This is a genomic window from Bradyrhizobium sp. ARR65, assembly GCF_000472385.1.
Classification (GTDB): domain Bacteria; phylum Pseudomonadota; class Alphaproteobacteria; order Rhizobiales; family Xanthobacteraceae; genus Bradyrhizobium.
Map to the genome: position 1 here is coordinate 1 of NZ_AWZU01000038.1, position 57671 is coordinate 57671.

The following is a 57671-nucleotide window of genomic DNA, read 5'->3' on the forward strand; positions in this document are numbered from 1 at the left end:
AAGGCATGGCCATGCCGCGACACATAGGAGGCGAACACTCCGATCTGGCAATTGGTGATCTTGCCTGCTGAGCCTGTGTACTGGCGTGCAACCCCGCACGAGGCCTTGCCCTGTTTCAAAAAGCCGGTCTCATCGATGACCAGAACCGCGTCCTCATCGCCAAGTGTTTCCAGCGCGTACTCACGGACAATGTCGCGGAGCGCGTCGGCNTCCCACTGCCCNCGGCCCAGGATCGCCTGCTGGCGCCACGGGCCTGGATCGCCGGACGCTTCCGCCCGCATCCAACCCGTCTTGCGCGGCTCGTTGCCCAACAGACCGTCGAGAAACTGCCCCGCCGAGGCCGCCACCCGCTCCTGCGTAAACAGCGGACGGATGCGTTGCTTGGCATCTCGCAGCGACGATACCCACAGCGTCAGCGTATCTTCAACTGACGCGCCACCAATCATCAGATCCCGAATCATGGTGACCCATGGATTCAGAACTCACCGCAAATAGCTACTGTAATGTTAGTACATCGATCTTTGCGCGCTCCATTGCCTTCCGAACACGCTGGAAGCGCTCTTCGTATTCCGATAGCTCGAACCCTAGTAGTAGAGCAGCCAAAAGCCTTCCCGCTATCACGTTTGATCTTGGTTGGGCAGCGAGAAGCTGCTTCGGCTATTTAACAAACAGCTTGCGCGGTATTGATGTCAACGACTCGTGCCCGCTCTCAGTGACAGCAAAGGACTGCGTGATGGTGATCCCCGTATCTTCGTACCAAAGGCCAGACATCATGTGGAAGCACATTCCTGGCTGAAGCACCGTCTTGTCACCTTTCCGTAAGCTGGCCGTCCGAAGCTGAAGCGACGGAGGAAAGCCGATCCCGATCGGATAACCGAGCCTCGTTTCCTTCTCATAGCCATGCCGTGCGAGCGTCTGGCTGAACACGGCGTGGACCTCCTCACATGTCCGACCGGGCCTCACATTCTCGAGCGCCACATCCAGAGCTTCGACAACAATCCCTGAAAGCTTTTGATAGGCGGGAGCAGGCTTTCCGACCGAGATCGAGCGAGCGAGATTCACCTGGTAGCGATGTCGCACTCCAAAAAGTTCGAGGTTAACTACTGTTGAAGCTGCCAGCGGCGCGTCCGTCCAGGGGGCATGTGGCGCGATGGCGCGTTCGCCAATGCAAAGAAAGTGCGGTGAGCAAGAATAGGTTCCTCCGAATTCAGGTGTACCCGACATCTGCTGGGAGTAAATGGCAGCGGCGACGTCACATTCGCGCACGCCGGCCTCGACTGTGTCGATGGCCCGCTGCATCATCGCATCTGTGATGCGGCCGGCTTGTCGCATGATGGAGACTTCTGCCGGGCTCATTACCATTCGGATCCAGTTGACCAGCAGATCGGCGTCGACAATTTCGGCAAGGGGTAGCGCTTTCACAAGATCCGCATGCGCACGCGCAGAGTAATACAAACTGCCCATCTCCACGCCGATTTTGGCCCTCTCACCGCCAACCTCCTTTACAATGTCGCCCATGAAGTCGTACGCAGACAGCTCGGCCGAGGCCACATAGCGGTCCGGATAAGCTCTGATATTGTCGTCAGCAAGATAGGTCGTCATAACCGCGGAGACGCGATCTACGAGCCGTCCGATCCAGATCGGTTCGTCGCGCTCGAGCACCACCATCACCACTTGCGGCGTATAAAATGAGTACGCATCGAACCCGGTGAGATAATTTTGGTTGGCGGGCTCCGAGAGAAGGAGAATATCGATACCTCGCTTGGCCATCTCTTTTTTTACCGACGCTAGGCGCTGGTCGAACTCCGCCCGACCGAAGTGCAGTTCTTTTTTCATATCGATGCTCCTTTCATGGTGCAATCATTTGGTGGTCGTTGCGCTATGCACTCGGTGAGTGCAACAAAGTCACATCTTGACTTCTTACGCCATCGTGAGTGAGCGGCTCGGGCCGACAAGAGCGCCAGGCGGCGCTGCTTGTCTGTCTCTTCTGTCGCGACGGAATGCATTCCGAAGCCGGAAGCCCCTAGGACGCTGCCTCGGCCTCTCTTGCTGCAGAGCGAAACCTCTCCAGATCGAACTCACCTAGTTCTCCAAGCAGCCGCGCCCATGCAGAGAGGCCCTGCGCGATGGACGCGAGATGGAAAAATTCGTTGGGCGCGTGAACATCCTCGTCTGGGAGATTGAACCCGAACATGAGGGTCTCCACTCCAAGCGTTTCGCCGAATATGGCGGTGATGGGAACTGTGGCGCCGAGCCGGACGAGCACCGGCTCCTGCCCAGTTGTCTCATAGAGAACCTTCTGTGCCGCCAAGACCAAAGGATGTTTCGCCGGCATGCTGAACGCTGGACAACCGGTTTCTGGATCAACGATCGACAGATCCACACCTGGAGCGCAGTTGGCGCGCAGATGGGCCTTAATTGCCGCACTCGCTTGACGTGGATCCTGCCCTGGAGCGACCCGCAGTGAAAGCTTGGCATGCGCTGTATTCGGGATAATCGTTTTAGTTCCGGGGCCAGTATAGCCGCCCCAAATTCCGTTCACGTCCAATGATGGACGCAATGTCAGCTGCTCCCGTACGGAGAAGCCAAACTCACCATGGGCTTGCGCGCCGACTTCGGTTATGAAATGAGCCTCATCGAACGAGAGGCCATTGGCCTGGGCTCGCATTTCGGACGACGGCTGCGGCACCCCGGCCATCAGCTCCGGAATTGCGATCGCGCCGCGCACGTCGTGCAAAGATGCGATGATACGAGCCATCTCGTGCGCAGCGTTTCGGACCGCACCGCCGTAGCGACCGGAATGAAGATCCTTATCCGCGGTTCGGACCGAGAACTCGAGCTCCACTAAGCCACGCGAGCCAACGTTGATGGTCGGTACAACCGGACTAGCCCTTCCGCCATCTGCCGAGATCATCGCATCCGCCCGCAGCAGTGTCCTGTAACGGTCGACGATTGCATGCAAGCTTGGGCTGCTGCACTCTTCCTCGCCCTCCAGAAAGATCTTGACGTTGACCGGACAGCCGCCTTGCCTTTTCAAAAAGGCAGCAACGACTTCGAGCGCAATGACCGTTGAGCCTTTTACGTCGGATGCGCCCCGCGCGTACAGTCGCCCGTGTCGGATCGCAGGTTCGAAGGGCGGTGTCACCCAAGCTTCGACAGGGTCGGGCGGCATTACGTCATAATGACCGTAGATGAGCACTGTAGGCTTGCCCGGCGCACCATTCCAAGCACCGTAAATAGCGGGATGGCCACCTCCGTCCAATAGTTGGACATCGTTGAGGCCCATCGAGCTAAGCCAGCTCAGCAGAAACGCCTGAGCATCCCGCATGCCCGTAGTGAATGCAGGATCGGTGCTCACGCTCGGTATTCGAAGGAAATCGCACAGTCGCTCCAATATTTCGTCTTGGCGACCGAGCAAGTCCTGCACGATTGAATCAACGTTCACAAGGCATCTCCTTCTAGCGCGACCACGCATGGACAACATGCCGCGCGCGATCGTCCGATCACTGGTAATGCGCAGCCAAATTCAAGCCTCTCATGGACAACGCAGACGCTAAGCGGATCCAGTCACACTCCACCTAGCTTCGGAAGATTTTGTTAATTCTCTCTATCCACGCGCTACGGTTTGCCATCACCGCTTCCCAATCGACCTTCCTTTTCAAGGCATTACGGCCTGGAGAATTGAATAGGAGGTCTTTTCGAAGCTCTTCCGGCAAATTGATATCGGTCGTCACGCCAAACCGAAGCACCTGAGACAAACCGAGGATGCCCTGATCAGAAAGAAACTGGTCAACGCAGGCATGTGCGGCCTCCGGATATTTCGTTCCCTTCACGACGTTGATGTAGGTGGTCAGCGAGTAAATGCCTTTAGGAGGCACAGCCGTCACAATGGGAACGCCCTTGGTGCGCAATTCGTATGCCCGACCATCCCAGAATATTCCCGCGTAGACCTCTTCGTTCTGGAGCATCTGAAGTTCAGTAACGGTCGTGTCAGCGAGCGCGACAATGTTTGGCTTAGCGGCCTCCATCACCTTGAATGCCGGCTCCATATTCGCGACAGAACCACCGTTTTCCTCGGCGATCGCGACGAGAGGAAGCATCAATCCGAATGTACTCGGAGACTGCATGACAGCCCTAGCTTTTAGGTCCGGTCGAGCAATGTCCGAATAGGAGGTCAACGGCTCCTTGATGTGTTTGGAATTATAGACGGGTACAGACGAAGCAAAAGTGAATGGCGCACCGTGATCGCCGAATTCGCGGAATCCCGGAAGGACTCTTTTGATGTTCGGAACATCTGATGCTTTGATCTCCTCAATAACACCAGACTTGATAAGCTGAACCATGTAAGGGCTATCGCCCAGAAACATATCGAATGGAGGACTGCTCTTGTTTGCAATCAGTTTAATGACGTCGTCCTGTTCTGGGCCAGCAGTAAATTGAACATTGAGGCCATATCTCTCTTTGAGCGGCTCAGCCACACATTTTTTCAGTGTTTCATCGTAGGTGCCGCCAAAGCCATTCACGCGCAGTGTGATGCCGGCGAACTTGTTTGCTTGAGCGTGGACATAGGGTGCACTCACGGCACCAACCGCGGTCGCACTCGCGAGCTTCAAAAATGTTCTTCGTTTCATTCCCGCCTCCTCTGTTTTATCCCTCAGTGACAATGACAGGCATACGCTTCTCAGCTAGCGGCTAGTCCTGATTACCGGATTCTTCTGCATGTCCGCTCCTAGAAAGATGACGAATTAGATAGCTTCTGGTCGACGCCGGATTTCAACGTTTTTTTGGATTACGCGCCGATTTCAGCCGCGCGCCGCGCGTTGGAGCAGCGTTTCTGTATCTAACAAGCCTTGCGATTCAAGGGCCAGTTCATTCGGCCAGCAAAAGCTCTTTTGATCCCAGCAAAGCTAACCAACTTTGCTGGGCTTGCGATTACTTTGGAGTACGACGCGCGACGCGCTTGCAAGGCTAACAGCGACATGTTCGTGGAGGAAACGCGCTGGCGCGGATAAGCTGCGCTCTTTCAACTTTAGTATGCCGAGGCTCCGGTGGATGGTTGGCTCCTCTAGGGGTCGCACGACAACTTTGGCGGCGCGGAACGTTGCTAATGTCAATCCAGGCAAAGCTGTTATCCCGAGGCCGGCAGCGACCAGGTTCACGGCGGACGCAATCAGCTCCACCTCGTAGCGCGGGCGAACTGCCGCGTGGGCTTGGGCCATGGCCGCGTCAGCAAAGCGGCGAACGGAAGTGTTGGGCGACAACGCGATGAACGGATACTCCGCGGCGGCGCGCCAACGTATGATCTTTTGTTGCGCTAGTGGATGATTGCGTCTGCAGACCAAGATAAACGGATCGGTGGCGAGTTCATTAAATTCCAATTCAGGATACGTTGCCGTCTGCGTGGTGACGGCGAAATCAACGATACCGTCGCGCAGCATGTTGACAGCCCGATCTTGCAATACATCATGGACCGTGAGATCGATTTCGGCGAACTCACGCGCGAAAGCGCTCAATGCTTGTGGCAAAACGGCAGCTGCAATTGAAGGCAAGACGGCGATCGAAACACGCCCTCGCTTGCCTGCGGATCGCGCCGCTATTCCTCTCAACGCCGCTTCGAAATCGCGGACAAGATCTTCAGCCAACGCCGCCAGATCCCGGCCGTCCGCCGTCAACAGCAACGAGCGTGTGGTGCGGTCAAATAGGCGAAAGCCCAACTGCTCTTCAATTTTGCCGATAGTGCCGCTCAAACTCGGTTGCGAAATGCCGAGCTTGCTGGCGGCGTCGCTGAAGGACCGAGCGCGGCTGGCAGCAACGAAAACCTGCAGCTGTCTCAAGGTTATAGTCATAACTGATGCCTATATATCGCCTCGCCTCTATTCTTGACACCTATATTTCTTCGCTGGTAGATAGGTCAAGGATCTGAGAGGCGAGATGTCAGAACGCATTCTAGTTGGTGCTGGGGCGGGTTATTCCGGTGATCGGCTCGATGCTTCGATTGCGGTGGTCGGCAATCTTTGTGCATCGGGCGAACGCGCCGCGATCATCTTCGAAACGCTGGGCGAGCGAACGCTCGCGCTCGCGCAGCTTCGCCGAAAACAAAACCCCCGCCTGGGGTACGAGCCGAAGCTGAAGGAACTGCTCACGCCTGTTTTGAAGGAATGCGTGGACAGCGGAGTTACCGTTCTCGGCAACTTCGGGGCGGCCAATCCAATCGCGGCGAGCGATGTCATTGCTGAAGTTGGGATAGAGGTCGGCGTCCGTCCACGGATTGGCATCATCACCGGCGACGACATGCTGTCTCCGGAAGGGCTGGAAGTGTTGCGCGCGTGTTGCGACAACCTGCCCGATTCCAAATTGCTGGCTTCCGCCAATGTCTATCTGGGTGCGGAACCGATCGTGGAGGCGCTGAACGAGGGCGCGCAGGTAGTGGTCACCGGACGTGTCGCAGACCCATCCCTGACGCTCGGTCCCGTCATTCACGCTTTCGGATGGTCGTTCCAGGACTGGCCGCGGCTTGGCCGCGCCACCATGGCAGGCCATTTGCTTGAATGCGGCGCACAGGTAACGGGCGGCTACTTTGCCGATCCTGGTTTCAAGGACGTTCCTGGACCGGAACGTATCGGCTACCCAATTGCGGAGATCGACCGCGATGGCAATTTCTTCATCGGAAAAGCTACCGGTGGCGGACTGGTCAACCGGCGCACTGTCACCGAACAGCTGCTCTACGAGCTCCATGACCCGGCCGAATACCTTACGCCCGACGTTATCGCCGACATCTCCAATGCCGAACTCACCGAATTGCCGGGCGATCGCGTGCACGTCGATGGTGTAACTGGCCGCCCCCGGTCGCAGACGCTGAAGGTTACAGTCTGCTACGACGGCGGCTGGCTTGGCGAGGGGGAAATATCATACTACGGTCCCAACGCTTTGGCGCGGGCGCGACTAGCTGGCGAAATCGTGAAGCGCCGCAGTCCACGTTCGCTCCGCATCCGCTGCGATGTAATCGGCGTGTTGAGCGTTTTAGCCGACGATTCAGGTCGCGCCTGGGATTCGGTCAGCAATCCTCCAGGTCAGGACTTGCGGCTCCGACTCGCATTTGCCGGGCCCGACAGAAATTTGGTGGAACGCGGATTGGCCGAAGTCGAGGCCCTGTACTGCGCGGGTCCGGCCGCCGGTGGCGGCATCAGGGTGGCATTACGTCCGCGCATTTCTGCGATCTCCTGCTTCGTACCTCGCAGCGCTATCTGTCCAAAGGTCGAGATCAGGGAATCACGCTCATGCTAAAGTTGAAACTGCATGCTCTTGCGCATGCACGCGCTGGCGATAAAGGCAATCGTCTCAACATCTCACTGATCGCCTATTCGTCTGAAGTATATCCGTTGCTCAAGGACAGGGTCACGGAACAGACCGTCGCTGCTTGGTTCGCTCACCGTACGCCGAGCCGGGTGAAGCGTTACGAATTACCTAAACTCAGCGCGCTAAACTTCGTGATCGATGACATCCTGGACGGAGGCGTCACACAAGCACTCAATCTCGATTCTCATGGGAAAACCCTTAGCTATCATCTGCTGGACATGCCTATCGACGTGCCCGCCGATATCGTGATTTCGAAGAGCCAAAGCGGCGACTGAGGACGCCGGCCCGCAATCGGCCAACCAACGTTTGTAAGCCAGTCCGCTTCATTGTCTTCAGCCTACGTGAGCAAGCAACGTCAGATCGATGACGTCACTTCCATTGCATCGGAGCGTCCGGGTGACATGGTAGGCGGGCAGCACGTGCAAACCGTCTCTGAGTCAATGCAGCTAAGCTCAGGGGCAGAGATGCGGCCCCGATCACAGTCACCTGCCCGCCCCCATCGAGCCCCCTGATACGTCCGACTCGATGCTGCAGCGATGACTGAGTGCAACCGGCGCCGATTGGTGGTATCAATCGAATCAGGCTCTGGTCGACGTCGATCGGCGAGAGAAGTGACGCGATTGGTGAAGCATTCACGCCGTCGGAAGGGCCATTGAATGGCTAGCCTTCCTTCAAGCTGTTGTGTAACCCGTTATACGTCAGGCGGACCTTGCTAGTCGTCCGTGAAGAATCTCCAAGTCCTTGAGCGGGATTCGATTTTTTGGACGCGACATTTGAGATTGCCAGCTTTTGGGCCTTGAGGCCCAAGAGCTTGCAATTTCATTTTTGCGATTCCCTCGAATCGAGGGCCGTGATTCCTTGTCGCATCGGAGGGGACGATGCGACCAAAGGAACAACGTGACAGCGGACAGGCTGATCTTCTGCGCTCGCGGCTGGACGCGATCATCGACATGAACCATGCGCTGGTGAAGCTGGCGCGAACGATCGACTGGCCGTTTCTCGAGCAGCGGTTCGGCGCACTCTACGAGGACAAGCCGGGCCGGCCGCCGTTGCCGACCCGCCTGATGGCAGGCCTGGCCATCCTCAAGCACACCTACGACCTCTCTCCGATGAGGTCTTGTGCGAACGCTGAGTGGAGATCCCCTCTATGTCCTTTTTCAAGTAAAAAGATGCGAGTCATGTCACCGTACCGGAGGTGCGGCGTGATGACAATCGTGAGGTGATTGCTGTCGGTTGGGGAGCAGGACGACGATGGCGACGGTCGATCAATCTTCCATTCGCGGCTCAAAACCGCATGAGCGTTTGAGGTTGCAGGCCACCTCGGACCTATTGCGGGCGTCAGCATACATGCCGGCCCGATGGGGTTCTCGAGGATTGCGTTGACCGTTCGTCCTGCCCCCGGCCAAACAGGCCGGCGCGAGCGCGACTATGAAGTCGCCGGCTTCACCTCCCGGCCGATCGCCCAAACGAAGCCGCAGAGCTCTCGCGCAATCGCGGCCACCACCACGGTTGGCTTCTTCCCGGCTGCGCTTAATGTGCGAAATCGTTTGCAAAGGCGAAGTTGCGCCTTCCAGGCGATGTCGCGAACTATCTTGGGAAGCCGTACGACGATCTCGGCCTTGTCCTTGGCGCGGTGGATAGCGATAGCTCCAAGCAGCCTCGATGGGCATTCGCGCTGCCTCGCTGTTGCCGGTCTTCGTGATGCCGCCGCGCCGGATCCGTTCGCCGTTTGACTGCTCCGAAGGCACCAGTGCGCATTCCAGGCCGAGATACGACATTAGCTGCCGCGCATTCTCAAAACGGCCGAGATCGCCGATCGCTGCGACAAACGTTGCGGCGGAGATGAAATCCAGACCTCGCAACCCGCGCAGTGCCTCCACAAGCGGCCCCATCGACCAATGAGTGGCCATCGTGCTGATACGCCCGATAGGCTGGTCGCGGCGGTCATGCGCCGTCCAGACTGCTTCAAGGTAATCCTGAAAAACGATCTGATGCGCGGGCTGATCAAAGGTCTGACCAGCAAGCCAGGAGCGGTGCCGTTGAGTCCAGTGTTTGCCTGTCTCGTAAGTGCGACCGTGGCGCAGCAGGAATGCCAGCAGTTGTTGCCGAGCTCGCACGAGCTGCATCGATGCATCCATCCGCGCTCTCGTGAGATCCCGCATTGCTTCGTGTCCCCCGTCCGGCCCCCATACTCGCGTGAGGTCGCCCGAGCGGTGTAGGATCGCCAACGCGCTGGCGCCAGCGCATGGGCGAGGAGAAGCTGCAAGCATTGCTGCAGGAGAGCCTCTCGGTCGCCACCAAGACCGAGGCGATCAAACCGTCCGACCTCAATCGCGTCATCGTCGACACTACGGTACAGCCCAAGAACGTGATGTTCCTGACAGATGCGCGGCTTCTGAACCGGGCGCGCGAGATCCTGGTCCGGCTCGCAAAGCGGCATGGCCTCGCGTTGCGGCAATCCTATGTGCGGTTGGCCAAGTTCGCCCTGATCAAGCATCAGCGCTATGCCCACGCCAAGCAGTTCAAGCGCCAACCGGGCCTTGCAGACGCTTCGAACCTATCTCGGACGCGCCATCCGCGACATTGCCCGCAACATCGAAGCCCGTACCGACTTGCTCGGGCAGATTGTCCTTGGACGCATGCTGGCGCTGGCGCGACGGGTGCTTGATCAAAAGCAGCACCAGCGTGGACCGAAGGTCTATTCGCTACACGCGCCGGAGGTGGAGTGCATCGGCAAGGGCAAGGCGCACCGGACTTACGAGTTCGGGGTCAAGGTCTCCCTCGCCACGACCTTGGCGCACGCCAAGGGCGGTCAGTTCGTCACCCATGTGAAGGCGCTGCCCGGCAATCCCTATGACGGCCATACGCTTAAAACCGTCATTCCGGACATGGAGGCGCTCACCGGCAACATCATCGAGCGCCTCGTTCTCGACAAAGGCTATCGCGGCCACAATGCGCCGCCCGAATACAAGTTCAGGGTGTTCATCTCGGGCCAGAAGCGGCGGGTAACACAACAGATCAAGCGCGAACTGCGCCGGCGCTCGGCCGTCGAACCCGCCATCGGCCATCTCAAATCCGAGCACCGCATGGGCCGCAACTATCTATGGCACCGTGAGGGCGACGCCATCGACGCCGTTCTCGCCGCGGCAGGCTACAACTTCCGCCGCCTCATCCGGTGGCTGCAACTCTTGCTAATCCAAATCCTCGTCCAGCTCACTGCTCGACCGCAGTTCACCTCAGGTTGAAATCAGAGTTCTTCACGGACGACTTTGCTACAAGATTCTCAATAGCGACTTTATTGCGTCGGTACCCGAGAGTAGACAGTAATCTGCTCTGCTCGTTGCCTACAATGGAGATTCCCTCATCGACACCCATCCCGGGCTTGGCAAGCATCATGTCGGCCTGTGTAGCCACCGCTATATTGACAGCGACCCTCGCGGACAAGTCTGTTTCGGTGCAGCTTCCACCAACATATGCGCCAACTCCATTTTTCTTACATGTCAACACCGCCCGCGCGCTGTCGGCGATCGAACCAACGTCGGGCATCTTGATTTGGATGAGATGAGCCGCTTTTGCTTCGGCGAAGCGCCGAATGTCTTCAAGCGTGTTACAGTGCTCGTCGACCACGATCCTGGCTTCTGTGCCGCGCTCGTCGAGAAGTGCGACGATCTTGGCGTATTCGTCAAGCTGAGCTTCCGTCGAGCCAAAATCTGCTGGAGATTCGATGTGAAGCCGGTAGCCCGGGACGTCATCTGCAACCCGCGTGATAAACTCCACAATCTTTTCTACCTGCATGCCAATCTCGAGACCAATCCAACCGTAAACGTCGAAGTGCAGGACAGGGCGATACCCGGGCTTTCCGATTTCTCTCGTGCGCTTGGCGACCCACTTCACGAAGCTACGAAATGTCTCGCCCGAAGCGCCGAACTTTTCGCGCGAGTTGATCAACCCATGTGGAAGCACCTCGACAGACTTGAGTATCATCTTGTCGACGTTGACTTCTCTTAAATCCCCACTCTGCGCGTAGATCGGGACGGGCTTCTCCGGCAGCGGTAAAGAGAATTCCGAGCAGATCACTTCAGCAAGCGTAGTTCGGGAGCGATGTGCTGCAGCGCTAAGCAAAGCCTGGCTCACGCCATATTCAATCGCGAGCGGTAGCCGCCGGTTGTCATGGTACGCGAGGACATCTTCACAAGCACTCAGGAACCGGGACACGTCGGCAGCGAGAAGCCGCGGTATTACAACAGATCTGCTAACAGCTTCGATTGCGTCGACGTGAAACACTGGATCACGACCGCCTGCGCCCGAATATTGTACGCTCATCATGTCACCCCACACGATGACATCGTCGGACAACACAAGACCGATACTGAGGGAGCGCGACGGCATGCGGATGCTGTCGAAACCAGGCGTCAGAGGATTGCCTACATAGAGAAAACCGTCATGAGCAACGCCGGCCCGTATTGCGGCTTGATCGTCATAGAAGAAACTTCCGTTCCCGGTCGCCAGAATTACATCCTTTATCCTTTTACAGTTTCTCATTACGAGCTCAATCTTGATTCCTCGCCATCTACTGTGTCGATCGGTAGGGTTTAGGAGCGGCTTTTGTTCCGTTCCCTCCAATCGATTCGAATGAAATGACCTGACATCGATTTTCAGTAGATTGCACTTGCGCGTACGCCGAAATGGGAGAGCTGCGCTTGATGGTACGCCGTCCAGACCGGATTGAGCCGTCTATTCGGTCGACAAAACATCCGCTGAATTAACGAGCTTCAGGTTTTGGAAGGTCCTCAACCCCTCCACGCCGCCTTCGTAGCCGTAACCGCTCTGCTTGATACCACCGAGTGGCGCATCTGCCGATACACCTTTGAGAAAGTTCACGCTGACAGCGCCCGTCGAAAGGCTCCGGATCATCCTTTGCTGAGTGTCAGGCGAATCGCTGAAAACATAGGATGCCAGCCCATATTCGGTCGCATTGGCTCCCTCGATTGCCTGTTCAATCGTATCGAAGGGGGCGACAGTCAGGATCGGTCCAAACGGTTCTTCGTGAAGCACCCGCGATTCAGGATGAACGTTGCTCAAAACTGTAGGCGCCCAATAGAATCCTGGTCGGTCAAGCCGTTTACCACCTGTTTCAACCCTTGCTCCGCGAGCGACTGCATCTTTCGTCAGGCGTGCCATGGCTTCAATACGCCTCGCATTTGCCATCGGACCCATGTTCGTCTCTGGATCATCGGGCATGCCGACCCTGATCCTTTCTGCCGTCTGAACAAGCCTTGTCAGGAACTCCGGATAAATGGATCGCGCGACTAGAATGCGGCTCGGAGCATTGCAGCTCTGCCCCGCAAATCTAAACTTGTACTCGGATATTGCAGAAACGGCCTTTGATACGTCCGTGTCTTCGAAGACGACGACAGGAGAGTGGCCACCCAGTTCTAGTACGCAGCGCTGCAGATTGCTTGCTGCAAGCCTCGCAAGCTGTTTGCCAACCGGCGTTGAGCCGGTGAAGGACAGGACTCGAACAGCCGGCGAACCGAGCAGGTGCTCGGAGACCACCGAAGGATTACCAAAAACGAGGCTCACAACGCCAGCTGGAATCTCGGCTTCCTCAAATGCCTCAGCTATGTAGACGCCGGCGCTTGGAGCCTCCTCAGCCGCTTTCAGGATTACTGGGCAACCAGCTGCGATAGCTGGGGCAAGTTTCCGCGCGCTGAGCACGGCCGGGTAGTTCCAGGGCGTGAACGCAGCAACTACACCAATGGCTTCCGGTACGATCATCCTATTCTGATCTATCGGAAACGGGGCGGACAATTCCTCTGCGTGAAGACCATTCCACTCGAGAGTTTCGATTGCGCGCGCGTACTCCCCTTTCGCTTCGGCCAAGGTCTTGCCTTGCTCTCTGGAAAGGGCGGCTGCCGCAGCGTTCACCTTTCCCTTTAGAATCTGAGCTGCGCGAACCAGAAGAGCCCCCCGTCTATGAGCCGGCGTATTGGACCAACGGTGCAAACTGTTTTGTGCACACGTTAAAGCATCGTCGATATCCGATGCAGAGGCAACGGCGACGCGACCGAATTCCTGCGCGGTAGCGGGATTGATAAGGGCCAGATCAGCGCCGTCACCACCCGACCGCCAGACTCCGTTTATAAAAAGTCTATACTTTAAGCTCTCGGACATGCTCGGTCGCCTTTCTCCCGTTGGCAAGTTATCCAGTTTGCTAAATGGCCAAGCGTGAGTTGCGCTGGCACGATTCAGGGCAACAGCCCGCCCCCGTACTCGAGGCCGCCGTCAGCCCAACCGGATCGAGGTGAGCGACTTTCTATCCTTTCTATGCGGAGGGCCCAATCACCTCGAGCTCGCATGCGGCGCTTGGAAATGGATAGCCTTCGAGAAAGGGAATGGATGGCCGGAATATCTCGGCCATCATCCTTTAGATATTCTTGCATCGCAGCCCTACCGAGCTTTCTCTGAGTTGGCCGGCTCTCTGCGTGGCGAAGATTAGGTGCGCCGGCTACCGGATACGGAGGAAAGACCATTTGAAAGTCGGCCATTGGTTGAATGCCTGTGTACTCAAGATAACAGAGTCTCGCGAATGCATTTACGTCGAATCTCCTGCCGTCCGGATGATTTCCTGCATGGCATTGGCATTATGCGCCGCAATTCACCTCAAGCCTGGAGGTGACAATGCACTATGGCAGAACAGACCCAGCATGCGCGAGATCGCGCACTAGGAACATCCATCTGATTAATGATCGGCGAACGGCGGGGCTTTCTGCTACAGCGTGCCAGGGAAGTTTGAAGAAGCCCAGCTCGAAAGCATCATGGAAGGCAGTTGTCTCGATCGTTCCGAGTGACATCAAATGCTTGTCCTCTACGTTACCGCGCCCAGCATGGAACATTGCGAGGCTTTTTTATATGAGTCCGACATCAAAGAATTCCAACTCAACTGTCATTCTAAACCGCATAATGATCGAGGCCTCGCCTTAGGCTTGGCGAGTTCTTGCTCACTCCGCCGATCCAGGCGTCTGCGCGCTCTTTCGTCGCCAACTCCAATACAACCCAGGAAACCCGCACCACCCTCCGCTAGTCTAAGCTGCTGCGGACGTTTGAGTTGGGACGGAGCTCTCTTCAGTTTTGTGTCGGAGGATCGAAAGCACCAATATCGCATTTCACTCGATTGCGTGATCCATCCACTCTGGCCAAAGCTTTGCAGGTAGGCGCTTAGGAGCTTGATCTGAGCTCGCTCGAGGAAATAACGATCTCCGGCTCCAGCGACCGTAACCCAAATGCATATTCAGCCGGTACGAAGCGGGCTAGATCTCGAAATCAAGAAGGCGGCCGAGGCCGCATGTTCGATACCTGACCACGGAGAACTCTGCCCGAGAAGGATGTCGCTCCTTCTTCGGTTGATCGCGCTGCAGCTGGATCGACCGGCGTTACCACAACCAAGAATCGTCAGGACGGCGGCGCTCATGAGGCTCCCAAGGCCACACAGGACGAAAAGGCAGTTGTCCGGTTGCGCGAGTGGTGAGTTCCTGACCAGGATCGACCAGATCCTGATCAGACGCTCGGAGAGGAGGCAGTCGCCGAGATGACCGATCCGCCCAGACCCCAGACGTTCGTTGCCGATGCGATCACCGCAGCGTTACGCTTTCCGACTTTCCGGCGCGTCTGGCTTGCGAGCCTGCTTGCTAATCTCGGTATCCTGATCCAAGGGGTCGGCGCAGCTTGGGCTATGAGACAGATGACGTCGTCCGCGGACGAGGTAACATTCGTGCAGACCGCATTTCTGCTTCCGATGGAGCTAATCTCGATGCCCGCCGGCGCCATTGCTGATATGCACGATCGGCGCATCGTGGCGCTGGTAGCGCTCTCCATTGAGCTTTGCGGCGCAGCCGCGCTGAGCTTGCTTGATTAGCTGGATCTCACAACGCCGAATCTGTTGTTGGCACTGTGCTTCGCCATCGGCAGTGGCATGGCACTGATGACCCAGCTTGGCAATCGTCCGTGAGTGAGCAGGCGCCAGCTGAGGCGATACCGTCCGCGGTCGCCCTCAACCGCATGAACTACAATATTGCGCGCAGCGGCGGCCCAGCCCATCTGCGGCATTGTCGTGGCGAGCGTCGGTGCAGTGGCTGCGTTTGCACTTAACGCGGTACTCTACCTCCCACTAATGGTTTCGCTGTTCATGTGGAACCACGTAGCCGAACCCCCGCGGGTACCGCCGGAAAAGTTCAAGCGGGCCATGGTTTCCGGCGTGCGCTAGATCAGCAATTCGCCATCAATCAAGATCGTGCTGACCAGCGCTATGTTTACCGGCGTCATTGGTGGCGCGATCATCGCACTGATGCCACCGGTCACGCGCGATCTCCTGCATGGAGGCGCCCAGACTTATGGCATCATGCTAGGCGCATTTGGTCTAGGCGCGGTGATCGGCGCGTTCAATATCACGCGGGCTCGTAAGCGGCTCAGCGGCGAGGCGGCGATCCGCGCCTGCGCGATATCGATGAGCGCAACGCTCCCCGCAGTGGCGTTGAGCCGCGAGCCGGTACTGACGGCAGCAGCATTGGTCCTGGTAGGGCTGTATGGACCATGGTGTGGGCACTGTTCAGTATTGGCGTGCAGCTGTCGGCGCCGCGCTGGGTCACCGGACGCTCGCTCGCAGCCTATCAAGCTGTGAGCTCAGACGGAATTGCCGTCGGCAGCTGGGGCTGGGGCCACCCGACCGATGCGGCCGGGGTCGAAACGGCGCTCCTGGCGTCGGCCGCTCTGATGCTGGCTTCGACGTTTATTGGCCTGTTCCTGACCATGCCCCCTATCCACGCCCGCAGTCACGAAGCCGAGTTGTTGGCCGATCCTGAGGTCAGACTTCCCTTGACTGGGCGAAGCGGGCCTCTGGTAGTGGAGATCGAATACCGGGTGGCGCCGGAGAACGCGTGGGCGTTCCACAATATCATGCAGGAGGTGCAGCTGTTTCGGCAGCGCAACGGCGACTACGGGTGGTCGATCGCGCGGCCTTGTAAGTCAGCCGCCCCGATGGACATTGAGACCTGCACACAAATGCGGTTTTTCGAGCACGGCTACGAATAGCGTTGTTCAGCGCCTGACTCGAGGTGAGTGGGACAGCTCCCGGCATATTGGACGCAGTAGTGGATGACGCCGTCCACCTCGTAAGTCGGATTAGCGTGCGTCGTCGGACGCGATGTCTCGAAACAACCACCTTGATCGATTGTGAAAGGATTACCGACCCCTTGCACATCGAGCCCAACATGCCGCGACTGATAAGTTTCGGCGCACTCGCCAGGAATGAGCACCGCACCAACGACTGCGTCCGCCGCAAACACCTCCTCCTCGACGGCGTCTATTGTCGAGAATCTGGTGCGAGCGCGTCCTTCGAATAGCTCGTCCAACTCGCGAAGCCGAGGTATCGAGCGGTCGAGAATTGTGACCTCGGCACCCAAGCCGGCCGCCATCCGTGCCGCATGGGTACCGGCAACGCCGCCTCCGATCACCACGATACGGCTCGGCTGGGCGCCCGGCACGCCGCCGATCAACAGCCCCCGCCCGCCCGCATACGGTTTCAGGGCCGGCCCGCTGCTTCAATCGCAAGCCTGCCCGCGACCTCGCTCATCGGCGCAAGCAGCGGTGGACCGCCATGCGCATCAGTGACAGTTTCGTAGGCGATGGCAGTGCACCCCGACTTCATGAGGCCGTTGGCCTGCTCCGGGTCTGGCGCCAGGTGAAGATAGGTGAACAGGATCTGGTTCTCTCGCAGTTGCGTCCATTCAGACGGCTGCGGCTCCTTGACCTTTACGATCATCTCGCTCGATGCAAACACCTCGCGAGCGGAATCCAGAATCGTCGCGCTAGCCTTGCGATAATTGTCATCTGTAGCGCCAATGCCAGCGCCCGCACTGGTCTCGATCAGCACGCTGTGGCCGGCCGCAACATACTCGCGGACGGCCCCAGGCGTCAGGCCCACGCGGTATTCGTGCGTCTTGATTTCTTTGGGAACACCGACCTTCATCTGCAGCTCCTTACTACCTCGCTTTTAGTCGGAAGAACGGTTCGAATATCCGGGTAAGGAGGGCAGATCGTGCGGGAATTCATCTACTTTTGGGATCAAGCGCAGGATTCCAACAGACCGGACCTGCGGAGGAATAACCTCGTGTGAATGTGCCACGATAGGCACACGCCGTACATTCGTCGCAGCCAGGGTTACTGGGGGTTGGCAGGTGAACTTCCCCTGTGAACCAGGATTCTATTTGACGGATGACATCTCCTTGCACATCGTAGTTTTTCGTCGACGTCATAGTGCCGGACCGCTTGACATGGCGCGGTACGCCTGGACATGATGTGATGTCTGTTGATGGTGTGCGGGAGAGCGCGATGGGCCGGCAGGCGCATCGCCGCCGACGGAGCAACTCCCCAAGGAAACTCTCAGGCCCAGGACCGCACACCGAGGACAATCTGGAGAGAGGTGCCAGTTGGCGCCCACCGAAGGGGACCGCTATCCACTAGGACAGCGGGCGAAGCTCTCAGGTGCACGGACAGATTTGGGGACGGAGTTATGGCGAAAGCCATTTTACCGTTCATTCATCCCTGTCCTGGAGCACACGATGAGCACGATCACCATTATCGGATCCGGTATCACCGGAGTTACGACTGCCTATGCTTTGGCCGCGCGTGGCTATTCGGTTACGGTTTTCGACCGGCAGCGTTATCCCGCGATGGACACTTCGTTTGCTAATGGCGGCCAATTATCGGCAAGCAATGCCGAAGTCTGGAACAACGCCGCAACCATCATGAAGGGCTTGAGATGGATGCTGCGCAAGGACGCACCGCTACTTCTCAACCCGAGTCCGAGTCTTCACAAATATACCTGGTTGGCAGAGTTCATAGGCCAGATTCGCCATTACCGTCGCAATACAATCCAGACGACAAAACTCGCGATAGCCGCTCGGCAGCATCTGTTTGACCTTGCCGATCGAGAACGCATCGCATTTGACCTGGAGCGGCGGGGGATTTTGCACATCTGCGCCAACAAGGCCGAATTTGATGCAGCTTCTCATGTGAACGAGCTGCTGCGAGAGGGCGGACTTGACCGGCACCCCGTGACGCCCGCCGAAATGCACGCAATAGAACCCGCGCTGCAAGGCGATCACTATGGCGGGTTCTTCACCCCCTCTGACGCAACTGGTGACATTCACAAGTTTACGCGTGGTCTGGCTGCGGCCTGCGAGCGAAAAGGGGTGCGTTTTGTTTTCGGGGCTCAGGTCAGCGATATACGAGCCGATTCGGAAGGTGTGCTCACATGCTGGCAAGAAGGGTCGTCGAGGAATGAACTAAGGACGCAAGGAGCAGTGATTTGTGCTGGGATCGGCAGCCGGCGGATTGCTTCAATGCTTGGAGATCGCGTAAACATCTATCCGGTCAAGGGATACTCCATCACGGTGAATCTGACGGACGAAGCAAGCCAGAAAGCTGCGCCACGTGTCAGCCTTCTGGACGAGGCTGCCAAGATCGTCACCAGCCGACTGGGACAAGATCGCTTCCGAGTCGCTGGGACGGCTGAGTTGAACGGCGAGAACCGCGACATCCGCGCGGACCGAATCAAACCGCTGGTCCATTGGGTTGAGCGATTGTTTCCCGGTGTCTGCACCGCGCAGGTGGTGCCGTGGGCTGGCTTGCGTCCCATGACACCCAACATGATGCCTAGGGTTGGCCGAGGCAAGAAGCGGAACATCTTCTACAACACGGGCCATGGTCATCTCGGTTGGACCTTATCGGCTGTGACGGCTGAGATGGTGGCTGATGAGATCATGACGCGCGATGGCGGCGCGCAGCGCCATTAGCCCACGGCGCGATTTGTCAGCCGGCTTGACCTGGTCGGCGGAACCATGCTCCAGTAACGAGCTGGGAGCATATCGCTGCTTTGAAGCTGCTCGGCTTGCGATGAGGGCCGCAGCAGATTTGCTTGGCTGGACATTCCAGTGAGTTGCTTGTGAGTCTTTGGGACTCCGGCTCAGTATAGTAAGACCTGCTCGGCAGGCAGGACAGTTTAACACCGGCGAAGAGGACGAGCTGGTTATGGCCGCCGGACTAGAAGCTAAAACTTCGTCAATATCACCCTGCGGGGCCTCGTGGTAACCCTGCGGGGCCTTGTGGTAGAGGTGCTGACCTGAATAACTGTCAATTCTCGCACGGAACCTCAATTGGAACGGCAAACCCCGCTTTGACGCGGTCCAATACCACCATTGTCTTAAAGCCCTTTACGTCGGAGTTCTCGTAAAAAAAACGCTGAGTGAACCTGTCATAATCTTCCATACTCCGCGCCGAAACGTAAAGAACGAAGTCAGGCTCGCCGGTGACGGAACAGCCACTGACGATCTCAGGAGACGATTTGATGGCCTTCTTGAACCTGTCGATTGTGTCTGGGCTGTCCCGCTCCAAGTTTACAAATACAAGCATCTGAATAGGTCTTCCTACCGCCTTCGGCGAAACGATAGAGACATCGCCCTCAATGATGCCTTCCGAACGGAGCCTCTTCAATCGTCGCTGACACGCGGTTGCAGAAAGTCCCGCCATTTCACCGATCACCTCGGACGTTAGACGGTTGTCCTTCTGCACGATTTCGAGAATGCGGGCGTCTATTCGATCGTATTGCATATGGGCTCCCCTCCCGGTAAATTTCACCGCAAAACGGCTCCTCAATGCAGGAAATTATCCGAATGACGGCAAAGTGCGACGTAAATCCGTTTGTGACATTATCCTGAACGCGCAGCGCGTTCAATAAATGACCGCGTGACGCGTCCTCATCTGAGCCTCCAATTTATTCTTTTGCGACCCGCCCGTAGCTCGCGTTGGTGTTATTCGACATGCACAGCGCCCCATGTCGAGGAACCCGGTGAATGCATTCCAGCGGCTGAGGCAGTAATTGATCGCTTTGGTCGTGTCGTTGTTTTTGGACAGCCTTGTGCGCAGGCTTTCGAGACGACAACGCGTTCACTTTTGCTACGGGCCGGTGCACTCGTTAATCTCCCTCAGTGATGTATAGCCGACGAAGTCGGATTGAATGAAGGGATAGTCGCGCTTACGGTTGGCATCCTTGTAGACCCGACCTGTTCCTCATCGCTCGAGGCCGAGCAGAATTTGTTCTTCAGGGAGCGACTATGCCTTCCGGCCACTGCGATGACGCCGGAATTCCTTGATGATCTGGCGCAGCCGCTAGCTCTCGTGCCGCTCGGCCAGCAGCATCGCATTCAAAGAGCCGGCCGTCACTGCCGCTGCAGTCAGGTCATCAACTTTATCGGGGACCTCCGGTTGCAATCCGCTGCCAACCAACCGTGTCAATCCAATTACCGTCTATCCAATTAAAGGCTGATCTCCACATTTTCGGCCTTGAAACAATTTTCACCGATTTGGGATCCTGATTGTAAACAGGCTTTGACTCGAGTGATACGATCTTTACGGTCTCGGCGCCTTCCAAAGCAGATGGCCATGTCGGGCAGAACTCGCGAACGAAAACGAGCGTATTCTTTTATCGCGCAACAGAGGGCTCGAAAGATCGATTGGATTACCGACGAGCACTTGAACCGCACCGGATAGGAGCCGGCTTTCTTGAGCCAACCTGGCCCACAGCAAGAGCAGAGAGCGGTGTCTTGTATCTACGACCGGACAATCGGTTGCAAGAGCCGCCCCAGCCTTCGTGTAATGCCGACTAGAATCGTTCCACGGAGTGATCGGCGCCGCGCGACCGCTTGGCTACCTTCGTACCTGAACCAGACTACGCAGTGCAGAGCTGGGGATCGTCTCGCCATATGCACGTTAGCCCGATCGCTCAGCTGCCGTGGCGGTGCTGCAAGGACTAACGTCCTCGATCTCTTCCCCAATAACCGGATCGACCGCAACGCCGATTTGTTCGCTCGCATCCAGAACCGCGAACGAAAGCAGCTCTCCGCAACAAAATCGCAAGGCCGCAAGTTCGCAGATGTCTCGTAGCGCGCCCGTTCGAAAGCGGACGTTTGTGTCGAGTGGTTTGAAGGAGAATTGAACTCCGACGGGCCGGCTGTTGAAATTACCCTATGCAATCGGCATACTGCTGTAGACATCTTTTGTGGCGCATTGGCATTGAGAGGATTTCCTGCGCAGTGTAGCCATCTTGCGATGAAATTCGCCGGAAGGGGGAGCGCCATATGCAATACGATCGAATAGACGCCCGCATTCTCGAGATCGTGCAAAGGAACAACCGTCTAACCTCCGAGGCGATCGGCGAGATGGTGGGGCTTTCTGCGACCGCGTGTCAGCGACGGCTGAAGAGGCTCCGTTCGGAAGGCATCATTGAGGGAGATGTCTCGATCGTTTCGCCGAAGGCGGTAGGAAGACCCATTCAAATGCTTGTGCTAGTGACTTTGGAGCGGGAGCGGTCCGACATAGTCGATAAGTTCAAGAAGGCTATCAAGTCGTCAGCTGAAGTCGTCAATGGATTTTACGTCACCGGCGAAGCCGATTTCGTCGTATATATTTCCGCGCGTAGCATGGATGATTATGAGCAGTTCACTCGGCAGTTCTTCTATCAGAACTCGAACATCAAGGGCTTCAAGACGATGGTGGTATTGGATCGCGTAAAAGCGGGTTTTGCTGTTCCAATTGAAGTTCCGAGTGAAGATTGACGCTGATCACTCAGCCCGCAGATGTACGCCTTGAGCGTTTTCTCGTCGCTCTCCGACTAAAGCGCGGAACGCCCGCACTGTCGCTCATCTAAATACGGTGTGTTCAACACTTGACCCGAGAGGACATCTTTGCAGATTGGTACCGCGAATATCGTGCCTGTTCTCTTCGCGAACTTTTCGCCAGCGGACGAAGGTTGTGGCCAACTCCGGTACGTCGGGGCGACTGGTTAGCCGTCGCTGAAAGCCGGGAAGAGCGCTGGCCTGCTGCCGCAAGCCTCGCATCGACGGCGAACGCCGGCGAATCTAGCGAGCGGCACCAATCTGACCACGATCACAGCGACGTAGCTGTCTAGCGTCAGAATACCGCCGGCGATAGGGTGCAGATCAGCGCCCTCCTGCAACCATCGCCCGAGCTCCGCAAGCCGACCTTGCAGAGGGCATCGACGACGACGTTGAGCGACAGAGCACCAAAGGCACATACTTGATGGCGCCGCTCAGGGCGACTGACGGCCAGCCGTTGTTCCGCACCGCTGCTGTGGATCTCCATAGAGCGGCGTGCAGACGTTCGATCACCTCCGCGCCTAGGGTGCTTGGCTCGGTTTGTACGCCTCGACAAATTTGCGGCGGGCATGGGCCAGCAAAGGCGAGCTGAATCGCGCCGTCATGATGGCGGACGAGTGGCTTGTAGGCGGCATAGCCATTCACCTGCAGAATGCTGGAAAAGCCCGTCAATTGCGCGATCTTCGCCCTGCGCCGCATCGGCGAACTCGTAGGGACAGTGGAGGGGCCCAGAACTGGCAGATGCGGGTGCGATGCTGTCCAGGATCAAGCACCGACATTGGTCGCTCGTAGAATATGTTCGGCGCGGGCTGAATCGCCGGCAGGTCGACTTCATAAACGTTCTAACCCGCCGGACGGCACGGTTTACCCGGCCGGCGAGTGCCGGGCATCGAGATGGATGCCCTGACCAGCCAGAATCTAACGCCGGTACAGTGGCGGTGGCGGATACCACGCGAACTTTGAGACCACGACGTGGGTCACAAGTTCAATCGACGCCATACCGCTCGTAATCAGATACGGCACATCTTCGCCCGGACCACAATCATTGGTGCAGCTGCACCAGACTTGGGATGGACCGTCCGCAGTACGCGAGATCGCCGGGATCACGTCCAGCCCTCCGCTAACGTCCTCGCCGCTCTTGTGGAGGTGACTCTGGCAGCACGGACAAGCCATCGCCGCCCGTTCCAGCACCTCCTCACAAGAGGCAGGTGCTTAGGCCGGGCGCAGATGGTTGCGGCGCGCCTGCTTGCGCGACTGTGAGAGCGTCGGTCTCGAGATCGCCGCGCTCAAGCGCGAGCTGCTTGGCCGCTTCCGCGGCAAAGCGCTCCGAACGCTTCCGAACAACATGTCCTTGAGTCTACATCTCACGCCCATTTCGCTATCAGCCTCGAGCGCGCACCATCTCGCTTGGAGCTGCTGGACCGGCCGGGAGAGCGTCAGGACGAATGGCCATGAATCAAACGATACGTCCGCGAGACACAGGCTCCAGCGAACTCCTCACCTCACCTCAGCCAACAACGTCGGTTGCTTCACTGCCGGAGTCGACACGTGTCCACTCAAGTCCATCGAGCGAGGGCACATCGAAATATCCTCTCTGGGGAGTCTGACGAGTCACCTGCCATCGAAATTACAGTGTGCGAACCGACGCATCCGCTGTTCGGCCACGCGTTCCGCGTCATTCGCGCTCGGTTCATCGTCGCGGGGGCTTCCCGTTTTCGTACGAGGTCGAATATCGAGACGGTGCCAGCCTTTGATTCCGGTCGCGGCGACCGAACCACGGATGTCGATAGAGAATCGAACGAAGCTGAGCGTCGAGGCACTACACGATCTGATCTCTCTGGTTGAGCAGCTCGAACACGATGCCGATCGATCCGAAAGACTTTTGGGTCACGCTGTCAACGGCACTGCAGCGCCAAATCGTCAACGAGGTCGCCGAAGGCAAGTCATGAAATCCGAGCTGGTCAAGCCGATACACCTGGCGCGACGGGCGGTCCTGTACATCCGGCAGTCGACGACCCATCAGGTGGTTCTTCAGCACTTCAAGCCGCGTGGAACCTGGAGGTGCAGGAAGGGCTCGAGCTGCTGTTTGAGATCTTCCTGAAAGTGCGCACCATGGCAAGGTCATGCGTGAGTTCAACGACCGTGGTGTGCAGCTGCCGCGCCGCGATCGTCACGGCGATCTGCATTGGGCGGGGGCGACGACATCCGCGGTCGCAGCGATTCTGAAGAATCCTGCCTATGCGGGCGCCGTCGTCTACGGACGGACACGACTCCGCAAACCGTCGGAGGGAAGATTACCGACGAAGGTGCCGAAGCCGATCGAGCAATGGCGGATCATCGTCAAGGACCGATATCCTCCCTATATCGCTTGGCAAAGCTACGAGAACATCAGGGGCAGCATCAGCGACAACCGAGCAGGATACATGCGTAACAAGACCAGGGGGCTCCACGTGAGGGGCGAACTACTGCTGCAAGGCATCGCATGGTGCGGAAGATGCGGTCACAAGATGTACGCTCGCTACAAGCGTGGAGCCGAGTACGTCTGCAATCACCTGCGTTCGCATCAGGGACTGCCGGCGTGCCAATACATCCGTGCTCGCCGCGTTGACGCGGCCGTGGCAAGCGTTCCTCACAGCGCTGGCGCCGGCCGAGATCGACGCATTGTCGTGCGCTCGTCGCGCTCAGCAACAGGCATACAAAGCAATGCAGAGCGGTGCCGAGCAGCAGCTCGAACGCCAGCGCTACGAAGCAGCGCTCGCCGCACGTCAGTTCAACCGCGTCGATCCTGCCGGCTCATCGCCGCCGAGCTCGAGCGCCTTGGGAGGTGGCTCTGAAGGAGGTCCGAGTCGCAGAGGAGGCCCTGGCCCGTTTGAAGTCTCCCCAGGCTATCGCTCAGATCACCGTCGGCAACAAGGCGCTGAACGACAAAGTCGTCCGCCTCTCCGGCCGTCTGCCTGAGATCTGGACGGACCCGAGCACGACCGACGCGAAACGCAAAGCGCTGCGCTGTCTCATCGACAAGGTGATCCTCGACCGCGGCGAGCACGACGTCGTCAGGATGAGGATCGTCTGGCGCGGCGGAGCCGTCACCGACACGCTGGCCTCAAGGGGCTTACCGAGCAACGTACACGATGGCGGCATTCAACCGATTTGCTCAGCGCACAGCAACTTGCCGGCGTATTGAACATTCCCGTGAATTGGCTCTACGTTCAGATCAGGCAAGGGCGCGTTTTGATCGATCGTCATCCTTCCGGCGCACATCTGTTCTCCAACACGTCGCGCGTGATTGAGGCTGTTCGAAAACTACGCAATCATGAGCTCGATCATCTCGATCTCAGAATCACTGAGCCTCACGAGGAGGGCCATCAACATGCGTAATCGAGCAACGTTGCGAGCTGCGTCGCACTTAGAAGCACCACGCCATCGGCGATCGGCAGCCAAGTCGAGCGCGCCTTGTGCAGCCACTTCGTCACCAGCACCATGGCGCTGCCGTCTGCCGCCGCATACGCTTACTGAGCAACTCGAAGGCATCGGCGCAATAGGGGTTCGCCCGCAGCGCTTCATTCACCAGCGTCGAAAGCGTGTGCACCGATTTCGACCGGCTGGGCCGCCATCAACACCTTGAGCCGGCCTGTAGCGCAATCACAGGAGGCGCCGAACTGCCGAGAGTACCACGGAAAGCGTCGCAAGCTCCACCCGGGTCCGGCCCGCATGGGCGCCCAATTCACCTCGATCTCGATTCACCCCGCGCCTAACCACCGGCGGGTGCTCTCCAAAAGCGCGGTCTGTGCTGAAGAAATGCGCTTGGAGTTGTCAGCAGTCTCGCTACCGTTCTCAGCACCAATTTAGATCGCCACGAAGCTCGGCGCTTTGCCGGCCACCGCCGTAACCTGGCGCCGCGACGCCCTGCCCGCCGGCAACGCTATTAAAGAGTGTCGCTGGTCATCAAATCAGCGCGCGATCTATTACGGAATGGTCTCATCCTTATGAGGCATATTTAAGTCTCAACTCCCGCGAAAAATGGCCAGTGGCTGCGACAGCCAACTTCAGGTCCACCAGAGAACAAGATCCGGTCGCGCAAACCCGAAGAAGCTATTCAGGAGAAGGCGGCGCTTTCCTTTGGTCGATGGTTGGGTGACCCCGTGAATGAAACCACCATCGATTAGAGCGATATCCCCGGCCTTGAGCCGGAGGTCGTGAAAAGGAACCGCCTCGAGATAAGCTTTCGAATAGGGATACCCGGTAGTCTCCACCCCTTGCGACTTCCGGTCGACGGATGTCGGCTTGTGGCTCCAGATGCGCAGATCGCCACCCTCGTCGGGCATGCTCACATATAGGTTAAGTGCCACGACGGTGTTGTTCGCTACCGCAGGAATCTCGTAATCGTTCCCGGCACATACGACTTGAGCGACGTCGTCGTGAGGCTCCAAGGCATACATGCCGGTACCAGACCAACAAAAAGCGCGACAAATATTAGCCTGACGGTGCTCCGAACGGGTCAGCCGCAATTCAATGCCCTGATTATGCAAGTCGCGTTTCAACGCATCGAACAACCCGCGAACCGGATCAACCAAGTTGCCCAAAAGGGCCTCGACGAATGGTCGCGCATTTTCCGCTTCTGCGAAATACGTGGCTGCATCCTTCCTGTAGTGAGATGCGCCAATATAGTGTCCCGGAACGCCGTCTTTGCGCTGTTTGAGACCGGGATTGCGAATAAAATTCGCGGCAATCTCCTCCGCTATCTCGATGCTGAAAGCTCGGCTGATGTGCAGGCCCGTAATCTGACCTTTCAGGACTGAGATGATCTCCGCAGTGCGGATCGAGCCGATTCGTTCTCTGATCGCAAGAGGCGAGATGGTCGGCGCTTTAGACACTTCGGCACTTATCATTGGCTTGCTCCTGTAGTGCATCATCGAGGATGGCGATGGCATGATCGAGTTCGTCGTCGGTGATAGTTATCGGCGGAAGGATTTTGATCACGTCGCGATTTGGCCCTGAAGATTCGATGAGCAGGCCGTTTTCGAACGCCACATCGTGCACACGGTCGACAAGGGCCTGTGAACGGCACTTGAGCCCAGCCATCAGGCCGCGGCCGCGCTTTTCTTCGATACAATTTGGAAATTTCGCAACGAGGCGATCAAGTTGAGTTTGCAGTTTGACCGCTGTCCGTTCGACGCCTGCAGTAAACTGGCTGTCGGACCACATTTTGCACATGGCCCCTGCAGTCACGAAGGCGAGATTGTTGCCTCTGAAGGTTCCACTATGTTCTCCCGGTTTCCATACGTCCATGTCGGGGCGAATGAGAACAAGCGAGAACGGGTTACCTGAACCGCTTAGGGATTTTGAAAGGCAGACGATGTCAGGTTCGATTTTCGCGAACTCGAAGGAGAAGAAATCGCCCGTTCGGCCCGCGCCTGCTTGAATATCGTCGACGATGAAAACAATGCCGTGCTTACGGCAAATACGCTGGATTTCTGTGAGCCAAGCTGCGGATGCGGTGTTCATGCCGCCCTCTGCCTGAACTGTCTCCAGAATGATTGCTGCTGGCTTCTCTATGCCGCTCCCTGGGTCGCCCAATACGTAGTCGATGTAACCCGCGGAATCGAAAGCTCGGTTCGGATAGCCATCGTACGGGACACGAATGACATCATGGCGAGCAACACCGCCCAGCTCCCTCGTCGACGCCGACCCGGACACAGCCAGCGAGCCGAGCGACATGCCGTGGAACGCATTTGTACAGGCCATGACGCTCGGGCGGTTGGTATATTTTCGCGCCAGCGCAAGCGCCGCTTCGTTAGCGTTTGTGCCGGTCGGACCAGGAAATTGTATCTTGTAGGAAAAGCCCCTAGGTGTCAGGATCGAATCGACAAACACTTCAATGAATTCACGCTTTGCCGCTGTATACATATCAAGCGACGAAAGAATGTTCCCGCCAGAGAGATATTCAATTGCTGGTCCAAGAATGTTCGGGTTGTTGTGTCCGTAGTTGAGTGCGCCAGAGCCCACAAGGAAATCAATATAGGTCTTGCCGCTCTCGTCCCAGATTGTTGCCCCAAGGGCCTTCGTAAATACTGTAGGAAACGATCGCCCATAGCGACGAACGTTAGACTCATGAACCGCGAAAACATCGGTATTCATTTTAGGGGCCATCTGCATGCATCGAACGCGTATGGTTGGTGGTAGATGTTTATCAGCGAGATCTGAACCCAGAGTCACGACGAGGCATTCCAGGCCGTTGATTTCGCCGATAGTTGCGGCCTCTCTGATTTGCGAGCGTCGATATCAGCCGCGAACTCGGCCTGCGGATTGGATAAGCCACAGCCAGAAACATCGCCTCACACAAACGCAAGTATGAACAGAGTTTCAATTCTATGGCTTCGAGGCTCGCCACAGGGCGTGCCTCGGCAATCAGTCTACTCATGGTAATCTCCTTTAAGTGGTGCCATGACCAAACCCGCTTCTCTCAGATTGTGCTTGCGGTTGACAATATCTACGCCTGGAACGTACGCGCGTTTCGCGGGACCTGTATTTGCTTGACGCCTGTCTCCCAAAATGGCCCCGCTCATTTAACGGAGAAATGCGAACAGTAAACCTACTAAGACTAGTAGTCTTCTGTGATCCGGAGGCCCGTCTGTATCCCGCCATGAGGCGCGCGTCGTCGACTTCGCAAACTGAACGGGTCTCAGCGCTTCAACGAGCTGGCGGAGTCGAGAGCAGTTAGCGCTAGCATATACTGGCCTTGCCCCACGGGCTTAAGCCAGTTTGAACTCGTTCTGGCCCACGACAAGAACCAGAGCATGAAGCGTAGCCGTTTTCGGAAGAGCAGATCATCGGGATTAGGGAGCACGAGGCCGGCGTTTCGGTGCGCCGATTTGTGCCGCAAGCATAGCGTTAGCGACGCCAGCATCTACAAATCGAGGCCAAGTTCGGCGGGATGGACGTCTCCGAGGCCAAGCAGCTGAGGACGCTGTTGATGCCTGACTAATTCTCCCCAGAAGTGCCGTGTGATCCATTCTCCAGGACGATCTTCATTTTGCGATCGGCAGCAGTTTGAGGCGGTCTGCCCGATTCGACGGCGTGTTTCGCTGGCACCATGTTTGAGCCGCTTACGCACCAGCGCAGCACGGCTGTCGACGCCGCGCCGGAAGTCTGCCGGCTTAGTCATCACACTCACAGATGTGAGCCGATTGGTGCTGCCGGCGCAATCGGCGCATGTTTCGGTTGTTCGACGTTCTTCGATAGCAACAGCGCAAACGACCGGCCGCTTTTTCTCGGCCTCGCCTAGAGGCTGTGTCGGCGGCAACCGAACTACTGCGGCGTCAGAACCGTGTCGGCGCGCCACCGCCGCTCGATCTCACCGTAGGTCTAGCTCTCCGCGACAATCTGCGCCTTCTGCTCTGCCGTCCAGGCACAGCACCGTCCTGCCCCGGCAAGCACTTGGTCCGTCGGCTCCGGCTGAGATTTGTGCGAAAGCTCGGTGTCCGAAACGTGTCTAGCCCGCGCTTGCGGTCAGACATATCAGCCTGTGGGCTTGAAGGTGGAGCACCGCGAACAAACGCTTGAGCCGCATTGCCGGGATAGAGCGTTGTATTGACGTGAACAGCACCGAGAGTCCGCAAACGTTCTCCTTACAGTATAGCACAGCACCACGCTAACTAGGCGATCAAGCGTACGAAACGCACGTTCATCACCAAATTTGCACGAAGCGTACCGAACTGGCGCGACTAAAGCACGTTTGCCGGACGCGCACGCACTTTGGTTCGTTCCGTACACATTTTGCGCGCCGATTACGAACGCAGTCTGTCAACGTAACAAAGCGAGGGGCGGGATGGTCCGCACCGCGACGTCACTGGTTCAATCTTCAGTGGCGTTTGAGAAAGGCCCTTTAGGTCGAGAATGATTGGGGCGAAGGTGGCTACTCTCTGAACGGTTGAGCGGCCACTTTTGAGGCGAAGCAATTTGGAGGACTTTTATGAAGATGGCCACGAGCCTTTTGCTCGGTTCCGCGGCGGGTCTGATCATGCTAGGCGGAGCAGAGGCTGCCGATCTTGCCGTCAAGGCCAAGCCGGTCGAGTACGTGAGGATCTGCTCCCTGTATGGCGTAGGCTTCTACTACATTCCGGGCACTGACACCTGTATCAAGCTGGGTGGGTATCTTCGCGCGGATATGCTGGTCAACTCGAATAGCGTTGACACTGGAAACACATCGGGCGCTGGCGCCGCGGGAAATCGGTTCACAAACGCCTTCACTTGGCGCGCCCGTCAATATGTGGAAATCGATACGCGCACCGCGACCGAATACGGTGTGGTTCGTGCCTTCGGGCAACTATCGTTTACTTGGACGGACGACACCCAAGCAGGAACCGGCGCCGGAGGGACTGTTTACTCCCTTCTTCCTGGAACGACAAATGGTGCCGCTCCGTTTAACGCAGGTGCGGGCAATAACTCCTTCGGTTCATTCGGCCTTTACTATGCTTTCATGCAATTCGCGGGCTTCACGATAGGTAAGGCGCAATCGCAGTTTTCCATGCCGTGGTCGAACTATCCCGGTAACAACTTCGACGGTCTCGTCGGTGGCGGCGGCAGTGTCATTGGCACCAACCAGTTCTCCTATACGGCCGAATTCGGCGGCGGTGTTTCGGCCACGATTTCGGCGCAGGATCCTATCCAATCGACTCAAGCTGGTGTCGTCAACGTCGGCGTTGGCGCCAGTGGCCTTGGCACCGCTGCCCTCGGCCCGTTTGGCACCAGCGACTACGCTGGAACGTATGCTCCTGATTTTATCGGTAATGTTAGTGTCGACCAGGCTTGGGGGATGGTCCGGGCCTCGGTGGCGGCGCATGACAATCACGCCGCGTACTATGGTGCAAATGAACTTACTGGCCATCCAAACGACGTTTGGGGCTATGCTGCTCAGTTGGGTGCGACGATCAGGAACGTCCCGACTGGACCTGGTGACACGATCAATATTTCAGGCGTGTATACGAACGGCGCCACCCGCTTCAACATCCAAGACTTGAGCCAGGGCGCTGCTATGACGATCTTTGGCGGCACAAATTTACCGGGAGCCTACCAGAGCATCGGATTTGGGATGGCTCCCGACACGGTGTTCGCAAACAATGGAGGTTCTCAGCAGCGGATCCAGACTTGGGGTATGCGCGGTGGGTTCAACCATAACTGGAACCCCTACTGGAGCAGCTCGCTCTACGGTGCATACGCTGGCGTCATGTACAGCAGTGGGGCGAAGACTCTGATCTGCGGTAACGGTGTTACGGGTGGTTCATTCCAGGCCTTTTATGGTGCGGGCGTCACCTCCTGCAACCCGAATTACGGCATTGCGCAACTTGGTTTGGTTACTCGGTGGACCCCAGTCAAGAACCTGTCGTTCTCGGCTGATCTTACCTACACCCATCTAGCTCAGAATATGGTGGGCACGGTCGCTTACCCCGGCAGTAACGCCATCGGCAAACCGGCCGCCACTTACGAGCTCAAGGACCAGGACACTTTGCTCCTCCTGCTCCGTGCTCAGCGCAACTTCTGATTTTAACTAGCAGCAAAGGAGAGAATCTCGACCGACGTTAACCTCCAAGGAAGGCCTTCGGTATGCCCACCGGAGGCCTTTTCGTCATCGAAGAACGAATCCGCCTCTGCGATGCACCGTAAGCGGCCGTTAAACCCACCTTCAAGGCCGCAGGCCGATAGGCGAATGTCCGCCAGCTGCGTCGAGCGAGCTGGACACGTGTCGGACACAGAGCTTTTGCACAAATCCAAACCGGAGCCGGTGCATCGGCTCGAGGTGTTTACCCGGACGGGACGGCCCCGCGTCTGGACGGCAGAGCAGAAGGCGCAGATTGTCGCCGAGAGCTACGCCGATGGTGAGACCGTGACAGCGGTGGCGCGCCGACATGGCCTGACGCCGCAGCAATTGTTCGGTTGGCGCCGGCAAGCTCACCGGCAGGCTTTACGTCAGGCGGAGACGTGCGGCCCGGCTTTTGCGCCCGTAACCAGGACACGCGCCCTGAGGGCGCGATACTGAATTGGATCCGCTCCGCGAATCCGATACGGGCCGGCGGCATGTAAACAGCCGCATCAGAGGCCGGACACATGTCAGCGCCCGATCACGCTCCACGCTTTCCAATGGGGGCATCCACACACGTCCATAAGGACAGTCACTGCCCGTCATCCTGCGACGCGGCTGCCGACGGATGCGTACGCCAATTCCGAACGCAATGAGCTAGATCAGACAAGGACAAACTCAAAATTGACGGGTCACAGCCAAAAGGTAGCCTCAGGTGATTGCGAAGAACCGGCTCATAGTTGGCGCCAGTTGCGAGAATGATGGCATGATCTTCCATCATTCTGTCCGCAAACGCTTCCGCATCAACTGATCCTAAGGAAAGCCACAGTTGGGTTCCCCCCGATGGAACCTCGTGCGCCAATTCGAGGTTAGAGGCCCAGGTACAGACGAGATCGCGACCACGATGAACACGCTCGACCAGGCTCGTTGCCCCGTGTTGCAGGAGCCGCGCAGCCCTTCTCTGCGCACGAGCACTGACCGAGACACGTTCAAACTCAAATCGGCCAGTCAACAGGCCAATTTCTTTTTGATCAGCCACAATCCAGCCAATCCTTAGCCCAGGAGCTCCGAAGTTCTTCGACATACTATTGATCGCATAGCAGTCGTCCCAATTCTTGAGACTAGATAGGGGCGAGCGCACTACGCCCGTGCTATGAATGAAATCACCATACACCAAGTCAAAAATTATGGAGGCGCCTCGACTCGACCGCCTCGCTTGCAGATCCGACCATAAGTCTTCACTTAGGCATCGACCCGTCGGATTATGCGGCGTATTTAGGTAGACGACGCTTCGTTTGCCCAGCTTTACAAAATCTATATCGACAATTTCATCCCATTCGATCAAGTAGGTTTCAAGTCCGCTCGCATTGAAAAGACGTTTGATGCTATCGAGTACAGGAGCAACGCAGATAACCGTTGTGATGCCACGCGACGTCAGATGACGCGCTAAAAGAGACAGCGCATCGAAACCACCATTTGTAACGAGTATGTTCCGACCCGTGAGCGCAACGCCCCTCTCCCTCTCTTGCGAGACGATCTCATTTATCAGCGTAGGATGTCCTTGCGTTTCTCCGTACTCGTAGTCATCAAGAAGGATTCTATCCTTAAACTCGGGATACTCTGGCCACACCGGAAAGTTCTCCACGAGATTGCGCCATTGCCGGTTGGGGCGTGCGGCCGCCGCGGCTAATCGCCTTCCCAACGGGGACAAAAGATTAGATTGCATTACGTCCGTACTCCATCAGTAGGGTGAAAGCAAACGGCCGAACTCAAGCCCCGTTGAATCGATTTCGAAGCTAACCTCGCCCGAGGCAATGGGACGAAATCCGGCTTCTAAAAACAGGGCCTCCCAGAAATCGATCGGCGCAAGTCGTTGGGCTGTCAGGTTGTGCAGCAAGTAGTATGGATTGTAGTAGGCGCGGCCAAGTCCATGCCGCATCACCCGCGGATCGGTTGGTCTATAATCGACCTCGACGACAGCTACGAATCTGCCTTTAACTCGCAAAGTCCTGAGGAATTCAACTACGGTTGGCCGACCAGCCTGTCCTAACAACTCCTGCAGCACGAATGCCACAACTACGACGGATGGTGGCTCCGACTGGAGTCGTGGAGCAAGTCGTTGGACATAATCGAGGGCACTGGCCTGTTCAATTTTTAGCCTTTCGTGAGGAGAGGTCTCCGGGGGTGATACATCAACCCCTATTCCATTTGAATCCGGCAATCCGTCAAGAATTCTCGCCGCAAATCGGCCGTCACCGCAACCCAAATCTATGATCTCAAGGGCCGCTGAAGGCAGCCGCGTTAGCAGGTTTTGGACAAGCGGAATTGCATCGTATTCACTGATTCCACAGCTACCCTGACCGACAAGCCTGTCGCAACGACTAGCAAAACCAGCGCCACAAAGAGTATCCGAAATTTGAAGTAGCGTTTCCGCGTAACCGCCGACTAGCAATTCGTACCATGGCCGATACTGACCGAATTCTCTTGCAGACGACGTCAGCTGCACAATTGATCCGTCAAAAACAACAATGTTCTCATTACCGAGATATTGCATAAAGGCGGTAAGGCGATCGGAGTTCAGCCTATGCTCAGCTGCAAGAGTCCCCACCGATTTTGGCTTTTCCGCGAGTGAGTCAAAGAGCCCACTGGAGAAAAAGTGAAAGATTGCCTGTGCCAGAAAGAAGCCTCGAATGGGTTCCAGCTTCTCAATAAGGACCGCCTCAAAATTCTTCTCCACTTGCGCCTCCACCGTATAGCCAATAGTCGATTACTAGATTCTCGAGATCGACAAGATCCCTCAGAACGTCTTTGAAGCGGTCGGGCCTATCAAACTCACGCGGAAAAAGGCCGGCTTCCTCCACCCCGACCGACTACCTTTGTCTCGACGGCACTCACACGTACGCTCCGTTCTGAATGCCTTTTCGCTTAGGCGGAACCGGATGTGTTTTCTCCAGTTCGTTACCATAAGGGCGGAAGAGTCAAAAAAATCGAGCGTCGGCATCATCCTGCCCCCTCCCGGACCCAGGACCACGCGATATGGGAGCAGAACCTCGTCGATCTCACGCGGAGCAATCTTTTCGCCGCCGCGGTTGGCCGCGACAACCCCATCGGGCAGAATCAAAACACCGACTTTTTCGCCTAACGCGTGGTTCGCCATCAGATAGCCGAGATCTCGGACGCGAAGATTCAGCTCAGCGTAGAAAACACGGCGATGGCCTTCGGAAACTATTGCGGTGGAGTTGCCAGCTTGAGCAGCCCAATACCTAAGTGCGGCGACGATTGCATCGAACATTCGGTCTCCTCTTTTTCTGCCTCTGGAATGTCGGGAGTGACGAAGTTGCACACTGCCGCCCCAGGCGAAGCTGTCTCTATCAGCGTCGGCCTACGGTTAGAACTCCTAGTTCGCGTGGCTTGACAATGCGATATTTAGTCGAGCGCATTGCGCGGCGGGACCATAGCTGTAAACCGCAGGTTGGAATATTGGCTCTGATCTTGCCCCACGGGCTTAATCCAGTTTGAAATTCGTTCTGGCCCACGGCAAGGGCCAGAGGATGGAGCGCAGCCGCTTTTCTGAAGAGCAGATCATTGGGATTTTGAAGAAGCCCGAGACCGACGCCTCGGTCGCCCGATCTGTGCCGCAAGCAGCGCGTCAGTGGGCGCAAGCATCTACAAATGCAAGGCCAACTTCGGTGCGATGGATGTCTCGGAGCGCAAGCCGCTGAAGACGCTGGAGGACCAAAACGCGTGGCTGAAGCGGCTGCTGGCCGACGCCAGCTCGACATTGCGGCCCTGAACGACCAGTTGGGGAAGAAGTGGTGACGTCCCCGCTGGCAAGCGGAAAGCCGTCGCGCACCTCATGGATGGCAACTGGATGAGTGAACGGTGGCTTATAAAGCCATCGGTGTTGCTGCATGACCATGATATACCCGAGGACCCCGCTGGATGATGCCGCCTTCCAGCCGCATGAGCGCGATCGACTGAGAGCGCCGTTGCGCCGTTGCTTCCTGCATGTCCTGCTCAAGAAGGCTATCTGATCACCTCAAGAAACTGTTCCGGCTCTAGCAGAAAGAGAGGCTCGTCGTCGAGGCGGTCGCAAGCGGACGATCGGCACCCCATTGCACCCGTGCCGCGTTTCTGAGAGAGAAAACAGTTCGCGGGCAAGTCGCGGAATGGTTGGTAATAGCTTCGGAGAGCAACATAGTGCTGCGCTTCGAGTCTCCGGCTCTTCCGACAAAGGCAGAGAGGTTGGCTGCTGAACAGCCCTCACGAGCGTCCAGCGCGGGAAAGTGTACATCGTCGAATTTGGCGCTTTGGTGTGGACCATGTGTAGCCGGGATACTCTATCTGGTGTAGCTGGACGCGAAATATAAAGGCGGCGGACTTGAGATCGTCGGTGTCGCGGCTCGCGAACGTGCTCCAGCGGCGGACGAGGCTCCGAACTAAGTTGGACGCGTGGTTGACCGAAAAGTTCTCGAAGCTGAACCATCGGATCGCATTTGGCCACACGTGCGAGATGAACAAGCTTTGAATGGAGCCCAGCTCTGCTCCCCGGATTCTCCCTTCGTGGTCAGTGGTGACGGACATCGCCTTTATCGGATCCAGTGCAACTCGATGATGTCTTGAAGGTTCTCAAACGGCCCACCAGTGATGGAGCCACAGCCCGCGAATACTTAGCGGACCGCCGAAAACGAGCGCGAAGCGCACAAAAGGAGCGGTGACAAAGCCAATCGTGCCAAACTTGCGCAGGCGATGAAGGCCGAAGATTGAGAGGCGGCGCTTTCGGCGGAAGAGCCACTGCGATGAAGCCGGACGACATCAACTATCGAAGGCCGTGCAGAGTTCGTCCCGCGAGGGCGCGCCGAAAGGCGGAGAGAGAGAATGAGACAACCCAAGCTGAACGACGCGCGCTAGTTGAACACGAGCTAGTCGCAGCGTTTCTCAACCCGACGGTGCGGTCTGATGCCATTGAAGCTGTCGACGAGATTACGGGCTCGATAGAGATATCGAGCGAAGCGGATCGGCATGGTGCGATTGCTTTTAGAGGGAATGTTGGCGGACGCGCCTTCTCGTACGATTTCTCTGATCCAGTCGTCGTTGTAGCCAAAGTCGGCAAGCAGCACGGTCCCGCCTAGGCGAAACAGGAGTTCGCGGACAAGCTGATTGTCTGGGCCTCCCGACGAGCTGGACCGGCAGGCGATACCTATCAGTTTGTCCGGATTGTTGTGCATCAGCGCGGAGCTCATCACGCGCAACGAGAGGCCTCCATAAGACCATGACGAACTCATGGACTGAGTATGGACGGCTGCACACAGCGGCTCCGCCCCCAATAACTGTGCCGCGCGCGAACACTGGTGCGGGGTCTGCATCAAGTATGGCAAAGCCATCTGCTCTCTGCCGAGCCTGCCCAGAATGGTGGCGTCGTCAGTCGGGCTTCCGACATTAAGATCGTCAACTCGACACACATGAGATGCGAAACATCAGGACGGGGTTTAGATGGCGCCGGTCATGATCTCGCCTTCGTCCGAACGTGCTGTCACCGTGAGATGTGGAGCGCATGCCTCATCGAGCTGATATGCGGGATGCCGCTGCCCAGAGGCCGCTGGAGAGATCCCACGATCTCTGGCCCTCGCGGACCATCGTTCCTGCCACTTACAATTTGCGGCGCGGTCGCCGGCCACTCCTCATTAAGCTCCTCGACCATAACCCGTCCCTACAATGCGTTCATACGTTGTCGGCGGAGATCGCATCCCCCCTTTTCCCTGAGCATCACAAACCGCTAAGAGCCATCTTGGTGGAGGAGAGGAAAAATGAAGGAAGTCCATCCTGCTATCTCTGGTAGGTAGCGAAAGATCGCTCTCGCGCTATACGTTCGCTCAATCGTCGATTACCAGGACTCGTCAGGAAAAGTCGGGTTCTAGCCAGCTCCTGCTAGGCACGTTCCAAAGTTTTCGAACTTCGACGGCAATTGAGGTGAGTCCAGAGGGGGCACCTGAAATGCAGTACGGTCGAAATTGTCGCGCTTTTCCGAGCTGGGCACTATTCCATGTTAGATGATCAATTGCGGAACGAAGCCATCGAATCAGCAAACGTTGACATCGGAGTCGAGGGTAAGACGGTCTTTCAAATTGGGACCGGTGCGGGTCTAACTGCCTTGCTTTTCACTCGTGATGGTCGTGCAAGACCGATCCGCAGTTGTTTGAACTTGCGAGTTCGATCGTGAAACGAAACGGGGAAAATAACCGGATAACCTTGATCAACAAGTCGAGCACCGATGCGATCAGGGATGGAGATGTCGACTTTGTTCCCGAGATTATCTTCACAGAGGCAATCGATTGCGGGATTGTCGGCGAGGGATTTCCGATCATTGCGCGCGATATCGCATCGATCGCCGGTGACCAAACCGTAGTCTTGCCCGACAAGATCAAGCAATTCGGTTATATGATCGAATGTGATTGTATCTACAGAACGAATGCGGTCGAGGACGTCATGGGCTTCGATATGCGTCCGCTCAACGTTTACAGCAGGCGAACGTACTTTCCCATCAGGGCGAATTTGTTTCGAGCGCGTTGCCTAAGCGCTATCCACAGAATGCATACTTACAGTTACCGCTGCACCGCACCCGATACCACTATTGTTGAAATCGAGGCCCGCGGGGCGGGCCTTTGCCATGGAAGCGCGATTTGGGCGCTTGAGGCGCCTTACATTGCGGCGGCGGCCAAAGTCTCGAGGCTTGCGGTCATTTGCCCCGTCTCCTTTGCGCCTAATACCCGCGAAAGCGGAAGCACCAGTCAAGGCTACGGAGCTGTTCTCGTCAGTGGGCGAGCAGGCGCCAGGCCCAGACTCAATAACAGGTCTAAGCCGATGACGAGCTTCGCGTCTGTCACGCGCAGCTGCGCAAGGATGCGCGTGAGCCGGCATCCGCTGATCATCGCGAATTCAGCAGGGAACACGACCCTCTTGGCAAAAAAAGGGGATCGTTTCCTCTGCGCAGGCAAACGGGGCAGCATGATTTCCAAGGACAAAATAGCCGGAACAAAATCGGCATCGGCTTCGCGGCACGGATTGGCGAGACGGGCGGTTAGCCATCATCTCATTGTCGAGCTCAACGAAACCGCCAAGCTCGCATGGCCGATGATGCTGACGCAGCTTGGGCAGGTTGCGATGATGACGACCGATCTTGCCTTCATCGGGCGCACCGGCGCCGAGTCGGTCGCCGCGGTCGCGCTGGCCGGCAGGGTTTATCTCATTAGCGTCATCTCTGGGATGGGCCTGCTAGCAGCGATCGCGCCGGTCGCCGCGCAGGCGTTTGCGGCAGACAAACTAGCCGTGGTGCGCCGGTCGCTGCAAATGGGCCTGTGGGCGGCGCTGTTTTTGTCGCTCCCGACGATGGCGTTTGCACTGCGCGGAGAGCAAATACTGGTTGCTCTTGGCCAGGCACCGGACGCAGCGCAGCTCGCCCAGCAATATCTGTTCGGATTAGCCTGGGGCGTTGCGCCGGCGCTATGGTTTCACGCCATCCGCAACTTCATGGCCGCGGTTAACCGGCCGGAGCCGGTTTTGTGGATTACGCTCACTGCCGTTCCCATCAACGGCCTGTTGATCTACCTGCTGATTTTTGGGAAGCTCGGCCTGCCGCGGCTTGGGCTGTTCGGAGCGGGTCTCGCGACCACCGTCGTGAACTGTGGGACTTTTGCGGCCGGCTTGTGGTTCGCCACAATGCGTCGTCCCTTCAGGGACTACCACGTGCTTGCACATCTTTGGCGCTTCGATTGGCCATTAATGCGCCAGCTGATCGTCATCGGGACGCCAATCTCAATCGCGTCCTTGATCGAGTACGGACTATTCTCGGTCGCAGCGCTCCTGGCGGGAATAATCAGCACCAGCGCACTCGCCGCTCATCAGATCGCGTTCCAGGTCAATGTGATCCTCCTCACCATCTATTTCGGCATCAGCATGGCGGCGGCCGTGCGCGTTGGGTACGCAGTAGGCCGCGACGACGGCCTCAGGATCAAGCGGGCTGGGCTGGCGGCGATGTTGCTTGGTCTCGTGATCGCCACGATGTTGACGCTAGCGGTGATCGTCGCCCGGTTTGAGATCGCCGGGTTCTTTCTGACCGAATCGGCTCACGATGGTGCCGCCACGATCGCAGTCGCTGCAAAGCTCCTTCTGGTCGGGGCGACCTTCTTCATCACTGATTGCGTGGCCAACATTGCCGCGGGCGGCCTCCGCGGACTGAAGGACACGCGGGTGCCGCTTGTGTTTGCTGGCGCGTATTGGTTAGTCGGGTTTTCTTTCAGCTACGGACTTGGCTTAAAGAGCGGTCTTGGTATCGTTGGTATTTGGATTGGCTTATCAATCGCGACGACTGTCTACGCGGCTCTTCTGTTGCTGCGTTTCCAGCTGCTGGCGAGCAGGCTTGCTCTTCCGACCCGACATCCGACCACGTAAACGCAGGAGTTCTGCAAATGTCGCTCTTCCGCAGCTTTGCAGCATTCCATGCAGCCGATCGACTTAGAGGGTAGATAATCCGAATGATTGCTGATAGGAAATTCAGGTGGCGCGGACCCTGCGGCAGCTCTTCAATCCGGCCTGTTCGGCCTTGGCATCCGCTCGAAATGGCCGCGCACGTCCTCATCCGATAGATCGACAAGCCAGATCTTCGCGCTGACGAGATGGGCGGCTGATCCTAATTCCCTCCATCAAAGTCGGTATTGGTGCGCGGGCCCTTTGCGGCCGGCCTCTCTACTCATAGTGATTGATGTGCTCTTAGCGCTACCAGCTCGTCGGCGACATTGCCGTTCCAAGCCGTAGTTTCCATCGACCGGCCACCGCCATGGCAGCTCTGCTGCCGTTGGATGCTGATGGCGCTCGCATGGCTCCTTCAAATAGGCAATCCGTTATTACTCACCAGAGTAGGTAGTGTCTCATCCCCAGTTAACGATGTACCATCAATTTGTGAACTGGCCATATAGGCTATGACGCAGATGATCACGATAGGAGAAGGCGCAGCAATGCCAAGCGTAGTTCGTGCGTTTCATGTGTCACGGTTCCTTCAAAGGACATGATGAACGCCGCTATCCAAAAAAGATCTAGCTTCGATAGGATTTGCCGATTAGGCGGGCACCTGTGACCGAATCGCGGTGGTGTAAGCCAGATCATCCTGCGTTGGCACCTGCAGGTGGTTCGTGTTTCACGCCCGTACTAGAAGGCGTAGCTCCGCGAAATCCGCGCGTCGGGTGATGGCTCTGCGATCGGAGAACTCAGCGCTCCGTCAAATGGGACGTCGCGGCTGGTGATCGACTTACCTCTCCCTACACTTAGGCGTTCTTACGATGACCCCTGCCAACTCAATACCACTGCGCGATCGCGTAGCAAATGCACTGCGTAAGATCGAGGCGCTAGAATCCGCATATGAAACCATTACGGTCGGACAGCTGGTGTCGAGGCGGGCGCAAACGCACGCCTCAACGACGGCTATTGACGTCTTTGAGCGCGGGGAGCGCGCAACGTACGCCGAAATGGATCGCTGGTCCAACAAGTATGCAAATGCGCTGCGCGCGTTCGGAGTGCGCAAATGCGATCGCGTCGCGGTGATCTTGCCCAATCGCATCGAATTCCCGATACTGTGGTTCGCGCTTGCAAAGCTCGGTGCGGTGCTGGTCCCGATCAATATGCGCTACACGCCCAGGGAGATCGAATACGTCTTGAGCGACACGCAGGCGCAATTCGCAGTCATCGATGAATCGGCATGGCCAGTCTTCTCCGCTATTGACCCGTGGCCGCAAGACCTCGCCAAGGAGCGAGTGCTACTTGTTGGACAGTCTTGGGCCGAGCCCACTACGACTCTCGATGAATTGCTCAAGGGCGTCGGCCACGCGCCGGTGAACGAGGATATTCGCCCTGACGACCTGCTGAACATCCAATACACCTCGGGCACGACGGGTTTTCCCAAGGGCTGCATGTTGACGCACGACTATTGGGGTGTGCATTCGTATGCGTCAGCATCCCGCGACTATCAGCCGTACGAGAGATATCTGTCGGCGTCACCTTTCTATTATGGGGACGGACCAGGACATCTTTTGAGGTCGTATCGACAGGGCGGCACGCTGCATTTGGCTCCGCACCTCAGCTCGACGGGATTAATCGGTTGGATCAAGAAATACCGCATCGAGTGGTGTCCGTTTCCCGAGCTGATCACGCGCCGGCACGAGGCCACGGCTGACTCGTTGGCCTTCCTAAAGCAGGTCGGGCAACCCGACCCCTGGAGTCCTGACACGGTACGCCGATTCCGCGATCGCTGTGGAGTGCGCAGCGTGGATTGTTTCGGTATGACTGAAATCGGATACGGCATTATAATGCCCGACATCGAAGAGATGGATCACTCCGGGTCGGTCGGGATACGCGCCCCCTTTCGGGCCCTCCGGCTGGTGAATGAGGATGGCAGCCCCACGCCGATCGGCGAAGTAGGCGAGCTCTGGGTAAAGGGGCGTGCGATCTTCAAGGGCTATTGGAACAGGCCGGAAGCGAATGCCGATGCATTCGAAGGTGAATGGTTCAAGACCGGTGATCTGTTGCGTCGGGACGAACTCGGCTATTACTGGTTCGTAGGACGTAAAAAGGATATGATCCGGCGGGCGGGCGACGAGAACATCTCTGCACGCGAGGTTGAGGCCGTCATTCGTGAGATCTCCGAGATCGCGGATGTGGCTGCGGTGCCTGTACGCGACGACGAGCGGGTCGAGGAGGTCAAGATTTACGTGGAGCTTAAGGAAGGTGTCGCGCCAGACGATGTGCCTGTCGAGCGCATTCTTGAGCATGCTCGTGCGCGGCTCGCCGTGTTCAAGGTGCCGCGGTATATCGCCTTCACTCGGGCGCTTCCTAGAACTACCTCCAGCAATAAGGTGCTCAAACGTGAGCTGATAAACGTCAGCGATCCATTTGCCGGCGCCTATGACAGTGAGCAGAAGCGCTGGCGCTGAAGCCGCCGGTTCCGTCTAGTTCGTACACGGCAGCGGGCGGTTTAAGGCTTCAAGCCAAATGACAACCATGCCACAGTTGGCGGCCCGGCGATCGATCGGACATCAGTGTTCGGCAAACAAAATATCCCGCTGCGCTCTATGCGTTCGAGAAGACGATCCGCGCGATGAGCACCGAAAATCGGCGCGGGGTGCTGACATCGCTCAAGGCGAACACCAGCCCGCCCGCTTCTGGGCAAGGCGAAGATCGCGGACGAGGTCCGCAACGGTCTGAACCATTAGGATGAGCTGCCCCCGTTTCCGCGGCGACGGCCGCATCGAGCTCGACGCCAACGTCGTAGAGCATGGCGTCTGAGTCATTATACGCCCTTTCTTCAAGTATCTGTAAACATTGGAATTTGATTTTCCAATTCAACGTGACACGGACCACCTCCGTCCCATCGCCCGAACAACGCGCCGCTTTGAAGGTCGACGGCTCGGATCTGGTAGGGCGCGCCTCGGACGACTTGCTCCGCTGGCAGAACACCGGCCTCGATCAGCTTGCGGATTCGATGGCTCGTGACGCCGCACTGCTGCTCGGCCTCTCGCAGGGGCAGCCAGACGCCGTCCTTCTCGGCCGAAAGATACGCGTGGATACCTCTCACGCGCCGGATCGATCCGACACGGTGCGCGGTCCAGGTCTTGTCCTGGCCGGTGGGCAATCTCATGCGGTTGAGGGTGGTGGCGATGTCCTCATCAGACCAACGGGCCTCCATGCTGCGGATGACGGCCAGGGCGTCATCAGGGGTTTTACAGTCGTGACCGCCGGACAACCTGAGCTGCATCGCCTCACAATTCGAGACATGCAATTGGCCGGCGTTGATCCGCAAACCTACCTTTTGGACCTGCTGACTACACCCGTCACTCTGTGACAGGCTTCACGCATTGATCAGCTCACGCGTTGGGCCTGGGCCGCAGAGCACTCCGCTAACAAGCTCCCTGCCTAACATCCCCTCAGGACGTCAGTGCCGTGGCCAGAGGGCCGATTGCCAAGATTGCGTCGAAAACGTGACTCAGTTCCCGGCGAGCTAGCCTGCGGGCTCATTTGCAGAAATCACGGGTTCAGACGCATAAGCGCCCGAAATAAGCTTGTAACAGCTACACGCCGTTTGCTCGAGGCACTCGCGTTCACCGATCTGCAAGACGCCGCGCATCTTGCGAATCAGTTTTTGTTCTTCGAATCGAATTAGCGTCTCCGTTACCCCAGCGCGGCGCAATCCCAAGACGGACGAAAGGTAGTCGTGGGTAACTGGAAGCACATGAGCGCCAAGAGCGTCACCTGCCAAACAGAGCCAACTCGCGAGGCGCTTTTCGCGATGGTGTCTGATGCCGCAGAATCCTGTCTGAACGCAATGCAAAGTCAGCGCTTGAACGTACCGAGAAAGATGTTCTCGGATTTGAGGGCGCTCGTTCATCATTCGATGCAAATCCTCGACACGGATCCTGTGCGCGCTTCCAGGAACGAGCACGACAGATTGATGCGTCGGAAGATGCCCGCCCATCAAGAGCGAAGCACCGACGGCCCCCCGATGTCCTATCACCGCCGTTTCAAGGATGGTTCCTGCCGCGACAATTCTCAGCGAGACAAGGCCCGACTCGACAAAATAGACATATTCAAAATGCTTTTTTGGCTCATGCAAAACCATACGCTCTCTCAGGACGATCGGCTCAAGGAACTCCCCTATTGCCGCGAGGTCTTGGAGAGGAATTCTCGCCAGAATAGCATTTTTGACAAAGCGCCGCGTATTAGGACGCGCCGTACTAGACTGGCGCAGCATAGGCTTTACGCCGGCCATCCGCTTGAGAGCTGCGGGGCTGCTAGCCGTTTCGGGAACGGCGGGCACATGGTCCGTCATAAGGCAGTCCGTTCTCCTGATCTGCGGGTTTCAGCTGGGTCAATTCCACTAATCGTCACGAAATATTGATTGCAGATTGTAGCGATGCTTCGATCTTGATTTATGCAACGCCTCCCCCTATGACGATTAAATCATGCGTCAGGAGCCGTTCTTCGACGAATTTCAATTGTCGGACGGACCGGCTGTGTACCAGCACGATCTGAGCTAGTGTCCCGAGTCACAAGTTCGCAATCGTAGATTCGCAGTAGATTCGTGTCGCTGTGCCAAGGATGGAGGCAAACAGCGATGGAGTCTCAAATGGCGGTCCAGCGCCTTGCCCCCGGATCAGGCGAACAACGGTCATCTTGCTGACACCGAGGCGGTTTGCGGCTTCGCCCAGAATAAGCTCATGGCGTTCTGCACGTTCGCCCTCCCGGTAGACCGGTATCTGATGCGCGCCGCGGAAATTGCGCACGCGCAGCTGGGTCCAGGTCTGGCCTCTGGCCGAGCGGATACCCAGCCGATTGAGAACGGGGGCGATGCTGTGGTCTGGCAAGAGGCGGGCCAGTTCGCACACCAACTGCTCGGTTGTCACATCCGTCTTGTAGCGATTTGGTCCGACCGGTTCTTCAGCACTTCAAGCCGCGTGTGATCCCCCCCTGCCAGTGCAGCACGAGGTGCAGCCGACCGGTCTCGACTGTGACGATAATCTCCTTCAGCACGGCGCGCAAAAGCCGCATCGTTCCAGAGCGCTGGCAGGTCCCCGGCGAGCGCCATAAGCGCCATGCGCTCGTCATCGCTGACGGCGCTCGGCTGCTCGCTGCACAAGCTCCGGATCTGATCTTCGAGCCGCGCGACCGCCACGACACAGTCATTCCACAGCTGTCCGCCGATGAATTGCCTCATAACCTTTGAAATGTTGCGCGACGCGTTACTTCACCTGAAAAGCCCCACCTGATGATGCGCTCGAGAAAGCGGTCGACATCGAGCTGCGGATCGAAGGTAGCGATTGCATTCTCAGCTACTCCGGAGGTGGCATCCTGGGGAATGTAGAGATGAGCCTCATCGCAAAACAACGCCACGGGTGGCGCGCAGCCTGCGCGCTCCACTGCTGCACATGAAAAGCCATGCGCGCGACCATGCCGACGATCAGCGGCAGGATGTCCGAGGGCACTTCTGAAAAATCAATCACCTTGACCCCACCCTTGCCGTCCTTGGCGGCGCGTCCGCCCAGCAGGAGTGTCACGGCTTCGTCGAGCCACTCATAGCTATCCGCGACGCCACCGGCCGGAAATAGGAACCCGAGCCGGCGGTCCGTGCGCTTGCCCTCGAGGCGCTGGATCAGGCGGCTGAGCTTGCCGTGAAAGTCGCCTTGCTTCTCGGATCTGGCGCCTGGGACCATTTCTGTGTTCAGGCGATTGAGTTCTGCAAGTACCGATGCCATCGCGAACGGGACGGGGCTGTCGATCGTGAAATTGTCAAGGACATCGCTATGGCCTCCTGCAGTCAGGAAGCTCGTCTTCGCGTCAACGATCGCACGGGACATCACCATGGCCTGATTGGGTGCGTTCTGGTCGGTACGGTCGACGAACATCGAGACAAGCACTTCGTAGGTCATTAACCAGTAGGGAAGATGAAGCACGCCGTCGGCGAGGCCCTTGCCCGCGTCAATATCGCCTGGACCCGCGACGCGAAGATGCACAAAACCATCACCGGCGATGGAGGCATATTCACCGTGCATGTCGAAACACGATCGCATTGGCGCTCTTAAGCTCGGCCACCTGTTCTAGAAGACGGGCCGTGGTCCAGGATTTTCCGGAACCGGTACTGCCGACCACCAGCGCGTGACGTTGAAAAAGCTTGTTGCCGTTGACATAGGCCTCGGCATTGGGGTCGAGAGTATAGGCGCCAAGCGACAGACGCTGGGCTCCCGCAGTCACCTCAGAGATTGCACCCATAAAGCGGGTGAGCCGTTCACCTTCAAGCGCGAAACAGCCTGCATCAATTTCCGGAACCGTTTCGAGCGTGCGCCGGAATACATTTTCGCGGCTGCCGTCCCTATCGAGCAGCGTGCCAATTAAGGCGATGCGAACCAAATTGAGCTCGATATAAGCCTCATCGGCATGTTCAATATCGGCCACCTTCGCTTCCTCAAGCGCAGTACGTGTGATCTTGTGGATCACACCGATCAGCTTGTGGCCTGCCAAGCTGCTCCGGAGTGCGACGAGCCGATCGACCTGCAGTTGGCGCAAGGCCTCAACGTCATCGATGCGAACAACTACGTTGCGGTGTCGACCGATTGGACGCGACCGAGGGCCTCTTCATCGGCAAAGTTGAGGATGCTCATGCGGGTGTTCCTATTACATGATCGAGGAATTCGTGGAGACGCCACAGCGGCTTGTCTAGGTCGAAACCTGCTGGCGCATCGTGCATGTATGCGCGCGCCCCAGCGGCACCTTTCTCGATAGCGAGATAGCGCCGGCATCGACCGCCGGTCAGAAACGCCTTGGCCGTGGTCGTCAGCTCTTTCGTGATTACGACCAGCGGGATGGCATCGCGGTCGCAGCGCTCGATGAGCTTGGTTTGAACATGCTCGTCATTGAAGCCATAGCCGATGCACAAATAGGAGCTGGCATTCTCTAGGGCATTGTCGCTACAGTTGATGATTGTGCGGAACGGCTCGCCATGGGTCAGGCGATACTTGTCAATACCGGGCGTGATCATGAGATGTGCGTGGGTCCGCGGCACAGTGAGAGCGGATCTAACTCCGAAGATCCGGTTGGCTTCGTCCTGGAACCAGTCGAGGGACCCGTGAACCTTCCAGATCGCCACGGTGCGCGATTGTCGCCCGTTTACCGAAATGCGAGGCTTGGGCGTCCGCGCCCAGGTCTGAAGATAACCATAGTTGAAGCCCGTGAACGTGTTCACATCGGCCGCGTCCGCAGCATACTCCGCGAGCCGGTCATAATTGGGCGTGACAACGTCGATCGTCGTGTGCGTGCTGTCGAAGAGATGCCGATAGAGCCTGGTGAGCGGCAGTGTACGGCGATTGGCCAACACCAAATCGAGGACGGCTAGATCAAAAGGAAGCAGAAACTCCCGCGTTACACCTGTAATAAACCGCGTTTGACATTCGGTAGGGCGTACCGCCTGCAGCGCCCTTTCGAGATCGGCGCCGCATTTGAGTTGACCAAGAAACGACGTCCATTCGGCTTTCTCTTCAGCCGTCCATCCAGGCGGAAGTGGCGCTCTACACAAATGCTCGGCCACGCCTCCCATGCCGGGCACACCATGCGCGGCCGAGGCGCCGCTCCCGAGGATAATCACCGGAGCGGCGCTCAGCGCGGCCTGTGCAAATTCCTGCGCGATCTCGGCCTCGCTCTTGGCCGCCATTACCTTTTCCTCAATCAGACTGAAAAGATCGGAGGTCCGCCGAGAGCCTCGCGCGCCCATGCAAGCATGATCGGCTTGGCCTCAAGACCGCGATAGGTGCTGGTGCGGTAGCTCAAGAGAATAATCTGCATGCGTTGGGCGGCCTCGGCGACTATCTCGAGCATGACCTCCGAGCGATCATCATCCGCAAACACCAGCGCGCCATCGACGACCAGCGAGACAGGTTGCCGCGAGCGCGGCTGCACGCCGCATGTCTCCCAGAACGACACCAACCACCGCTCGGCGACCGACGCGCGCACGACCCGGCATCCCGGCTATCGCATCAATGCAATGAAGCGCAAGCGGATCGAAGAACGATTCGGGTGGATTAAGACCGTCGGCGGTCTGCGCAGGACCCGGCATCGTGACCGCGGCTTGGTCGAGTGGTTCTTCGTGCTCACCGGCTGCAGCCCACAATCTCCTCCGTATTCCGAAGATGCTGGCGGCACCGGGATGGGTCTGTCTGAAGCGTCAAGCAGAAGACAAAACCACAGCGAAAGCTGCGCGTGCAACAGCGTTTACGACGCATAGATCAGCTCATCATCGTAGCGCACGTCAAGAAAATCACCCTTTGAGCCCCATTTTTTAGGCAGTCAGCTAGTCTAGATCCTTCAGTCCGCCTTCTAGCCCGAGAAGGGAGTGCGATTAAAGTCCGTGCCCCTCCTCGCGGAGAACAGATTGGCAGGATCAAAGCCAATTGCGCGTGGAAAGACGGTACTCGTCGTACGAAAAGTCGTCCTGCGGTCGTAGCTGTGTCGTTCCAGCCGCAGATCGGTACGTTATGTACTGGACCTCTCCGCGGCATCGCCTCTTTTGCCTGCGAGCCCTCTGCTGCCGTCGACTGAACGACTGAACGGTATTCCTCGCGCGCCAACGCAAGCGCGACTATTTGCGTAAATGCAGAGGTCTCTTTTGCCCAAAGCCATAGAGAGCAGCAGGCGTCTCGCCGAGGATCCGCGCTCTTGCACGCTGATCTCGGGACGAGCTCTTCAAGCGGAAAGGTTGGTTGAACCAGGACCAGACCGGCGATCGCGCACTACACATTGTAGCTGCTCCAAGGAGCCGTCTATGGCGGGCGAAGCCGTTCGGGCCTGTTGACGAAACGCGTGAACCTCGCAGTCGATCCTCATGAAGCGTCCTCGCCGGTCAGACGGACAATGCACTCTCGCTGGCCCATCGCTCACCAGGAATTCTGAGGCTTTGATGGGGATGCGGCGAAGACTCCCCCGCTTCTCCGTCACGGCCTAAACGCGCGTTGGAAAGTCCCCAGCCGGGTGTTCAAGCATTGCGCCAACCCATCCGGTGATGCAGCAAGCAAATCAACAAAGCACGGTGCCAGGACACCTTTTGACGAAGAGTCGCTCACCCGAACGATGACGCAAACGGCCAGTCACCGGAAATTCATTTCGATGTTCTTACCCGATCCCCTCCCGCGCTTAAAAAAGATGAAGCCAGGCAGCGGCACGCACGCATAGTCCGATCAGCCCGTTCGGCCGTGCGCCATTCAGCTTAAAAGCATCAGCACCTTGCACGCCAGCATATCGCCCGAGCATTCGACCAAACTTGACCAAGAGATATAGTGCTCTGAGATCGAATTGACGCATGAGCGCTCGAATATCGAGGTACATCACCGTTTCGATTTCATCACTGTCCTGATGTTTCTTCTGCAGTTGCAGGTCGATAGCGCCTATTTTCTCATAGAGCGGTGCGAGCTTTGGAATGGCGTCGAAAACGAGATAGCGACTATTCGACATCAGCGCCAAACGGGCCACCTCTCGGAACAACAGGATACGAACGGATAATCCCTGATAATCGGGATGGACGACCACGCGCGATACTTCAGCGAACCCCTGTTGCCATAGGAATTCGGGCAGGCGCACAATTTGCGCCATTTCACTACGCTTGGGATCCCCACCGTTCAGCACGAGGCGGGCGGATGCGACCGGCTTCTGGCCGAGCCTCGCCAGAAGGACAATCGCGCATTGATCGAGCGGATCTGCCCAATTGGCGAGGTCGACGGCATCCGGCCGCCGGCCGAAGAACTGGTTGGCATCGCGGCGGAGCCTGTAAACCATGGCCAGGTCATTTCGATCCACTACTTGCGAGACCGTGAGCCAATCGTTCAGCTTGTCTGCCTTAAAACCCAGTGTCCACATCCCATGGGCCGTAAACGTGGGACTGACAGCAAGCGCCCAATGCGCGGCTTTCTCCGTCGACGAGCGCCCGACGATATCGACGTATGCCACCGTTCCCAATTCACTGCGCTCAATTGCGTTCACCTGAGCGGCGATCGATCCGAGATTCACCCACTTGGTCCAGCCCTCGATCGTTATCCGGGCTGCTGGAACGATCAGCAGCTCTGGATCGTCGACGATCACCAACAACTTAAACGGCGACAGCGCTTTGATCTCCCCGAGGAGGCTGCACCCTTCTAGCACTGGCCCAGAAATCCGGACCGCGAGAGTCTCCGACGTCTGATGAAGCCGTGCTGTCCAGTCATCAGGTATCCGGCTTCCAAATAAGACCCGCTTCTGTCCAGGAAGATGGTCGAAATCGCGGAGCGGAAGCACACAACGAGCGCGCCCCAATGCAAACGAATGGTCCGCCGTCACGCTTAAGCCGATCCAAGCCGCCTTGATACTTTCTGGTGGAGTTGGCTGAGCGTCAAAATTGAACGCCCATCTGCCGCTATCGAGTTCATCCAGATAACCTGGATAACGCCTGGATGCGATCCAGAGCACCGCCCTGGGCTTTCTCACCACGCGAGGCACCGCCGGCAAGCTCGATATCTGACAGTCCTGGTGAACGAGGACGGACACGAGATGCTCCTCACAGCGGTCGGTCTTGACCGCCTTTCATCTGAAAACAGCCGCGAATTAGTGTAGGCGGTAGCCTTGCAGAAGGGGCTGCGAGTACACGGGACACAATTCATCCCGACCTATTTTCGTGGAGTAAAATTGGGACGGCACTTCACGTCTGACGACCCGTGTGAAGCCACTCGGCCCGGTGCCCGAAAACCAGCGTTCATCGCTTACAATGCATTGCCATCCAAATCTGATGCACAGACGCCAGGCCAGCGCTCCCGCAATGCGCGCGAAATGCTTGAAGTCACTTGCATAGAGAAGACGCCCGAACGGCTCGTACCACTTCCTGCGCATGCTCTTCATCAACAGATATAGCGGCACTGAGCCGGATCGATCCAGGATGACCAAATGGTGGCAGAACACGTCGCAATGATCTTGGAAAATCGCGAGATTTTCCGGATCCAGATAGCCGCCGATCTCCCACTTCCGTCGTAGAACTCGAAGGTTTGTGGTGGCGGTCGGCACGGGATAGAACACTCGCAGTTCTGTTTCGAGATCTTCAAACCCGAACTTCTTTCCGATCTGATGCACGGCTTCGGTCGGAGTGTAATTCACCAGCGTATGTGTACGTCGAAGACCCAGCACCGGCATAAGCAGGTCGAGGCTATTGTTTCGATGGATATCATCGACGTACCAGCTGTGGATTTCGCAGAATGGCTCCTGCCGGCCGCGGATGGTCCTTAACGTGAACAAGGTCCCGAGGAACCCAACGACCTCCCCTCCATTCTCCATCAAATATCCGAAATATGATTGATCCCCGCCCCAGACTGGACTGAACAGACGCCGTCGTGCAGCAAGCGGCAACCATCGGTTGTTCAGTGTGGAACGGCAGAGCAGCCGGTAGACCGCGTACATATCTGCAGCAACCGCACGGCGAACCGATGCACCCATCGACACAATCTCCAAACAACGCGTGGTTTCTCTGGCGCTTTTCGTCGAGGATGGCGACGTTTCGCGGGCGAAAGCACCAATCAGGTGAGTGACGGAGGCTGTGGAAAGTGGCGCACCACCCATTCGTCGTCATAGATCGAATCGAGGTACCGCTCACCGGAATCCGGCGCGATAGCGATCGCAATTTCGCCGGCGGCCGGCCGGACCAGTCGCTTTCTCAATCCGGTCAAAACCGTTCCGCTGGAGCCGCCGAGCAGAATTCCATATCGCCCGACGAGCTCCCGGCACATCGCGATAGTCTCCCGCTCCGAGATGATAAGCACCTCGTCGACCTTCCTCGGATCTGCTATTTCCGGTCGGCGACTCGTGCCCAACCCAGGAATTTTCCTCGGCCCAGGACGCCCGCCGAACGTCACGGACCCCTCCACATCAATCGCAACAATTCTTGTGCTCGGAGATCGTTCACGGAAAACCTCGCTGCAGCCCATCGCCGTTCCGCACGTTCCGGTGCCGACGAACAGGTAGTCGACGCGAGGAAAGTCGCGCAGGATCTCAAGCGCGGTGGAGCGAGCGTGCGCGCGCAAATTGGAGGGATTTGCGTATTGATTGAGCCAGATCAGTGAGGGATCGGCAGCAAGCTCTCTCTGTATATAGTCAATTCGGGTTTGTAAGAACCCACCGTTTGCGTCTCGGTCCGTAACAACGACGACCTTCGCTCCCAATGTTCGCATCATGGCTGCCGCGTGCGATGTAAGGTTGGGGTCGCTGACGCAGGTGAAGTCAAACTTCCGTGCGCGGCAGACCATTGCGAGAGCGACGCCCAAATTTCCCGATGACGATTCAATGAGCCGGGCGCCCCTATGCAGCCGTCCAGCGGTCTGCAATTCGTCCAGCATGTGGATCGCTGGCTTGAGCTTGATTGATCCCGCCACGTTGAAGGATTCGAGCTTCAAGAACGCCTTGGCCGGTCCAACGAACTCGTCTAATTCTACGAAGACGCCTTCGGAGAGGTAGGCGATTGGCGAGGACAGGATCATGGAAGAGATCACGCAGGTTACAGACGAGCGGCGTTTAGGTCCGGTTCTTCTTCGAAGAAAAATTGCGGAATTTCGACGGCCTTACGGCTCAAAAGCGCGCGCTGATAAAGCATGGACCCAACTGCGACATCGAGAATTCCCATGCCGAAGGGTGAGAACACAATCGGCCGTCGAGCGTCGGGAATGCGACCGCCGGACAGGATCGAAGGTAGCGTAAAGCGAACGAAATTGCGGTGGCCGACCTGTTTCTCAGCCAAATGAGCTGATGTGTCCGCCTTTAGGCAGTGCTCGATATCGTCCACTACATTTTCGGAGGCAAGTATGATCTCCGGCGACAAGTCGCGAAGCGAGATATGAAGGATTAGCGGATTGTGTTCGACACTACGTTGGTCAAAAATATGAGGGCTTGCCGCTGTCGTCGCAAAGACAATGACTGTGCCGGAGCGCATCGTCTCGACTGGCGACTCGTGCAGCTTGATGGGTCCATGAACCACTGCCTTGAAGCGTTCACGTAAGGCTTCGGCCTTCTCTTTTCTGATGTCGTGAAGGTTCAGTTCGTTGATGCGCCATCCTGTTCTAACGAAAAATTCAAGTATGTAGCGCGCGATTGGGCCGGCACCGATGACGGCAAGTGCATCAATTTGCTTCCGGAAACGATTAAGCTGGAACGCTCCCACCACGGCGGACGCCGCTGTGCGGGCAGCACTGACGACACTGCCTTCCAAGCAAGCTATCGGATAGCCGGTAGCCGCATCGTTCAAAATCAGCACTGCCGATGCTCGTGGCATTCCACGATCGATGTTTCCTGGGAAACTCGATATCCATTTGATGCCTGCTACTGAGCCGCCACGGAACGATTCGATATAGGCTGGCAGGGCCATAACACGATCGTGTGGCCGCATTGGGAAACGCAAAAAATGACTGTCCGGATTAACGGTTAGACCGGCATGGTGGGCCACATATGCAGTCTCCACGGCGTCCAAGATGGCCTCGACATCATCAAAGACGAAGCCATGGACAGTTTCTCCTGTAACAACGTGGAAGGCACGATGCACCCGAGCTGCATTGGTCGACATCACATCCTCAAATTGCTGCGCGGCCTCAGGCGAGGTATCCACTAAGAACCCGGATTAAACCTCGTAGTCGACGCCGACGCCGTCGAAGCGGAGACGGTCTTGGATGCGAACTTGGAGACCGCTTGAATCGTATCCGGTCAAAAGACCCGCTTCAAAAAGCCGGACCACCATCTGCGAGCTGTTTTCGGAGCATCCCGCATCACTCAACAGCTTGACCAGGGTCCTATAGCCGATTTCCTCCGATGCAAGTTTTCTAAAGATGGCTCCGACAGCTGGCGCCACGGCATACTTTGTCATTACTTTCCCGGCTTCGTTCGCAAGAATAAGCCGGGGATTGAGGGTGAAGTCCTCGGGATCGACCTTGTAGTACGTTTCGAGTCGGACATCGCGGCCCATCCAGACTAGCTTGGTCACCGAATTGAGTTTCTGGGTCAGCTGCCTCACCCACTCAATTCGCCGCGGCACCAATTCTGCGTCAGAAAAGTCGCTGGACAGATGCGGCCTGCTGTGGCGACCGATCGCAATCATTGTCGAGGCCCGGTCACGGAAATCCTCGATTTTCCAATCCGCTTTGTGAGACTCTTTGACGAGATTTTCAAACCAGCTGCGCCGCTCGAAGCGCTGGTCGTCGGGCTCCGCAATACGGCGCTTGGTCCAGAATTCCGATTCCGGCTCAGTGAAAGAAGCGAAGTTATAGAATGATGCAAGAAACTCGTGGTATTGTTCGAATGTCAAACTGTAGCTCTTGCCATACCAGCGGTGAACGTCGTCCGCCTCGTTCGGGTAACGGGAGATCCGATCGATCCCCGCCGCCGCTGAGACGGCCGACTGCGCGGCCAAATGCACGCCTTGCGAAAATAGCGGGTCTGTGAAACATGCGGAGTCGCCCGCGAGAAAGAACCGCCCGCGCGAATGGATGGACGTATCATACGACCAATCGCGCACCACTCGGACCTCGTCGACCCTCTTGGCCGTACCGAGCAGTGCCTTTGCCCAGCGGCAGGCGGACAGCGTTCGCTGATAGAAATTGTCAAGGCCCTCGTTGCGGATCTCTTCGGCTTTTGACTGATCAACAATGACCCCAACGCTGTAGAGATCGCCCTTGAGCGGTATCATCCAGCACCAACCATGCTCGAAGGTGATCGAATAGGTCGTGCCGCGCAAATCTCCTCTGAAGGGATCGGGACAGCGGAAGTAAGACCACACGGCGAGGCTGCGGTAGAATTCATCATAATCCCGGCAGTCCAGCTTGTTAACCAGGATGCTATCGGAGCCTGACGCATCCACGAGGTAATCGCCCGAAACGGAGCGCAGCCCGAAAGCATCGTGGATGTCGATTTCGACGTGATCTGGATGGTCGGCCCGGATGTCGGTCACCGAGCAATCCTGGTTCACTTCTCCGCCGCGCTGCTTCACCTCGTCGAGCAGCATGGCGTCGAATTCGTCGCGCTTGACCTGAATGGCATGATCGTAGATCCAGCCGCTGACCTGAGGAACCGAGAAGGAGAAAGTCCACGGCGCCTGATCAACACCCCACAGGAAGGTCGCCGAGGGCTTGCGGACGAAGCCAGCGGCGTCGATCTGCGGCTTAAGCCCCAGTCGCGCGAGAATCGACATGGTTCCAGGCAGCAGCGATTCGCCAATGCGATAGCGTGGATGGTGAAAACGCTCATAGACGCTGACAGAATGCCCCAGCTTGATGAGAGCCAGGGCGGCAATCGACCCGGCCGGACCGCCGCCGATGACAAGCACCTTACTGCTGGACATAAATATCCGTCCTTTGAATTGATTTCATGCGAGAGGAAGAGAATGCGAGCATGCCGCTAGCGAGATTCTCCGTCAGGCACGTGCCCGCGAGAACATGAGCTTCGGGTCCGACCGCAACGCTAGGGCAGACAACACAGGAGAGACCAAAAAAACATCCGTCACCTACGACGGCGGAGTTGCCGCACTGGAAACCGGGTGCCAGGAACACCCTCTCTCCAATTCGGCTATGGTGACCCACACCGCACTGATAATTTAGAATCGTGAAGGCGCCGATCACAGCGTTCACCCCGACGCGGCAGAATGGTCCGACCAGCGCGCCGGGAGCTATTCTTGCCGAGCACGCAACATTGGCGGTCTCATGCACGAGCGGAGGAAATCGATCGCGCAGCTCCGGGCCTATCCAGCTCCGCATGACGGCACGACGCGCCGGATCCGAAACCGCAAACACGAACGCAGCAGCACGATCGTGGAACCAGGAACGCTTAAAGGTGACCGTGCGAGCGCCCGGCGTCGCAACAAGTTCGCCTTCAAGCGATAGGAATCCAGCCACTTTGAACTGTTTTCGATCAGGAGACCGTGCGCACTCGACATAGCTGGCGACCTCGAGTGCGAACTTTTCGGCTCCGATGATGAAGATATCGGTCATAGCCGGACCCGCTTTTTCTTAAAGCGATCCGACATTTGGATGTGATCAACCAAGGTTACGCGACTTGGAATCTTAAAGCGCGGCACTCGTTCACCTAAGAACTCGTGGATTGACTTCTGAAGTTCGGACTTGTTCATCGGCCCCTTTGGCAAGACATCCACCCACACAGCCTGACCTGTGATTGCATTCGGCATGCCATAGACCACACAGTCCGCGACCTCCGGATGGCCCAGCAGGATGGTCTCGAGCTCGAGGGGGATGACTTTCTCGCCTCCCACATTGATCACCTCCTTCAGGCGACCGCGGAGCCGTATGTAACCGTCATCGGTCAATTCGGCTGCGTCACCCGTGCGAAACCATCCGTCCTCTGTCACGGCGGCTTCGGAGGAGTTGAGGTAACCAATAAATTGATTGCTGCTCCTGAGCTGCAGTTCACCGTCGCAAATTCGAAACTCCTGCGAGTCACTGTCTATCTTGAACAGCGCACTTGCCGAGCGAGGACCCCTGGTGGTGGCAATGCCGGTTTCAGACGTACCGAACGTCTGAACAAAGCGAATCTTGGGAAATGTCGCTCGGAGCCGCGCAAGCAATTCCTCAGGCATCGGCTCTGTTCCATAGGTGACAAGCCTCAGGCTAGACAGATCATGGCGCGTATACGCGCCGCTGAGCAGGACGAGGTTCAAAAATGTCGGAGTTGTCGGCAATACATTGACGCGCTGGGCCTCGATGGTAGCGCAGATCGCGTCTGGGTGGCGCGCGCCCGGGATGACCGCGGTGCCCCCGGAAAGCAAGGTTTTTATTAGCGTGTTCAGCCCGCCGATATGATCAAATAGCAGAAACAGAAGAACGGATACATGGTTGTGGGCGCCTGGCTTTTTGCGGATCTGAAGAAGCCGATCAAAATCATGCAGGATTGCCTTGGGCTTTCCAGTGCTTCCGCTCGACAGTAGCACCAGACCTGATGCGTTCCTCTGGCGTAGAGTACCATAGAGCTCATGATCTCCACTCGCGCCAAGAGGCTCGATTCCCCCCTCTTGGGACGGCGTGATGAGAAATCTCGCTCCGCATTCCGACCTGAGGACGGGTATCAGCTCTTGTCTTAAATTGACGATTGGGATCGCAATCGCCTTGAGGCAGGCAAGCGCGAGCAATGTGACTATTCCTGGAATAGAAAAGTCCGAGTTCAGGATCACCGGGTCTCCCGCGGAGACCTTGTGTTGCCTCAAACCCTCGATCTGCAATTCTATTTCGTTGGCCAGCCACGCGAACGTCACGCGATCGGCGCCATCAACCAGGGCAACCTCCTTGCCGCGCGCGATGATTTCGGTCAACCAATTGACTGGCATCACTTTACCCCACCCAAAAAGATGGTTTCGCCAGTAACCATTCTCGCGCCCTCGGAGAGAAGAAAATCGATCGGACCGACCAAGTCGGAAAACTCGCATA

At 57.3% G+C, this 57671-nt stretch carries 42 protein-coding genes, 9 pseudogenes and 2 riboswitches (1 of these 53 running past the window's edge); of the genes and pseudogenes, 16 read left to right on the forward strand and 35 right to left on the reverse strand.

Features of this window, described 5'->3' with window-relative positions:
* The 5 genes from F758_RS0130905 to F758_RS0130925 all read right to left on the reverse strand — a co-directional run.
* Window positions 1-461 (reverse strand): IS701 family transposase (locus F758_RS0130905; RefSeq protein ID WP_024511534.1); only part of this gene is annotated, 461 nt, incomplete at its 3' end.
* Between the two features lie 196 nt (window positions 462-657).
* Window positions 658-1836 carry a M24 family metallopeptidase gene (locus F758_RS0130910; protein ID WP_024511535.1) on the reverse strand — a complete coding sequence of 393 codons (1179 nt, stop codon included), beginning with the start codon at window positions 1834-1836 and terminating at the stop codon, window positions 658-660.
* Window positions 1837-2023: 187 nt separating this feature from the next.
* Complete coding sequence (locus F758_RS0130915; protein WP_024511536.1) at window positions 2024-3445, reverse strand: dipeptidase; 1422 nt, start codon at window positions 3443-3445, stop codon at window positions 2024-2026.
* A 133-nt stretch (window positions 3446-3578) separates the two neighbouring features.
* On the reverse strand, window positions 3579-4631 hold the full coding sequence (locus tag F758_RS0130920; protein WP_024511537.1) for an ABC transporter substrate-binding protein: 1053 nt from the start codon (window positions 4629-4631) through the stop codon (window positions 3579-3581).
* A gap of 276 nt (window positions 4632-4907) precedes the next feature.
* Window positions 4908-5834, reverse strand: a complete 927-nt coding sequence (locus F758_RS0130925) for a LysR family transcriptional regulator (RefSeq protein ID WP_198026596.1) — start codon at window positions 5832-5834, stop codon at window positions 4908-4910.
* Window positions 5835-5931: 97 nt separating this feature from the next.
* Between F758_RS0130925 and F758_RS0130930 the strand changes: the two genes are divergently transcribed.
* From F758_RS0130930 to F758_RS44765, 3 genes and pseudogenes are all read left to right on the forward strand, one after another.
* The gene (locus tag F758_RS0130930; RefSeq protein WP_024511539.1) at window positions 5932-7284 is read left to right on the forward strand and encodes an acyclic terpene utilization AtuA family protein; all 1353 of its coding nucleotides are present in this window, start codon (window positions 5932-5934) and stop codon (window positions 7282-7284) included.
* Window positions 7278-7631, forward strand: coding sequence for an AtuA-related protein (locus tag F758_RS0130935; RefSeq protein ID WP_035723590.1), 354 nt, complete (start codon window positions 7278-7280; stop codon window positions 7629-7631). The genes F758_RS0130930 and F758_RS0130935 overlap by 7 nt, the downstream gene beginning before the upstream one ends.
* Window positions 7632-8234: 603 nt before the next feature.
* Window positions 8235-8485 (forward strand): annotated as a pseudogene (locus tag F758_RS44765) (transposase); the annotation flags it as partial.
* Between the two features lie 136 nt (window positions 8486-8621).
* Here F758_RS44765 and F758_RS46670 read toward each other — a convergent pair.
* A complete protein-coding gene (locus F758_RS46670; protein WP_051387078.1) occupies window positions 8622-9494 on the reverse strand; it encodes an IS110 family transposase in 873 nt (290 codons plus the stop codon).
* An 83-nt stretch (window positions 9495-9577) separates the two neighbouring features.
* Between F758_RS46670 and F758_RS48275 the strand changes: the two are divergent.
* Window positions 9578-10601, forward strand: a pseudogene (locus F758_RS48275) (IS5 family transposase); the annotation flags it as partial.
* Here the strand turns inward: F758_RS48275 and F758_RS0130955 are convergent.
* Window positions 10588-11898, reverse strand: coding sequence for a methylaspartate ammonia-lyase (locus F758_RS0130955; protein ID WP_035723595.1), 1311 nt, complete (start codon window positions 11896-11898; stop codon window positions 10588-10590). The pseudogene F758_RS48275 and the gene F758_RS0130955 overlap by 14 nt on opposite strands.
* A 192-nt stretch (window positions 11899-12090) precedes the next feature.
* Window positions 12091-13530: an aldehyde dehydrogenase family protein gene (locus F758_RS0130960; RefSeq protein ID WP_024511543.1), complete on the reverse strand. Its 1440-nt coding sequence runs from the start codon at window positions 13528-13530 to the stop codon at window positions 12091-12093.
* Between the two features lie 1414 nt (window positions 13531-14944).
* On the opposite strand from F758_RS0130960, the pseudogene F758_RS44785 reads away from it, so the two are divergent.
* A pseudogene (locus F758_RS44785) lies at window positions 14945-16402 on the forward strand (MFS transporter); the annotation flags it as partial.
* 90 nt (window positions 16403-16492) lie between these two features.
* On the opposite strand, the pseudogene F758_RS53430 reads toward F758_RS44785, so the two are convergent.
* The 3 genes and pseudogenes from F758_RS53430 to F758_RS52120 form a co-directional block, all read right to left on the reverse strand.
* Window positions 16493-16594: pseudogene (locus F758_RS53430) on the reverse strand (hypothetical protein); the annotation flags it as partial.
* A pseudogene (locus F758_RS52115) lies at window positions 16551-16895 on the reverse strand (NAD-binding protein); the annotation flags it as partial. The pseudogenes F758_RS52115 and F758_RS53430, both read right to left, overlap by 44 nt.
* Before the next feature lie 38 nt (window positions 16896-16933).
* Entirely contained in the window at window positions 16934-17380 is a 447-nt protein-coding gene (locus F758_RS52120; RefSeq protein ID WP_245286631.1) for a Rossmann-fold NAD(P)-binding domain-containing protein, read from the reverse strand.
* Between the two features lie 340 nt (window positions 17381-17720).
* Window positions 17721-17818: riboswitch (glycine riboswitch) on the forward strand.
* Window positions 17819-17820: 2 nt separating this feature from the next.
* Window positions 17821-17910: riboswitch (glycine riboswitch) on the forward strand.
* A 62-nt stretch (window positions 17911-17972) separates the two neighbouring features.
* Here F758_RS52120 and F758_RS0130995 point away from each other — a divergent pair.
* On the forward strand, window positions 17973-19208 hold the full coding sequence (locus F758_RS0130995; protein ID WP_024511548.1) for a D-amino acid dehydrogenase: 1236 nt from the start codon (window positions 17973-17975) through the stop codon (window positions 19206-19208).
* Between the two features lie 337 nt (window positions 19209-19545).
* Here the strand turns inward: F758_RS0130995 and F758_RS0131000 are convergent, their stop codons facing one another.
* Window positions 19546-20022, reverse strand: coding sequence for an Lrp/AsnC family transcriptional regulator (locus tag F758_RS0131000; RefSeq protein ID WP_024511549.1), 477 nt, complete (start codon window positions 20020-20022; stop codon window positions 19546-19548).
* Window positions 20023-20820: 798 nt separating this feature from the next.
* Entirely contained in the window at window positions 20821-21096 is a 276-nt protein-coding gene (locus F758_RS53435) for an aldehyde dehydrogenase family protein (protein WP_157450225.1), read from the reverse strand.
* A 452-nt stretch (window positions 21097-21548) separates the two neighbouring features.
* On the opposite strand from F758_RS53435, the gene F758_RS0131010 reads away from it, so the two are divergent.
* Window positions 21549-22025, forward strand: coding sequence for an Lrp/AsnC family transcriptional regulator (locus tag F758_RS0131010; RefSeq protein ID WP_024511551.1), 477 nt, complete (start codon window positions 21549-21551; stop codon window positions 22023-22025).
* Window positions 22026-23904: 1879 nt separating this feature from the next.
* Here F758_RS0131010 and F758_RS44795 read toward each other — a convergent pair.
* Window positions 23905-24123, reverse strand: coding sequence for a hypothetical protein (locus F758_RS44795; RefSeq protein ID WP_035723598.1), 219 nt, complete (start codon window positions 24121-24123; stop codon window positions 23905-23907).
* Window positions 24124-24208: 85 nt separating this feature from the next.
* Between F758_RS44795 and F758_RS52125 the strand changes: the two genes are divergently transcribed.
* Window positions 24209-24919 (forward strand): recombinase zinc beta ribbon domain-containing protein, encoded by a 711-nt coding sequence (locus F758_RS52125; RefSeq protein WP_245286632.1) that lies wholly within the window; start codon window positions 24209-24211, stop codon window positions 24917-24919.
* A complete protein-coding gene (locus F758_RS52130; RefSeq protein ID WP_024511553.1) occupies window positions 24910-25269 on the forward strand; it encodes a hypothetical protein in 360 nt (119 codons plus the stop codon). Before F758_RS52125 ends, F758_RS52130 begins: the two co-directional genes overlap by 10 nt.
* 862 nt (window positions 25270-26131) lie before the next feature.
* On the opposite strand, the gene F758_RS0131040 is transcribed toward F758_RS52130, so the two are convergent.
* Complete coding sequence (locus F758_RS0131040; RefSeq protein WP_024511554.1) at window positions 26132-26974, reverse strand: 2OG-Fe(II)-dependent halogenase WelO5 family protein; 843 nt, start codon at window positions 26972-26974, stop codon at window positions 26132-26134.
* Entirely contained in the window at window positions 26952-28223 is a 1272-nt protein-coding gene (gene ectB, locus F758_RS0131045) for a diaminobutyrate--2-oxoglutarate transaminase (RefSeq protein WP_024511555.1), read from the reverse strand. Before ectB ends, F758_RS0131040 begins: the two co-directional genes overlap by 23 nt.
* Window positions 28224-28882: 659 nt before the next feature.
* On the opposite strand from ectB, the pseudogene F758_RS49935 reads away from it, so the two are divergent.
* The 3 genes and pseudogenes from F758_RS49935 to F758_RS0131060 form a co-directional block, all read left to right on the forward strand.
* Window positions 28883-29055: pseudogene (locus F758_RS49935) on the forward strand (transposase); the annotation flags it as partial.
* Window positions 29056-30057: 1002 nt separating this feature from the next.
* Window positions 30058-31626 carry a porin gene (locus F758_RS0131055; protein WP_024511557.1) on the forward strand — a complete coding sequence of 523 codons (1569 nt, stop codon included), beginning with the start codon at window positions 30058-30060 and terminating at the stop codon, window positions 31624-31626.
* A gap of 198 nt (window positions 31627-31824) precedes the next feature.
* Window positions 31825-32121 carry a transposase gene (locus F758_RS0131060; RefSeq protein ID WP_024511558.1) on the forward strand — a complete coding sequence of 99 codons (297 nt, stop codon included), beginning with the start codon at window positions 31825-31827 and terminating at the stop codon, window positions 32119-32121.
* A 133-nt stretch (window positions 32122-32254) separates the two neighbouring features.
* Here the strand turns inward: F758_RS0131060 and F758_RS0131065 are convergent, their stop codons facing one another.
* From F758_RS0131065 to F758_RS0131075, 3 genes are read right to left on the reverse strand one after another with little or no spacing between them, the layout of a single operon-like run.
* Window positions 32255-33388 carry a beta-methylarginine biosynthesis bifunctional aminotransferase gene (locus F758_RS0131065; RefSeq protein ID WP_024511559.1) on the reverse strand — a complete coding sequence of 378 codons (1134 nt, stop codon included), beginning with the start codon at window positions 33386-33388 and terminating at the stop codon, window positions 32255-32257.
* Window positions 33389-33403: 15 nt separating this feature from the next.
* Complete coding sequence (locus F758_RS0131070; RefSeq protein ID WP_035723624.1) at window positions 33404-34399, reverse strand: 2-ketoarginine methyltransferase; 996 nt, start codon at window positions 34397-34399, stop codon at window positions 33404-33406.
* A 60-nt stretch (window positions 34400-34459) separates the two neighbouring features.
* Window positions 34460-34954 (reverse strand): hypothetical protein, encoded by a 495-nt coding sequence (locus F758_RS0131075; RefSeq protein ID WP_024511561.1) that lies wholly within the window; start codon window positions 34952-34954, stop codon window positions 34460-34462.
* A 259-nt stretch (window positions 34955-35213) separates the two neighbouring features.
* Between F758_RS0131075 and F758_RS53440 the strand changes: the two are divergent.
* A pseudogene (locus F758_RS53440) lies at window positions 35214-35774 on the forward strand (transposase); the annotation flags it as partial.
* Between the two features lie 810 nt (window positions 35775-36584).
* On the opposite strand, the gene F758_RS44820 reads toward F758_RS53440, so the two are convergent.
* Window positions 36585-37046: a hypothetical protein gene (locus tag F758_RS44820; RefSeq protein ID WP_198026597.1), complete on the reverse strand. Its 462-nt coding sequence runs from the start codon at window positions 37044-37046 to the stop codon at window positions 36585-36587.
* Window positions 37047-37854: 808 nt separating this feature from the next.
* Between F758_RS44820 and F758_RS53035 the strand changes: the two genes are divergently transcribed.
* On the forward strand, window positions 37855-40110 hold the full coding sequence (locus F758_RS53035) for an MATE family efflux transporter (protein WP_024511563.1): 2256 nt from the start codon (window positions 37855-37857) through the stop codon (window positions 40108-40110).
* A gap of 884 nt (window positions 40111-40994) precedes the next feature.
* Window positions 40995-42641: a class I adenylate-forming enzyme family protein gene (locus F758_RS0131100; RefSeq protein ID WP_024511564.1), complete on the forward strand. Its 1647-nt coding sequence runs from the start codon at window positions 40995-40997 to the stop codon at window positions 42639-42641.
* Window positions 42642-43012: 371 nt separating this feature from the next.
* Here the strand turns inward: F758_RS0131100 and F758_RS0131105 are convergent.
* The 7 genes and pseudogenes from F758_RS0131105 to F758_RS0131135 all read right to left on the reverse strand — a co-directional run.
* A pseudogene (locus tag F758_RS0131105) lies at window positions 43013-43447 on the reverse strand (recombinase family protein); the annotation flags it as partial.
* A gap of 258 nt (window positions 43448-43705) precedes the next feature.
* Window positions 43706-44533, reverse strand: a complete 828-nt coding sequence (locus tag F758_RS48285; protein WP_084305763.1) for a Crp/Fnr family transcriptional regulator — start codon at window positions 44531-44533, stop codon at window positions 43706-43708.
* A 217-nt stretch (window positions 44534-44750) separates the two neighbouring features.
* Window positions 44751-45107, reverse strand: coding sequence for a hypothetical protein (locus F758_RS44830; RefSeq protein ID WP_024511567.1), 357 nt, complete (start codon window positions 45105-45107; stop codon window positions 44751-44753).
* Between the two features lie 426 nt (window positions 45108-45533).
* On the reverse strand, window positions 45534-46271 hold the full coding sequence (locus tag F758_RS51020; RefSeq protein WP_198026598.1) for a helicase HerA domain-containing protein: 738 nt from the start codon (window positions 46269-46271) through the stop codon (window positions 45534-45536).
* Window positions 46243-46764, reverse strand: coding sequence for a helicase HerA domain-containing protein (locus F758_RS51025; protein ID WP_051387083.1), 522 nt, complete (start codon window positions 46762-46764; stop codon window positions 46243-46245). Before F758_RS51025 ends, F758_RS51020 begins: the two co-directional genes overlap by 29 nt.
* A gap of 91 nt (window positions 46765-46855) precedes the next feature.
* Window positions 46856-47905, reverse strand: coding sequence for an SIR2 family protein (locus tag F758_RS0131130; RefSeq protein WP_051387084.1), 1050 nt, complete (start codon window positions 47903-47905; stop codon window positions 46856-46858).
* A gap of 14 nt (window positions 47906-47919) precedes the next feature.
* Complete coding sequence (locus tag F758_RS0131135; protein WP_024511569.1) at window positions 47920-48204, reverse strand: hypothetical protein; 285 nt, start codon at window positions 48202-48204, stop codon at window positions 47920-47922.
* Between F758_RS0131135 and F758_RS52135 the strand changes: the two are divergent.
* Window positions 48134-48392, forward strand: a pseudogene (locus F758_RS52135) (transposase); the annotation flags it as partial. The gene F758_RS0131135 and the pseudogene F758_RS52135 sit on opposite strands and share 71 nt — an antisense overlap.
* 988 nt (window positions 48393-49380) lie before the next feature.
* Here the strand turns inward: F758_RS52135 and F758_RS0131140 are convergent.
* From F758_RS0131140 to F758_RS0131175, 8 genes are all read right to left on the reverse strand, one after another.
* A complete protein-coding gene (locus F758_RS0131140; RefSeq protein WP_157450222.1) occupies window positions 49381-50763 on the reverse strand; it encodes an N-acyl amino acid synthase FeeM domain-containing protein in 1383 nt (460 codons plus the stop codon).
* 57 nt (window positions 50764-50820) lie between these two features.
* A complete protein-coding gene (locus tag F758_RS0131145; protein ID WP_157450223.1) occupies window positions 50821-51699 on the reverse strand; it encodes a hypothetical protein in 879 nt (292 codons plus the stop codon).
* An 80-nt stretch (window positions 51700-51779) separates the two neighbouring features.
* Entirely contained in the window at window positions 51780-52736 is a 957-nt protein-coding gene (sbnA, locus tag F758_RS0131150) for a 2,3-diaminopropionate biosynthesis protein SbnA (RefSeq protein ID WP_024511572.1), read from the reverse strand.
* Window positions 52737-52753: 17 nt separating this feature from the next.
* Window positions 52754-53812 carry a 2,3-diaminopropionate biosynthesis protein SbnB gene (gene sbnB, locus F758_RS0131155; protein WP_035723636.1) on the reverse strand — a complete coding sequence of 353 codons (1059 nt, stop codon included), beginning with the start codon at window positions 53810-53812 and terminating at the stop codon, window positions 52754-52756.
* A 54-nt stretch (window positions 53813-53866) separates the two neighbouring features.
* Window positions 53867-55579, reverse strand: a complete 1713-nt coding sequence (gene cmlS, locus F758_RS0131160) for a chloramphenicol-biosynthetic FADH2-dependent halogenase CmlS (RefSeq protein WP_024511574.1) — start codon at window positions 55577-55579, stop codon at window positions 53867-53869.
* Entirely contained in the window at window positions 55566-56225 is a 660-nt protein-coding gene (locus F758_RS46705; RefSeq protein ID WP_024511575.1) for a DapH/DapD/GlmU-related protein, read from the reverse strand. The genes cmlS and F758_RS46705 overlap by 14 nt, the downstream gene beginning before the upstream one ends.
* Window positions 56222-57571, reverse strand: coding sequence for a class I adenylate-forming enzyme family protein (locus F758_RS0131170; protein ID WP_024511576.1), 1350 nt, complete (start codon window positions 57569-57571; stop codon window positions 56222-56224). Before F758_RS0131170 ends, F758_RS46705 begins: the two co-directional genes overlap by 4 nt.
* On the reverse strand, window positions 57571-57671 hold the 3' portion of the coding sequence (locus tag F758_RS0131175; RefSeq protein WP_051387085.1) for an SDR family NAD(P)-dependent oxidoreductase. It continues 646 nt past the right edge of the window; 101 of the gene's 747 nt are visible here — the last part of the coding sequence; its start codon lies off the right edge, out of view — the gene reads right to left on this strand; it ends in the stop codon at window positions 57571-57573. The genes F758_RS0131170 and F758_RS0131175 overlap by 1 nt, the downstream gene beginning before the upstream one ends.

Bases quoted from the DNA above. Each gene is read 5' to 3' on its own strand.
- F758_RS52120 (WP_245286631.1), bottom strand. From the start codon at position 17,380: ATGAAGGTCGGTGTTCCCAAAGAAATCAAGACGCACGAATACCGCGTG.
- F758_RS0131100 (WP_024511564.1), top strand. From the start codon at position 40,995: ATGACCCCTGCCAACTCAATACCACTGCGCGATCGCGTAGCAAATGCA.
- F758_RS0130995 (WP_024511548.1), top strand. From the start codon at position 17,973: ATGAGCACGATCACCATTATCGGATCCGGTATCACCGGAGTTACGACT.
- F758_RS51020 (WP_198026598.1), bottom strand. From the start codon at position 46,271: ATGCGATCGTGTTTCGACATGCACGGTGAATATGCCTCCATCGCCGGT.
- F758_RS0131065 (WP_024511559.1), bottom strand. From the start codon at position 33,388: ATGCAATCTAATCTTTTGTCCCCGTTGGGAAGGCGATTAGCCGCGGCG.
- cmlS (WP_024511574.1), bottom strand. From the start codon at position 55,579: ATGTCCAGCAGTAAGGTGCTTGTCATCGGCGGCGGTCCGGCCGGGTCG.
- F758_RS0130955 (WP_035723595.1), bottom strand. From the start codon at position 11,898: ATGAGAAACTGTAAAAGGATAAAGGATGTAATTCTGGCGACCGGGAAC.
- F758_RS0131130 (WP_051387084.1), bottom strand. From the start codon at position 47,905: ATGGCGGCCAAGAGCGAGGCCGAGATCGCGCAGGAATTTGCACAGGCC.
- F758_RS0131075 (WP_024511561.1), bottom strand. From the start codon at position 34,954: ATGTTCGATGCAATCGTCGCCGCACTTAGGTATTGGGCTGCTCAAGCT.
- F758_RS0131040 (WP_024511554.1), bottom strand. From the start codon at position 26,974: ATGATAAGTGCCGAAGTGTCTAAAGCGCCGACCATCTCGCCTCTTGCG.
- sbnB (WP_035723636.1), bottom strand. From the start codon at position 53,812: ATGTCGACCAATGCAGCTCGGGTGCATCGTGCCTTCCACGTTGTTACA.
- F758_RS0130920 (WP_024511537.1), bottom strand. From the start codon at position 4,631: ATGAAACGAAGAACATTTTTGAAGCTCGCGAGTGCGACCGCGGTTGGT.
- F758_RS0130930 (WP_024511539.1), top strand. From the start codon at position 5,932: ATGTCAGAACGCATTCTAGTTGGTGCTGGGGCGGGTTATTCCGGTGAT.
- F758_RS46705 (WP_024511575.1), bottom strand. From the start codon at position 56,225: ATGACCGATATCTTCATCATCGGAGCCGAAAAGTTCGCACTCGAGGTC.
- F758_RS52125 (WP_245286632.1), top strand. From the start codon at position 24,209: ATGCGTGAGTTCAACGACCGTGGTGTGCAGCTGCCGCGCCGCGATCGT.
- F758_RS0131055 (WP_024511557.1), top strand. From the start codon at position 30,058: ATGAAGATGGCCACGAGCCTTTTGCTCGGTTCCGCGGCGGGTCTGATC.
- F758_RS0130935 (WP_035723590.1), top strand. From the start codon at position 7,278: ATGCTAAAGTTGAAACTGCATGCTCTTGCGCATGCACGCGCTGGCGAT.
- F758_RS0131010 (WP_024511551.1), top strand. From the start codon at position 21,549: ATGCAATACGATCGAATAGACGCCCGCATTCTCGAGATCGTGCAAAGG.
- F758_RS0130960 (WP_024511543.1), bottom strand. From the start codon at position 13,530: ATGTCCGAGAGCTTAAAGTATAGACTTTTTATAAACGGAGTCTGGCGG.
- F758_RS0131170 (WP_024511576.1), bottom strand. From the start codon at position 57,571: ATGCCAGTCAATTGGTTGACCGAAATCATCGCGCGCGGCAAGGAGGTT.
- sbnA (WP_024511572.1), bottom strand. From the start codon at position 52,736: ATGATCCTGTCCTCGCCAATCGCCTACCTCTCCGAAGGCGTCTTCGTA.
- F758_RS0130910 (WP_024511535.1), bottom strand. From the start codon at position 1,836: ATGAAAAAAGAACTGCACTTCGGTCGGGCGGAGTTCGACCAGCGCCTA.
- F758_RS44820 (WP_198026597.1), bottom strand. From the start codon at position 37,046: ATGGCTTTGCCATACTTGATGCAGACCCCGCACCAGTGTTCGCGCGCG.
- ectB (WP_024511555.1), bottom strand. From the start codon at position 28,223: ATGAATACCGATGTTTTCGCGGTTCATGAGTCTAACGTTCGTCGCTAT.
- F758_RS46670 (WP_051387078.1), bottom strand. From the start codon at position 9,494: ATGGATGCATCGATGCAGCTCGTGCGAGCTCGGCAACAACTGCTGGCA.
- F758_RS0131000 (WP_024511549.1), bottom strand. From the start codon at position 20,022: ATGCAATACGATCGAATAGACGCCCGCATTCTCGAAATCGTGCAGAAG.
- F758_RS0131145 (WP_157450223.1), bottom strand. From the start codon at position 51,699: ATGGGTGCATCGGTTCGCCGTGCGGTTGCTGCAGATATGTACGCGGTC.
- F758_RS48285 (WP_084305763.1), bottom strand. From the start codon at position 44,533: ATGACGGACCATGTGCCCGCCGTTCCCGAAACGGCTAGCAGCCCCGCA.